Here is a 55,635-nt window from a genome sequence, read left to right as displayed (position 1 = left end):
GGGTAGAGGCCGACCCCGGCCGCTCGCGCGGCCTCTGCGATCGCGCCTTCACGCGGGGCCGGGACGCCGTCGAGCCAGACCACGAGATGGAGGCCGGTGGCGGCGCCTTCGACCGAGACCGCCTGCCCGCAGCTCTCGGCCAGGGCCGCGAGCAAGACGCTCCGGCGCTCGGCGTTCCTGCGGCGGATGCTGCGGACATGGCGCTCATAGGCGCCGCTGGCCAGCAGCTCGGCCAGGGCCTCCTGCTCCGGCAGGGGCGCATGGCGATCCGTCAGGCGCTTCGCCTCGACGAAGGCCTGCAGCAACGCGGCCGGCAGGACGAGATAGCCCAGCCGCAAGGTTGGCGAGAGCGTCTTGGAGACGGTGCCGGCATAGATCACCGATTGGGGATTGAGCGTCTGCACGGGCGGGATCGGCGCGACGTCGTGACGATACTCGCCGTCGTAATCGTCCTCCACGACATAGCCGTCGACGGAAGCCGCCCAAGCCAACAGCGCGCGCCGGCGCGGCGCGGACAGGACGCCGCCGAGCGGATACTGGTGCGAAGGCGTGACATAGACGAGCCGCGCGGGCGGCAAGGCGTCCGTCACCAGCCCGTCGGGGTCGACTTGCACCGGGACCGCCTCCCCGCCCGCCGCGAGGAAGGCATGGCGCGCGAGGGCATAACCCGGGTTCTCCATCAGGAAGCGGTCGCCGGGATCGAGCAGCAGCCGCGCGCAGAGATCCAGCCCCTGCTGCGAGCCGTTGACGACGAGAATGTCGTCGGCCGAGCAGGCGATGCCGCGGGCGCGCCAGAGATAGCCCTGCAAGGCCGCGCGCAGGGCCGACTCGCCCTGCGGATCGGCATAGCGCAGCCTGGCCGGACGGCGGAGCGCAACCTTGGCCAGGGCGCGACGCCAGGCCAGTACGGGGAAGTCGGCGCCCGCCAGGTCGCCATAACGGAAGTCCGCGACGGGAAAGCTCTCCCGCGGCGCCGGTGCCGGCAGGGCGAGCAGGCGTTGCGCGAAGCCCGACAGGGCTCGCGCCGGCGGCGGGGATTCCGGCGCGGGCCCCGGCGGCGCGGCGAGGCCCCTTGCGACCACCGGACGCGCGCCCTGGCGGCTGATCAGATAGCCCTCCGCGATCAGCTGGCCATAGGCGGCCGTCACGGTCGTGCGGGAGGCGCCCCATTCCGCCGCGAAGGCGCGGCTCGACGGCAGGCGATCGCCCGGACGATAGGCGCCGCCGTGGATCCGTTCCTTGATCGCAGCGACGATCCGGCGCCCGACACTTTCCAACTGGCCCATCCGGATTTTACGAAACTGGCCGTTTCCTCCAAGCCAGACTGGCCCCATTGACGGTGACGACGCAAGGAGTTCCGTGATGTACACACCGCCCGCCTTCCGCGACGACGACCGGCACAGCATCGTCGCGACGATCCGCGGCGCGCGGCTCGCCCATGTCGTCACGGCGACGCAGGCTGGCGTGCTGGCGACGCCGCTGCCGCTGTTCCTGGACGAGACCGAAGGCGAGTACGGCGTGCTCTACGGCCATCTCGCCAAGGCCAATCCGCAATGGCGGGAGCCTGCGCTGGGCGAGGGGCTCGCGATCTTCATGGGCCCCGACGCCTACATCACGCCGTCCTGGTACGAGACCAAGCGGGAGACCGGCAAGGTCGTGCCGACCTGGAACTACGTCGCGGTCCACGCTTACGGCCCGGTCGAGTTCTTCGACGACGCGGCGCGGCTGCTCGACCTCGTCACGCGGCTGACCGATATGCACGAGAGCGAGCGTCCCGCCCCCTGGGCGGTGTCGGACGCGCCGCCCGATTTCATCCAGGCGCAGTTGCGCGGCATCGTCGGCCTGCGGATGCCGATCACGCGACTGGAGGGCAAGCGCAAGATGAGCCAGAACCGGTCCGCAAGCGACCGCGCCGGCGTCGCGGCGGGTCTCGCAGACAGCCCCCGCCCCACCGAGCGCGCCGCCGCTGCGCTGGTGCCCGTCGACTGATCGCGAAAGCGCCCCTCCCTTCAACATTGGTGCCCCCGTCATGCCTGAGCCCAGCTCACTGGCGCTGTTTGTCGTCGCAGCGCTCCTTCTTGCGATCACGCCGGGTCCCGGCATGTTCTATGTCGCCGCGCGAACGCTGGCGGGCGGGCGCCGGGAAGGCCTCGCGTCCAGCTTCGGAACCGGACTGGGCGGCATGGTTCATGTCGTCGCCGGCAGCCTGGGTGTGTCCGCGATCGTGCTGGCCAGCGCTGAACTGTTCACGGCGCTCAAGCTCGCCGGCGCGGGCTATCTCGTCTGGCTCGGCTGGCGCACCATCCAGGCAGCGCGACAGGACGCGGCGAATGTGCTGAGCGGCGGCACCATCGAGCCACCGCTGGGTGGAAGGAGGGCTTTTCGCGAAGGCGTCGTCGTCGAAGCGCTCAATCCGAAAACCGCCGGCTTCTTCCTGGCCTTCATTCCGCAGTTCATCGACGGCACCGGCAGCGTCGCTCTGCAGTTTCTGATCCTGGGTTTCGTGTCCGTGCTGTTCAACACGCTCGCCGACGTCGTCGTCGCCTATGCGGCGAGTGGAATCCGACAGGGCGCAGCGGCGCGCCCAGCCCTCATTCGCCGTCTGCGCGAGGGCTCCGGTGGCGCCATGATCGCCTTGGGGATCGGCCTCGCTCTGGCGAAGCGGCCGTCCGCCTGAAAGCACGGCTCCCGCCGCTACTCCGCCGCCTGAACGAGCGCCGGCCCGCCTTCGCCCTGGAGCTTCGCGCCCAGGCGGTCGACGTCCAGCAGCATCAGCATGCCGGCCGGCTCGCCCCGGGCATTGCGGGTCGCGACGACGCCGAGCGCCGGGACGTCGGTCTTCGAGGTCAGTTCGCGCAGCGGCTGCAGCTCGGAGGCCGCGATCTCGGGGATCAGGCCGAGCGTGTCGACGATCAGGCCGAGCGTGCGGCCGGCGGCGCGCACGATGACGATCTGCTGCTCGTCCGAGGAGGCGTCGGGAATGCCGAGCAGCCGGGCAAGGCGCAGCACCGGCACGGGCTGGCCCTCGTGAAGCTTGTAGCCGGCGAGCAGGCCGTCCCCTGCCTTCCGGGCCGAAGGCTTGAGGCCTGCGATGTCGACCGCCTCGATGACGTCGCGGGCGCGGACGCCGAGCCAGTGCCGCCCGATATGAAAGGTTGCAACCTCGAAGGCCTCGACCCCGTCGGCCGGCTTCTGCGCAGCCAGGGTCACCGAGGTGGCGCCGGCCGCCGGGCGTGCCGCGCTGTCCGACGCGACTTCGCCGAGCGGCACGGCACAGACCGCCACGACATCGGCCCTGTGGCCGTCGCTGGTCTTGTATTCGCGATAGCCCTTCGAGAGCGCGGCGCCGACCGCCATGTGCTTGCCCTCGAAGCTGCGGATGCAGGCGAGGTCGCCGTCCCGCTCCAGCGCCGCGGGATCGACCGGCAGAGGGCTGGCATCGCCGACGGCGAAGCGCGGGTCGCTCGAGGAGAGGATGCGGCCGTCGCTGCCGACGAGGATGGTGAAGGCCCCCGCAAGCGCCGCGCCGTCCTCGTCGGTCGGCAGGGAGTCGGCGAGGATCGCCGCGAATTGCGGAGTCGAGTCGAAGACGATGGCGATGCCGCCGAGCGCCCTGCCCCCCACCGGGCTCTGCACCGCGGCGGTGTAGATCAGCGTCGGCGCGCCGTCATAGAGCGGCGTCGGCTCGAAACCCGAGACGGCATAGTGCTGGCCTGTGCGCAGCGCCAGCGTGCGGGCGACCCATTCGGTCTCGAGCGGCTGGCCGACGAGATGCGCCTGCGAGGGCTGCGACACGGCGACGACGACACCCTGCGCGTCGAACAGGATGAGGTTGCTGTAGACCGTGTAGAGAGCGTTGATGGTGGCGAGGATCTCGCCGCAGAGCCGGCGCCCCTCCGGCGAGGGCCCGGCCAGCACCCGGGCGAAACTGGCGTTCAGCGCCCACCAGCGGCAGTCATTGGCGCGCTCGTAGAGATTGCGGTCCATCACGTCGATGGCGAAGGCAGCGCGGGACCGGCACTTCTCCATGATGGCGGCGACGACGGTGCGGTGTAGGTCGCCGATCGAGGCATCGCAGACGGCCTGCGTCTTGCGGCCGGCACTGGAGATCTCCCAGAGCAGGATTTTCGAGAAGGCGGCATTGGCGGCGGTCGAGCCGGCCTGGCGGATCGAGCCGTTCCAGACCGAGCGGTTGAGATCGCCCTGGATCGCCGCCGCCTGGCGCGAGACGTTGCGCAGCTCGGCCGAGAACAGCCCGGCCTGGCTGGTGACCGCGGCGAGCAGTTCCTCGCCGATGCTCTTGCCGAGTTCGCCGTCGTCCTGGTCGAACGCCGCCTCGAGCGGGATCAGCCCGAGACCGAGCCAGCCCGGCCCCATATAGCCCTGGTACCCCACCGTGCGGCAGGCCATGGCGAGATACTGCCGCCCGCCGAGTCGGATCACCGGGTCGCGCCCCTGCAGGGCGGCGGGCGACAGCTTCAGCCCTGCCGGCAGCTGGATCGGGCAGGATCCGGCGATGATGTCGCCCTCCGGCGAGACGCAGCCCAGCACCGTCCAGTCATGCTCCGGCAGCAGCTTGCGGAAGATGCCCTCCATCTCGTCGGCCAGACGGAAGACGAGGACGAGGACGCCGATCGGGCGCTTGGCCGCATCCTCGACGCGCCAAGCATAGACCAAGGCATTCCGGTCCGCGACGAAATCGACCAGGCCGTAATGCTCGACATAGGCGCCGGTCGAGGTCATCGCCTCATCGATCAGGGGGTGGCGCGCCTGCTGCGCCTCATGCGGCTGAAGACGGGCGCGGATCGTGCCCTCGCGATCGACCAGCACGATGTCGGAATAGACGGAATACTTGGCGACATAGTCGCGGAAGCGGGCCTCGATCGCAGCCCGCGCCTCGGGCGAGGCCGGCGCCTCGAGCATCTCGCGGATGTCGGTGTCGGCAGCGAGAAAGCCGATGTCCGCCGTCCGCTCGAACAGATTGCGGACCAGCACGTCGATGGCGTTCTGCGCCTTGATGCGCAGATCGGTCATCACCTTGTCGCGGGTTTCCTTGGCGAGATGGCCGAGCAGACTTGCCGTCAGCTTCTCGAAGGCGGAGCGCGGGCCCGACATCTCGGTGGCATTGCCCGAGAGCTGGCCGAGCAATGTCAGCGTATCCCAGGACGCCTGCAGCCGGTCGAAGACCTGCCGGTAGTCGTCGATCGCCCGCATATGCCGGATCAGGCCGGCGAGCGCCGGGTCGATCTCGTATCCCTCTCGCAGCGTAGGCAAGTCGAAGGCGCCTCCGGTAGGCCGTCGCCCGCCGACACGACGCCGGACGGGGGACGCGAGCCATCGCAGCCGGCCGGCTGCGAAGCGGGCGGCAGAAGATCACCAACCACGCTGATTCGCATCCCTCTGCGAAGGTCTCGCTGCCTAAATTTAAAGCAGACGCCCGAACGAACGGCGCGGAAACGCAAACTGACTTTACGTCATGTCGAGCATTCAGCGCGCCCGATACACAAGCGGGAACTGTTCGGGCCTGGTCGCCTTGCCGTCGCAGGCAACCTTTTCGCGGTATTCGACCAGAACGAACTCGCCGTCGGCCCCGACGCGGTGGCGCTCATAGACCCCGCAATCGCCCTCGCTGCGGCCGAGCGCCGTGCCGGTGACGGTGCGGGTCTTCACGTCCCATTCCGGCGATATCAGCTCGGCGGGCGCGCTCGTGCGCTTCTTGCCGGGGGGCGCCTTGAAGCTCAGGAAGCGCAGATTCTGTGCCGGCTCCGGCAGGTAGACCAGCGCATAGACGGCATTGGCCTGGATGTTGAAGCGCTGGCAGGGCAATTCCCAGATCGCCGATTCCTCCGACATCTGGAAGCCGGTGACGCCGGTCTTCAGCATCTCGGGATCGCAGCCGAAACGGCTCTTGAGCGTCGCCGGCAGCGTGCGCGGGATCTGATTGGGCCTGACCGCATAGCGGCTGAAGATGCCACCGGGAATGGACGGCGGCGGCGCGGCGGCGGTCGCGGGCGGCGGTGACGCTTGAGGCGGCGCGGAGACCGGCGCGGTCATGCAGCCGGCTCCGCCCTTCACATTCACCCGCGCCTGCTGCTTGCCCGCCATCGACACGGTCAGCGTGCCGCTCTCGATCTCGACCGCCTCACCCTCGATTTCGCCGAGCTTGAGGTCGAGCACGGCGAAGCCGTCATCGGCGCCGAGCTTGTAGAGCTGATAGGGGTAGAGGCCGTAGCCACCGACCTTGCCGCCGATCGCCACGCGCGTCATCGGCAGAATTTTTTCGCCGACCTTGATGCGCGCCGGCTGGCGGGCATGGTTCTGGCCGGTCAGCGCTTCGGTAAAGATGAAGGCGTAGCGGTCGTTGTCGGGATCGCGGTTGGCCTGCCAGAGCGCGACCGTGCAGCCCTTCGAGCGATCGACCTCCGCCTTGTCGAAGAGCTTCAGGTCGAGCTTGGTCTCGTCGGGCCTGGCCGGCGTCGGGCTCTGGGCCGGCGGGGCTGTCTGGGCGGCGAGCGGCCCCGCTGCCAAAATAGCCAGCGACAGCGCGCACAATGCCGTCGCCATTCGGTTCGAAGCCATGCACTTGCCCCCCTGCGGGGACCGCGCCCGTCGCAGGCGCCGGTTCCCCGGAGGCCACCCTAGACAAGGACCACGCCGGCGAGAACCCGAAAGTGACGTTCGGTCAGAGCCCCTCGATTCGCCTCAGCGCCTCGAAGTGCTTTTCCGACTGGAAGACCAGCACCTGGCGCCATTCGCGCGCGGTGGCCTCGATCTCGGCCTCGGGAATCAGCTTCAGCGGCCGGCCGGTCGACATGGCGAGCACCTGCTGGCGGCAGGCGCGCTCCAGGAAATAGAGATCGTCGAAGGCGACGGCGACCGAAGGCCCGCCGATGGTCACACCGTGATGGGCGAGGAAGGTGATGTCCGCCCCCGCCTCCGCCTTGTTGGCGGCGACGATGGCCTCGCCCTCGCTCTCGTCCAGAGCCAGCCCGCCGAAATGGTCGACATAGAGCGTGCGGCCATGGAAGCGACAGGCGGTCTGGTGGGCCATCTCGAGCCGGCCGCCCTCGACCATGGTCAGCGCCGTGGCATAGGGCATATGGACATGCAGCACGGCGACATGCCGCGGATTGGCCTTGTGGGCGGCGATATGGATGTTGCGGGCGGTCGCCTCGACCTCGCCCTCCCCTTCCAGAACTTGGCCACGCTCGTCGATCAGCAGGAGGTCCGAGGGCTTCATCTCCGACCAGTGCACGCCATAGGGGTTGATCAGGTAGCGCGGGCGCCCGTCGGGACCGTCCGGCAGCGCGACCGAGAAATGGTTGCAGATGCCCTCGTTCAGCTCGAACTTCGCGGCAAGGCGAAGCGCGGCGGCGAGGTCGCGGCGCTGGCTGGTGATGCTGGGCTGGGTCATGGCGAAGCGCTCGCGGTTCGATCGGGTCGAAGCGACCCAAGCATCGCAGGCCTAGACATGACAAGGCCCGGCACGGGGGCCGGGCCTGATGCCGATTGCATAGCGCAAGCGCTCTAGCGCGGCGCCAGCACCATGACCATCTGGCGACCTTCGAGCTGCCAGTCGCTCTCGACCTTCGCAGTCTCTGCCAGATCCGCCTTGACGCGCTCGAGCACCTTCACGCCGAGATCCTGGTGGGCCATCTCGCGGCCGCGGAAGCGCAGGGTCACCTTGACCTTGTCGCCCTCCTCGAAGAAGCCGAGCATCGCCTTCATCTTGACGTCGTAGTCATGCTTGTCGATGCCGGGACGGAGCTTGATCTCCTTGATCTCGATGGTGCGCTGCTTCTTGCGCGCCTCGGCGGCCTTCTTCTGCTCCAGGAAGCGGAAGCGGCCATAGTCGAGAATCTTGCAGACCGGAGGCACGGAGTTGGGGGCGATCTCGACGAGGTCGAGACCGGCATCCTCGGCAATCTTCAATGCCTCGAAGAACGACACCACGCCGCGATTGGCGCCGGTATCGTCGATGAGCTGAACCTCACGGACGCCGCGGATGTCGCGATTGGAGCGCGGGCCGTCTTTGGTCGGGGTCGGAGCGGCACGGAAAGGACGACGAATGGCTGTATTCTCCTGTAAATGGCGCTTCGGGCGCCCATCGCCAGACACATTGCACAAAGACGCGCGTTGTCAATGGACGAGGGCCGGCAGCCTGTGACGAATAGTCTCTAGATCGTCACTCGGCGGGTTTTCGGCAAGGGCCCGGGGCTCAGTCCGCACCCCGGCCCTCGAGCAGGGCGCAGTAGACGTCGAGCGTGTCGCCGACCATGGTCTCCAGCGAGAAATGCCGTTCGACATGGCGGCGGGCGCGCAAGGCGAGGTTGTCCCGCGCGGAGGGGCGCAGCGTGAGCGCCCCCGCCAGGGCCTCGGCCAGGGCCGCGGCATCGCCGGGCGGAACGCGCCAGCCGGTGCGCTCGTTCGGCGGCGTCTGGGGCGGGGCGAGCACCGTCTCCGGTACGGCGCCGAGATCCGAGACGACCACGGGCGTGCCCATCGCCTGCGCCTCGACCGCGACGCGGCCGAAGGCTTCGGGCTCGGTCGAGGGCACGGCGACGACCGCCGCGGCGAGCAAGGCGGCCGGCATGTCCGAGCAATGGCCGACGCGGCGCACCCGCCCCTCCAGCCCCGCCTTGGCGATGAGCTGGTCGAGCTCGCGGACATAGCCGTCGCGGCCCTGATGGTCGCCGGCGAGGATGAAGGCGGTGTCGGTATCGCCCTGGTCGCGCAGAATGCGCGCGGCCTCGATCAGTACGCGCTGGCCTTTCCAGCCCGTCAGCCGGCCGGGCAGCAGGACGATCTGCTGATGCGCCCGGATGCCCCAGGCGGTGCGCAGTGCCTGGATGCGCTCGGGCGCGACCGCCTGCGGCGCGAAGGCCGAGAAATTGGTGCCGCGGTTGACGACGCGGATGCGGTCGCGGGCGAAGCCGTGCTTGGCCAGGATCAGCTCCGCCGTATAGGCCGAGTTGGCAATGACCACGTCACCGCGCGCCATCACCGAATTATAGAGCGTCTTCACCGCCGAGCGGCTGGCATAGGAGCCGTGATAGGTGGTGACGAAGGGCAGCCGCAGCAGCCGGGCCGTGGCGAGCGCGACCCAGGCGGGCGCCCGCGAGCGGGCATGGATCAGCTCGACGCCCTCGTGCCGGCAGAGCAGCGCGAGCTTGCGCACGTTGATCGCCATGGCGAGCGGGTTCTTCGACGCCGCCGGAAAGGGCAGCCAGACGCCGCCCTTGGCCTGCAGCTCGGCAACCAGACGTCCGCCTTCCGTCGCGACGAGCGCCCGGGCGCCGACATCGGTCAGGCCCTTGGCGATGTCGACGGTGGTGCGCTCGGCCCCGCCGGCCTCGAGATCGGGGATGATCTGCAGAATCGTCCGCCCGAGCAGCGGATGGGACTCGGTCGAGGGCAACGACAGATGCGCGCCGGGTTGAAAGGACATACTCACCGTTCCGGAACGCCACCTTGTCGCCGCGCGGTCGGGCCCGCGCCTGTTCTCACCGCTGCGACTATGCCTGCCCAGGGGCGTGCCGGGCAGCCTATATTCGCGCCGAACCGCCGATTCGTCACAGGAGATTTGCGTTGGAGCGCGAGGCACCGCAATGGCTGGAGGTCGGAGAGGGCGAGGATCGCCGCCGTCTCGCCCTCCTCTCTCAGCCCGGAGAGGGGGCGCCGGTCGTCTGGCTGGGTGGCTTTCGCTCCGACATGCGCGCCACCAAGGCCGAGGCTCTGGCGCAGTGGGCGCGCGAGACCGGTCGGCCCTTCCTGCGCTTCGACTATGCCGGCCATGGCGAGAGCGGCGGCGACTTCGCGCGCTGGACGCTCTCCCACTGGCTCGCCGACGCACTGGCGGTGATCGAGGCCCGCTGCGGTGCCCGCCCCATTCTCGTCGGCTCGTCGATGGGCGGCTGGCTCGCCCTGCTGGCGGCGCGGCGCCTGCTGGGAACGGCACTGGCGCCGGCTGGCCTCGTGCTGATCGCGCCGGCTGTCGACTTCTCGGAAGAGCTGATGTGGGCGCAGATGCCGGAGCCGATCCGGCAGACCATCCTGCGCGACGGCGTCTGGATGCGCCCCTCGGAGTATTCGCCGGAGCCGACGCCGATCACGCGGGCGCTGATCGAGGACGGGCGTCGCCACCTGATGTTCGGCTCGGAGATCAGGACCGGCTGCCCGGTCCACATCCTCCAAGGCATGCAGGACCCCGACGTGCCCTGGCGCCACGCGCTGAAGCTGGTCGAGCATCTGGCGGGCGATGCCGTCGTCCTGACGCTGATCAAGGACGGCGACCACCGGCTTTCGACCGCGCAGGACATCCTGCGCCTGCAGGCGGCCGTCGCGGGGATCGCGACCGCGCCCTGAGCGGATCAGTGGACGCTGACCATCCGCAGGTCGTGCTCCCAGGCATTGGCCGTGGCGGCCTCGCGCGAATCGGTCACCAGGATCGGCGCGCCATCCGCCGAGAGCAGCGCGAAGAGTTGCAGGCCGGACTGGATCTCCGGCGCCTGCGGGAAGATGCGCAGCAATTCGTCGGACGTCATCGACTTGAGATAGGCGACCTCGCCCGTGCCCAGGGCGGCGAATTCGGCCGGGGTCAGAGGGGTGGTCCGGATCATCGTGCTGTCGTCGTTCATCGCGCCCTCCTTCAGAGCAGTGCGAGTGCGGTTACAAAGATACGATGGCAATCATGAACGGATGCAAAAACCGCGCTCGCATCCTTCGTGACCTTCAAGCAGGCTCGTCGCGACTGACGATATCGATACGCCGGATGAGCCTTTCCGGTTCCGGCCGGACCAGATCGATGGCCAGCAGACCGTTGGACAGATCCGCGCCGAGCACCTGCATGCCGTCGGCGAGGAGGAAGCTGCGCTGGAACTGCCTGGCCGCGATGCCCCGATGCAGGAACTGCCGGGTCTTGTCGTCGATCTGGCGGCCCCGGATGGTGAGCTGGTTTTCCTCGAGCGTGATCTCGAGCTGATCGCGCGCGAAGCCGGCCACGGCGAGGGTGATGCGGAGGCGGTCCGGCTCTTCGCCCGTTCGCGCGAGCCGCTCGATGTTGTAGGGCGGGTAGCCTTCGCTGGCGCCTTTCGCGACCCGGTCCAGAGCGCGTTCGATGTCGTCGAAGCCGAGAAGAAACGGATGGGACAGACTGGGCGTACGCGTCATTCCCAGGACCTTGCCTGACGGTGCCGGAGCCCGCGAGGGCGCTCCCGATCGACCGGGGCCCAGAGATCCGGCGCCCCGCGGGCAGAAGGCGAAGCCCTTCCGCTTGCTGAACGATATGGCGATCCGCAGGGCGGCTTCAAGGGCTGCAACGAGCCCTCGGGAGCGGTGGAACGTCGCGGAAAAGGGGGCGGGTCGGGTGGTACAGCCACCCCGGCTTGAACGGGGGACCTCTAGATCCACAATCTAGCGCTCTAACCAACTGAGCTATGGCTGCCCGCACCCGGCGCGTGGCGATCGGTCGCTTTCGCGAGATCGGCGGCGGCGCGGAACCTAGTGCCGGAGCCGCGGGAATGCAACCCGCGATTCACCGGCTTTTTCCAGGCTCCTGCGCGCGCCCTTCCCTGCTCTCCTCAGGACTTCCCCATCGCCTTGCCGGCGATGCGCGCGAGTTCCTTGAGGTGCTCGGCATAAGATTCGTAGGAACGGCGCACCGCCTTGGCCTGGAGCGCGACCGCATCGGCAGTGCTGTCGGTGCGCGCCAATGTCTCCACCTCGCCCAGCCGCGCCTTCAACTCGGAACAGGCATGGTCGAGCATGCTCGCCTGCAGCGCACCGAACGCCTTCGCCATCGCCAGCGTCTGGGTCATCACCGTGCCGGTCGCGATCGCGGCAAATTCAGGCGGACGCGGCAGCGGCATCGCAGCGAGCGAAGGCGCGGGCTTGCTCGCGGGCTCCGGCTTCGCCTCGACCTTCGCAGCGGCGGCCTCGATCGTCTTCTCTGCCAGCTTCGTCACGGCGGCGGTGGCCGTGGCGGCCGCCTCGACGGCTGTGCCAGCGACCGTCTCGACCGCCTTGGCGACAGCTTGCGGCTCGATCGCGGCGAGCGTGGCGACGACCGACGCAACGGGCGTGGCGGGCGCGGTCGGAGCGGGAGCCGATACGACCTTGGCCGGCGCGCTGGCGCGGGCCGCCGTCTTCACCGGAGCTTTGGCGGCCGGGGCCTTGGCCGCGACCTTGCCGGCCGGAGCGGAGACCGGGGCCGGCGCAGGCGCCTTGGTGGCGGGCGCAGCGGTCACGGGCTTGGCAGGTGCGGGCTTGGCGGATGCGGGCTTGGCGGATGCGGGTTTCACCGACGGCGTTGCCGCCGGTGCGGTGGTCTTAGCGGCCGGCTTGGCGGTTTCAGCGGCGTTGGGGGTCTCGGCAGCCTTCGCCGGGGGCGCCTGTGCCGCATCGGGCTTGGGCGCTGCGGGCTTGGACACTGCGGGCTTGGGCATCGCAGGTTCGGCCGGAAGCGGGCCCGAGAGGGCCTTGACGGGAGAGAGGCTGACCGGGGCCTTCGACTTGGTGCGGGTCGGGGCGGGCTTGACCATCGCGGTTCTCCTTCAGCGCGGCGACGGATCGTCGGCCGGTCGATCCGGCCATCCGTCCAAGGGGGTCGCGCCGGTGCAGTCCGGATGACCAGTCGGCGCAATCGCGGCCGCCGGGCGGCGGCCGCGTCGTCGGCAGTAGGGTTACTTGGGCTTGGCGGCCTTCGCGACGGTCTCGGCCGTCTTGGTCGCGACGTCCTGCGCGGCCGTACCGATTTCCTTCAGCTGCGCCTGGAGCGATGCCATCTGCGCCTTCATGAACTCGGACTGGTGAGCCATGACCTCGGTCAGGTCCTTGGACTGGACCAGTTTCTGGGCGAGATCGAAGGCCGCGGCGACATTGTTCTCGGCATAGGCGATCGCCTTGCGCGCGGCCTCATGCGTGTTCAGGCGAGCGGTCTCGGCCGAGCCATGCGCCGAATCGACGGCCTTGGCGGCGGCGCCGATGAAACCGTCGAAAGCCTTGCGGGCCTGCTCGACGCTGCGCTCGGCGAATTCGCGCATCTCGGTGGGGACTTCGTAAGGGGTCTTGGTCGCCATGGGTGGTCCTCCTGTTGAGCGCCGCTATGCTGACCGCTGCTCCGCTTCGGCACCGCCGGCCGAAGGTCGGTCGTTATTGTGCGGTGCAATATCATTATTGCGCCGCAATGACAATCTTAGCGCGATGCGTCGCGGCCGTTAACGCTGTTTCGAGTCGGGACGGGACGGCACGTCCGCGCTCATGGCGCCATGAGGATTTGGCCGCTATTAAGGCTTTGTTAGGCATAATGGCGCCGAGCTTGGGGGCGCCAACCGAGAGCAGGCAGGCATGAGCGAGGCCGGACGGGACTGGGCAGGGCTGGGAGCGACGGCGGCGGCGGACGGGTCTCTCGTCGCCTTCGCGGCCGACGGCGCCCTGCTGCTCTGGGATCGGGAGGCTGACCGCCCGGGCCATGCCAATGCGGCGGCTCAGGCGCTGCTCGCGACGAGCGGCAATCTGCCCGCAGCCACACGGCAGCGGCTCGCCCTGCTCGCCGGAGGCCTCGCCTCGCGCCAGGGCGTGCGGCTCGAGCGGCTGCGGCTGACCTCGGGCTTCGCGGCGACGCTGGTGACCTGCGGCTGCAAGCTTCTGGACGGGGATGCCTCCGGGCCCGTGCTGGCGCTCGCGATCCAGGCTTCCGAATTGCGGCGGCTGGGGATCACTCCCCCGCCCCCTGCCGCGCCGGTCCAGCAGCCAGCGCCCCGCGCAGCGGCCGAACCGCCCCCCGTTGCAGGTGCGGCGCCGCCCGCGCCCGCCCGCGCCATCCGCTTTCTCTGGCAGAGCGATGGCGAGGGGCGAATCACCAGTCTCTCGCCCCATCTCGCGGACCTCGCGGGGCCGGATGCCGTCTCGCGCTTCACCGGCAGGCTCTGGTCCGACCTCATCGGTGAGACGATCGCCGACCGCACGGGTGAGCTGCTCGCGCGCCTCGCCGGCGGCACCACCTGGAGCGGCCACGAGATCCTCTGGCGGACAGGGCCGGACAACGGCGTGCGCGTCGAACTGTCGGGCGTCCCGGTGCTCGACGCCGCGCGACAGGTCACAGGCTTCCGTGGCTTCGGCCTGGCGCGACCGGGGGCCAACGAAGCCTTCCCCGCGTCGTCGGCGCCCGAGCCGGCGAGCGCAGATGTCTCCAAGGCCGCTTCGCCGGAAGAGACTTTGACGGAGGCCGCCGCAGGGCCTGCAGCCGAGGTTCGGCAGGAACCAGTCGATACGCCGCCGGACCATGCCGTCGCCTCTCCTCTCGTCGAACCCGATCCGGTCGAGGCGCTCGACGCGGCTGTTGTTGCTCCCGCCGAGGCGATGGCCGAGGCGGAGGGCGTCTCCGCCGCACCCGAGACGCTTGACGAGACCATCGCCGAGGAGATCCAGCCGGCCACCGAGGACGAGGCCGACCCGGCTGATCTCGCCGCCTTCTCCGACCCGCATGACGATGCGAACGCGACGCCTCCCTCTGCTGAGCCGGGCGCGACGGCGGAGGCTGGCGCCGAGAGCGAGCCCGAGCCCGCCCCAGCTCCGGCGGCAGCGCCGGGCAACATCGTGCCCCTGCGCAACGGTCATCTCACGCCGGTGCGACCCATCATCGAGCCCTCCAAGACCCATCTCAGCTCGGCCGAGCGCAACGCCTTCCGCGAGATCGCCAAGGCGCTCGGCGCCCGGATGGCCGGCGATGACGAGCCCGCGGCGCCGCGCCTGCCGCCGGCCGCGCCGCTGCGGCTGAAGGACAAAGACGCTGCCGAAGCCGAGGCCCGGACCGAGCCCGCCGCGGCCGTGCCCGAGGAGCGCTCCGAGAACGGCAGCGCCGCGAAGCCGCGCCGGACCAATTCCCATGCCGACCTGCTCGACAAGCTGCCGATCGCGGTTCTGGTCAACCGCGACGACACGCCGCTCTACGCCAACCGGACGATGCTCGATCTGCTCGATTATGCGGATCTCGACGATCTCGCCTCCGGCGGGGGCGTCAGCCGGCTGATCAAGGACGCCGCCCGCACCGATGGCGGCGCGATGACGCTGCTCGACCGGCTGGGCCATCTCGTCAAGGTCGATGCCGTGCTGTCCAGCGTCTCCTGGCAGGGCGAAGCGGCGACGCTGATGGCCTTCCGCCACCCCAGTGGCGGCGGCGAGGTGCCGGTGCTGACGCCCGAGGAAGCCGAGGAGGCGGAGCTGGCGGCCGAGTTCGCGGCCGAGGAGGCCGAGAGCGCCGCCCGGGTCGAGGCGCTGCGGCTCGACGCCGGGGTCCGCGATGCACGCATCGCCGAGCTCGTCGCGATGCTGGACACCGCCACCGACGGCGTCGTCACCGTGGACGAGCGCGGCCGCATCCTCTCTCTCAACAAGACCGCCGAGGCGCTGTTCGGCTACGACCAGCGCGAGGTCACGGGCGAGCTCTTCACCCTGCTCTTCGCCGGCGAGAGCCATGCGCCAGCGCTCGACTATCTCGAGGGGCTGAAGGGCGGCGGCGTCGCATCGGTCATGAACGATGGCCGCGAAGTCGTCGGTCGTGTCCGCCAGGGCGGCAAGATTCCGCTGTTCATGACGATGGGCCAGATCGCGGAAGGCAGCGAACGACGCTTCTGCGCGGTGCTGCGCGACATCACCGCCTGGAAGAAGACGGAAGGCGAGCTGGTCGAAGCGCGCAAGGCGGCCGAGAAGGCGAGCGCCCAGAAGTCCGACGTGCTCGCCAAGATCAGCCACGAGATCCGCACGCCGCTCAACGCGATCATCGGCTTCGCCGAGGTGATGGCGGAGGAGCGCTTCGGGCCGATCGGGAACGAACGCTACAAGGAGTATCTGCGCGACATCCACCAGTCGGGCGGCTATGTCATCAGCCTCGTCAACGACCTGCTCGACCTCGCCAAGATCGAGGCCGGCAAGCTCGATCTCGACTTCGTCAGCGTCAATCTGAACGAGATCGCGCTGTCCGCCGTCAGCCTGCTGCAGCCGGAGGCGCAGCGCGGCCGCGTCGTGCTGCGCTCGGGGCTCTCGCCGAAGCTGCCGCCGGTCGTCGCCGACCAGCGCTCGATCCGGCAAATCGTGATCAACCTGCTCTCCAACGCGGTGAAGTTCACCGATGCCGGCGGTCAGGTGATCATCTCGACCGCGCTGGGCGACCAGGGCGAGGCGATCCTGCGGGTGCGCGACACCGGCATCGGCATGGACGACAAGGAGATCGAGCTCGCGCTCGAGCCCTTCCGCCAGGTGCCGACGACAAGGCGCGCCGGCGGCACGGGCCTGGGCCTGCCGCTGACCAAGGCGCTGGTCGAGGCCAACCGCGCCGCGATGTCGATCACGAGCGTCAAGAAGGAAGGCACGCTGGTCGAAATCACCTTCCCGCCGCAGCGCGTGCTCGCGGGCTGATCGGACAGCTGAGGCGCGGCGAGCGCTCGTTCATCGCCGGTCGCGATCAGACGCGTCGGCGCGCGAGGCGCGGGGACGGGATCCGCCGCACCGGCGACGAGGCGGAGGCGGAGGCCTGCCGGATCATCCAGGGCACACGCTCGGCAAAGGCTGGCTTCGCGTAGAAGTAGCCCTGGCCGAAATCGCAGCCCGCCTCCCTCAGGCGCTCGGCCTGACCGGCATTCTCGACGCCTTCGGCGGTAATCTTCATGCCCATATTGCGGCCGAGGCTCACCACCGCGGCGACGATTGCGGCGTCGTCCTTGTCGGTCTCCAGGTTCCGGACGAAGCTCTGGTCGATCTTGATGTGATCGACCGGGAACTGCTTGAGGTGGGTGAGCGAGGCGAAGCCGGTGCCGAAATCATCCAGCGCGATCGAGATCCCCGCTTCGTGGAACTCGTTCAGCACCGCCGCCACGTCCTCGGTCTGCCGGCCGAGGAAGACGGTCTCGGTGACCTCGATCTCGAAATGCGCGGTGGGCACCCTCGCCGCCGCGAGCAGCGCGACGATCCGGTCCGCGAGCTTGCGGTCGGAGAAGTCGGCCGAGGAGAGATTCACGGCCACGCGCCCGCAGGCGAGGCCCTGCTCCAGCCAGGACCCGATATCCGACGCGACCTGCGCGATCATGCTCGTCGCCAGGGCCGCCGACATGTCCCGGTCGTCGAAGACCGAGCCGAAATAGGCCGGGGTCAGCAGGCCGAGTGCGGGATGACGCCAGCGGGCGAGCGCTTCGAAGCCGACGATCTCGCCATTCGCGAGCGACACTTTCGGCTGGTAATGAGGGATGAACTCGGCCGCTTCGAGACCCTGTCGCACCTCGCGGAGGATGGAGACGCGGCGCTCCATCACGTCGCGTGCGGCGCTGGAATAGACGACGGCGCGGCTGCGACCACTCTCCTTGGCGCGGTAGAGCGCGATGTCCGCATCCTTCATCAACTCGACCGGGTCGCGGTGATGGTCCGGGAAGGCGGCCACCCCGATGCTCGCCCGCGTCGACAGGGCCCGGCCCTCATAGTCGAAGCAGGGCTGCAGCGCCGTCAGGATGTCCTCGGCGCAGGCTGCGATGGCGGCAAGGCCCGGTTGCTCGACGAGAACGACGGCGAATTCGTCCCCGCCCACGCGCGCGACCGTTCCCCGGTCGCCGACCGCCTGCATGAGCCGGGCGGCCGTCTCGACAAGCAGCCTGTCGCCTGCGGCGTGTCCCAGCGTGTCGTTGATGTCCTTGAAGTCGTCGAGATCGAGCAGGAGCAAGCCCACGCCCTTGCCGGATGCGTCCGCAGCCGCCAGTGCATCGCCCAGCCGCGTCTGGAAGAGCGCCCGATTTGCCAGACCCGTCAGAGGATCATGATTGGCCGTCTGCCAGATCGCCTCCTCAGTCGCCTTGCGGTCCGAAATGTCGAAGGTGATGCCGATCATCCGGTCCTTGTCCTGCCGCTCGGCCCTGATCGACAGCCAGATCTCCCGGCCGTCGGGCGCGCCGTAGCGGATCTCGGCCGCATGCGTTCCGTCGATCAGTGAGGAGAGCCTGAGCAGATCGACCTTGTGCCGGTCGTCGGGATGGACCCGGGCGGTGAATTCGGACGCCGGTCCCGAGCCGAGCCCGAGCAGCGCCACCGACGTGTCGGAGCGGCTGACATGCTCCGTCCGGAGGTCGAGGTCCCAGGCGACCATGTTGCTGGCATGCAGCGCCAGCCGCAGGCGCTCTTCGCCGGTTCGCAGCGCTTCGTCGGCCCGGCGCGCCTCGGTCAGATCCTGCAGCGCTCCGATCATCCTGACCGGGCGCCCGGACGGATCCCGCACGAGATAGCCGCGGTCGCGGACATAGGCGTAGCCGCCATCGCCCCGCCGCCAGCGATACTCGCCCTGCCAACGCTCGCCGGCACCTCCCACAATGAAGTGCCGCACCTCGTCTTCGACGGCGGCACGGTCGTCGGGGTGGACGCTGTCGAGCCAGGTCGTCCCGCTGGACGGGGCCTCCGCGGCCTCGTAGGCGAACTGGCCGAGACGGCTTTCGCCCCATTGCAGGCGGTCGGTCGCGAACTCCCAATCGTAGATGGCATCCGATGTCGCGAGCGCCGCCAGGCGATAGCGCTGCTCGCTCTCGCGAAGCTTTTCCTCGGCGACGCGGCGCTCATCCTCCGCCAGGCGCCGCGCGGTAACGTCGGCAAAGGTGCGGACGACGCCGCCATTGGGGAGCCGATTCGTCCTGACTTCCAGGACCGTGCCATTCGGCCGCCGCCGCTCATAGACGGAGGCCTCGATGTTGTTGCCCTCGTGCCGGATGGCGTTCACGAGCTTGGGGTCGGCGTCCGCGAATTCGCCCTGCGCGATCTGCCAGCGCTTGACGTCCTCGAATTTCGGGACCGCGCGCATCATCTCGGCCGGCAGGTCGAGCAGATCGATCGCCCGCTGGTTGCAGACGACGACGTCGCCGCTCTGATCGACCATGACGATGCCCTGGTCGACATTCTCGAGCGCGCCGTTCAGCAGCGCCGTGTTCTCGGCCAAGGCCTTGTTCGTGCTGCGGAGCTTCAGCTCGCGCATCACGGCCCGGGCCAGGGCCAGCAGCGTGCTGGCCTGAACCTCCGTCAACCCCTGCGGACGGGGACGGACATCGCCGACGCAGACGGCACCCAGCAACAGGCCATCCGGTGTTTCCAGGCGCGCGACGGCATAGAAGCGCAGGCTCGGCGGGCCGATGACGAAGGGGTTGCTCTCGAAACGCTCGTCTTCAGCGAGATCCGCGATGACGACGAGCTTCGCCTCGTGGATCGTGTTCGCGCAGATCGACGTATCGAGCGAAGTCTCGTCCAGGCTCAACCCGATCTGAGACTTGAACCACTGCCGCTCGCCCTCGAGGAAGCTGACGGCCGCCACGGGCGTGCCGCAGGTTTCGCTCGCAACCCGCGTGATTTCGTCAAACGCGGTCTCGGACTTCGTGTCGAGGATGTCCAGAGCCTTCAGCGCCGCGAGACGATGCTCATCCCTCCAGAACGATCTCGGTTCGGTGTTCATGGTCAAGCGGCTGACCTTCATGACGACGCGCGCGGGTCTGCGACGTTACGAACGAGCACTTACGAAACCCTGAAGCAGAGCACGCCGGGACATGGCGACCGGAGAGACGACTTTGTGCATGGCCGGGAGCCCATGGACGCGGATGCACCCGAGCCGACTCTCCGCTAATGACAGGAGGCAATCCTTCTCCCAAGGCGCTCCCCCATGACACTGACGATCTATGGCTGCTACCGCTCGCGCGCCTCGCGCAACATCTGGCTCGCCAACGAGCTCGGCCTCGCCTTCACCCACGTCCCGGTGATCCAGGTCTACCGCCTGCCCGACCCGAATGCGCCGGGCGCCCCGATGCACACGCAGAGCCCGGAGTTCCTCGCGGTCAATCCGAAGGGGCAGATCCCGGCGATCGACGACGACGGCTTCAAGCTGCAGGAATCGCTCGCGATCAACCTCTATCTCGCCCGCAAGCATGGCGGGCCGCTGGCGCCGAAGGATGCCCAGGAGGAAGGGCTGGCGGTGATGTGGTCGCTCTGGGCGAGCACGGCGGTCGAGAGCCATGCGCTCAACATCCAGTATCACATGGCGGCCTATCCGCCGGAGAAGCGCGATCCCAAGCTGGTCGAGGCGGCGCTCGCCGCCCTGCCCGGCCCATTCGCAGCGCTGGACAAGGCGCTCGCCGAAGGCGGCGGCTTCGTCATGGGTGGGCGCTTCACGGTGGCCGACATCAACGTCGCCGAGATCGTCCGCTACGCCAAGCCGGCGGCGCAGCTCTTCGAGGGCGCGCCGCATGTCAAGGCCTGGCTCGACGCCTGCCATGCGCGCCCCGCCTTCCAGGCGATGTGGACGGCGCGGGACGCCGAGCCTGCCTGAGGCGACGGAGGCTGCCGAGCGCAGCACAGGAACCGGGTGGCCGCCGCGCCGCCCGGCTCCTACTGACGCGGCCTGACGGTCCCGGAAGGACAGATGCCGCGATGACCCTGCCGATGACCGCCCCGCCCGCCCGCATCTCCGGGCTCGACTGGCTGATGCTGGCCGGGCTCTCGGTCCTGTGGGGCGGCTCCTTCTTCTTCAACGCGCTGGCGCTGGCGCAATGGCCGCCCTTGCCGGTGCTGCTCGTGCGGGTCGGGCTGGCGGCGCTGGCCCTGCTGCTGGCGGTGCGGCTCGCCGGCCTCTCGATGGCGGTCGGACGACGGTTCTGGCTCGCCTTCTTCGGCATGGGGGTGCTGAACAATCTGATCCCGTTCAGCCTCTTCCTGTGGAGCCAGCAGCAGATCCCCAGCGGGCTCGCCTCGATCCTGAACGCGATGACGCCGATCTTCACCGTGCTGGTGATGCACGCCTTCGGCGGCGAGCGCGCCACCGGACGCAAGATCGCCGGCATCGCGGCGGGGTTCGTGGGCGTCGCCGTCCTGATCGGTCCCGACGCGCTGTCGGGGCTGGGTCTCAACCTGCTCGCCCAGCTCGCCTGCATCGGCGCGACCGTGTCCTACGCCTTTTCCGGGCTTTACGGCCGGCGTTTCCGCGAGTTGCCCCCGCTCGTCACGGCCGCCGGGCAGCTCAGCGCCTCGACGCTGATGACGCTGCCGATCGTGCTGCTGGCCCACCCGCCCTGGACCCTGCCGCTGCCGACGGCGCAGACGGCCATGGCGCTGCTCGGCCTGGCGCTGGTCTCGACGGCGCTGGCCTATGTGATCTTCTTCAGGATCATGCGCTCGGCCGGGCCGAGCCATGTCGTGCTGGTGACCTTCCTGATCCCGGTCAGCGCCATCCTGCTGGGAGTCGGGCTGTTGGGAGAGAGCCTGCTGCCGCGCCATTTTGCCGGAATGGCGGCGATCTTCGCGGGGCTTGCCCTGATCGATGGGCGAATTCTGCGCCGTTCGCGGCTGTCCACGGCTTCGTGAGCCTGGGCACAGGGGGAAACCGCACGCTTTATTGCCAATAAATTATGAATTGCTCTAGGGTCGCTTTCGCGGCACGAGCCGCTATCGGCTTTCGCGACAAGAGCTGGAAGATATCGGACAACGATACGCCAGAGGGGACCAGAGGGACACCATGGACGTCAGGCATCTGCGATGTTTCATCGCAGTGGCGGAGGAGCTTCATTTCGGCCGGGCCGCGGAGCGGCTGGGCCTGGCTCCCCCCGCCCTCTCCCGCCAGATCAGCGCGCTCGAGGAAGAGCTTGGCTGCAGCCTGCTGACGCGGACGACGCGGCAGGTCGCTCTGACGCGCGCGGGCCTGATCATGCTGGAGGAGGCCAAGGGGATCCTCGCCCGGATGGACCATGCCTCGCGGGCCGTGCGCGAGGCGTCGCTTGCATCGGGCAAGGTTCTGCGGATCGGCGCGATCGACGCCGCCTCGTCGAGCTTCGTGCCGGAGGCGCTGGTCGCCTTTCGCGAGCGCTATCCGGGCGTGCAGATCAAGTTCGTCGAGGCGATGACGGCGGCGCTGGTGCAGATGTTGGAGGCCGGCAAGCTCGACCTCGCCTTGACCCGGCCGCCGCGCAAGCCGACCGACTGCGCTTTCGAGGTGCTGCGCGTCGAGCGGCCGATCGTCGTGCTGAACGAGGCCCATCCCCTGGCCGCACGCGAGCATGTGACGATGCAGGATCTGATCGGCGAGCCCTTCGTGGTGCCCTCCAAGCGGATCCGGCCTTTTGCCTACGACCTCGTGATGGCGTATTTCGAGAGCGTCGGCGCCGTGCCCAACGTCACGCTGGAGGCGACCGAGAAGCCGGCGATGATGTCGGCTGTCGCGGCCGGTCTCGGCATCGCGCTGGCGCCCGACTGGGTCTCGCGGCTGAGCTTTCCGGGCGTCACCATGCGCCGCCTGCGCGGGGCACTGCTCGATCCGCCGCCGCCCGGTGCGCTGGTCGGCATCGCCTGGCGGCCGCAGCAGCGGCTCGATGCCCGCGACGATTTCCTCGCCATCCTGCGCGAGAGCGTCACCCTGATCGACGAGCGGCAGGTCCTGCCCTTCGCCATTCCCGTCACGAAGCTGAAACGGACCGCCCGCCTCGTCGGGTCGGCAGTCGGAGGAGCCTGATGAGCTTGAACAAAATCGAAAGGGCGCAGGGTATCCGCGTCCGATCTTCGCAGGACCTCGCTGCCGGGCTGTTCATGATCCTGCTCGGGGCGGCTGCCTTCATTCTCTCCAGCGACCTGCCGATCGGGACCCTGCGCCAGATCGGGCCCGGCATGCTGCCCAAGGCCTTCGCCGTGATCTGCGCCGCGCTAGGCCTGATGCTGGGCCTGACCGCTCTGCGCTACAATGGCGAGAAGCTCTCCGGCTGGTCCTGGCGCGGCGTCATCTTCGTGCTCGGCGCGGCCTGCGTTTTCGGCCTGACGATCCGCGGCTTCGAAATCGGCCCGATCCGCGTGCCCCAGCTCGGACTGCTGGTCTCCGGGCCGCTGGTGATCCTGGTCTCCGGCCTCGCCGCATCCGACATGAAGTTGAAGGAACTGCTGATCTTCAGCGTGGCGATGTCGGCCGCCTGCATCCTCCTCTTCAAATACGCGCTGAGCCTGCCGATCCCGCTGGCGCCCTGGCTGCTGGGAATCTGACCCGATGGATATGTTCTCCAATCTGTCGCTGGGCTTCAGCGTCGCGCTCTCCCTGCAGAATATCGCGCTCTGCTTCGTCGGCTGTCTCGTCGGCACGCTGATCGGCGTCCTGCCCGGCGTCGGGCCGATCGCGACCATCTCGATCCTGCTGCCGATCACCTTCGGACTCGATCCGACGGGCGCGCTGATCATGCTCGCCGGCATCTATTACGGCGCCCAGTATGGCGGCTCGACCACGGCGATTCTGGTCAACATTCCCGGCGAGGCGACCGCGGTCGTCACGACGCTGGACGGCCACCAGATGGCCAAGCAGGGCCGCGCCGGCGTGGCGCTCGGCACGGCGGCGATCGGCTCTTTCTTCGCCGGCTGCGTCGCCACCGTGATCATCGCCGCGCTCGGCGCGCCGCTGACAAAGCTCGCGCTGCTGTTCGGCCCGGCCGAATACTTCTCCCTGATGGTGATGGGCTTGTGCTTCGCCGTGGTTCTGGCGCGCGGCTCGATCCTCAAGGCCTTCTGCATGATTATGCTGGGCCTGCTGCTCTCGACCGTCGGCACCGACCTCGAGACCGGCCAGGAGCGCATGACCTTCGGCTTCGCCCCGCTCGCGGACGGCATCGACTTCGCCGTGCTGGCGATGGGCGTGTTCGGCTTCGCCGAGGTGCTGCGCAACCTCGAAAATCCCGAGGCGCGCGACGTGGTGCGCACCAAGATCGGCCGCCTTCTGCCGGACTGGAACGACATCAAGCAGTCGTTCATGCCGGTGGTGCGCGGCACGGCCATTGGCGGCACGCTCGGCATCCTGCCCGGCAACGGCGCGGTGCTCGGGCCCTTCGCCAGCTACACGGTCGAAAAGAAGATCGCCAAGGATCCGTCGCGCTTCGGTCGCGGCGCGATCGAGGGTGTCGCCGGTCCGGAATCGGCCAACAATGCCGGCGCGCAGACCGCCTTCATCCCGCTGCTGACGCTCGGCATCCCGCCGAATGCGGTGATGGCGCTGATGGTCGGCGCGATGACCATCCACGGCATCATCCCCGGCCCGCAGGTCATGACCAAGAACCCCGAGCTGTTCTGGGGCATGATCGCTTCGATGTGGCTCGGCAACCTGATGCTGCTGGTCATCAACCTGCCGCTGGTCGGTCTCTGGGTGAAGCTGCTGCAGGTGCCCTACCGGCTGATGTTCCCGTCGATCCTGATCTTCTGCTGCATCGGCATCTACTCGGTGAACAACCAGCCCATGGACGTCGCCTTCACGGCGCTGTTCGGCCTGTTCGGCTATCTCCTGATCAAGCTCGGCTTTGAGCCCGCCCCGATGCTGCTTGGCTTCGTGCTCGGCAAGCTGATGGAGGAGAAGCTGCGCCAGGCGCTGATCATCTCGCGCGGCTCGTTCATGACCTTCGTCGAACGGCCGATCTCGGCCGGACTGCTGATCGTCGCGGTCGCCGTGCTGGTCATCGCTCTGCTGCCGTCGATGGCGAAGAAGCGCGACGAAGTGTTCACCGAATGACGGGCTTGCCGCGCCCCTGGCGCGGCCCCACCTTGCCTGCAACCATAACGAGGAAGGACCCGCCCATGAAGAAAACCGTACTCGGCCTCGCCGCCGCCCTCTCGCTCGCCCTGACGGCCGGCGCGCAGGCCCAGGCCTATCCGACCAAACCCGTCACGATGATCGTGCCCTTCGCGGCCGGCGGCCCGACGGACATCATCGCTCGCCTGGTCGGCGAGCACATGTCGAAGACGCTCGGCCAGCAGGTCGTGATCGAGAACGTCGCCGGCGCCGGCGGCACCACCGGCATCACCCGCGCCCTTAGCGCGGCGCCGGACGGCTACACCATCGCGATGGGCCATCTCGGCACCTTCTCGGCGGCGCCCGCCACCTATCCCGGCCTGAAATACGACCCGATCAACGGCATGCAGCCGATCGGTCTGGCCGGCGGCACGCCGATCCTGATCGTCGCGCGCAAGAACCTCGAGGCGACCGACCTGAAGTCCTTCGTCGCGGCGGTGAAGGCCAATCCGGACAAGTTCAACGAGGCCCATGCCGGGCTGGGCTCGGTGTCGTGGACGACCTGCACCCTGCTCAAGGGCCAGCTCGGCGTGCCGAAGCTAAACGCGGTGGCCTATCGCGGCACCGGCCCGGCGCTGAACGATCTCGTCTCGGGCCAGATCGACTTCATGTGCGACCAGATCGTCAGTGTCGCCGAGCAGGTGAAGGCGAACACGATCAAGGCCTTCGCGGTTGCCTCGGCGCAGCGTTCGCCGGCCCTGCCCGACGTGCCGACGACGACCGAAGCCGGCCTGCCGGAGTACCAGATCGAGGCCTGGAACGGCATCGCCGCGCCCAAGGGCACGCCGAAGGAGGCGGTCGACCGGCTGGTCGACGCGCTGAACAAGGCGCTGAACGACGAGAACACCAAGAAGCGCCTGCTCGATCTCGGCACGGTCATCCCGACCGCCGCCGAGCGCACGCCCGATGGCTTCGCCGCCATCATCAAGCGCGACGCCGCCAAGCTCGAGCCCGCGCTGAAGGCTGCCCCGAAGTAGAAACGGCCGATGCCGGGCTGCCTGCGGGCGGCAGGATTGCGACGGCGGGCCCCTTCGGCCCGCCGTTTGCGTTCGGGGCGGGATCGCCGCTGCCCGCCGCGTTACGATCGGCAATATTCCGTGACCGATCGTCGCGGAACCCTTCACAACCTCGTCGGTTGTCTCGCCGAACTTCCCCTTCGTGAGGAGATAACCATGATCAAGAAGCTTGCTCTCGTCGCCGCGATCGTCGCGATCCCGGCCACGGCCTTCGCCCAGAACCAGCCCTCGCCGGGCGCGGCCGGCGGCGCGGTCAGCGGGGCGACCTCGGGTGCCATCGGCGGCGCCATCGTCGGCGGCCCCGTCGGCGCGGCGGTCGGCGGGGTCGGCGGCGCGGTGGTCGGCGCCATCATCGGCGATGCCGCGACCCCGAAATTCCGGACCTATGTCGTCGAGCAGGACGTGCCGTCCTATACCTATCGCGAGCAGGTTGCCGTCGGCACCGTGCTGCCGGCGGACGGCGTGGTCTATCGCGAGGTGCCCGCCGAATACGGCGTGAAGGGCTACAACTACACCGTCGTCAACGGCCGCACCGTTCTGGTCGAGCCGCGTACGCGTCGCATCGTCCAGATCATCAACTGATCGAGACGGCGCATTCTGACGCCCGAAACGGCCCGCCCCCCGCGAGGGGGGCGGGCTTTCGTTTTCGTGATGAGGATAAAGCGCATACGGCAATGGCCGCCACGGTGAAACGGGAACTCGAAAGGCTCCGGACGGTTGGTTCGGCAACCATCCACAACAGGGAGTTCCCCATCATGATCAAGAAGCTTGCCCTCGTCGCCGCGCTCTCCGTGCTGCCGGCCACCGTCTTCGCCCAGAGCACCGGCCCGGCGATCCGCGATCCGGCCGGCGGCGTGACGCGCGATCCGGCTCTCGGCGTCGGGGTGGGTGCCGGCGCGGCCGGCACCGTCCAGGCCCCGCTGACCCGCGATCCGGCCGGCGGCACGATGATCGACGATTCCGCCCGCTTCCGCAGCTATGTCATGAACCAGGGCGTGACGTCCTACAGCTACACGCAGCCGGTCATCGTCGGCACCGTGCTGCCCGAGCAGGGCGTGGTCTACCGCGACGTCCCTGAGGAGTACGGCGCCAAGGGCTATCGCTACACGGTCGTCAACGACCGCGCGGTGGTGGTCGAGCCGCGCACGCGCCGCATCGTCCAGATCATCAACTGATCCCGCGCCGGGCCTCTCGCCCGCGCGACCGAGCCCGCCCCGCAAGGGGCGGGCTTTTGCATGGACGAGCGGCTCAGCGCGTGCCGAACATGCGGTCGCCGGCATCGCCCAGCCCCGGCACGATGTAGCCGTGGTCGTTGAGCTTCTCGTCGATCGCGGCCGTCCAGATGCGGACTTCCGGGTGCGCGCCGCGCAGGCGCTCGATGCCTTCCGGCGCCGCGAGCAGGCAGACGAAGCGCAGATCCTTCGCGCCGCGCTCCTTCAGCCGGTCGATGGCGGCGACAGCGGAGTTGGCGGTGGCGAGCATCGGGTCCATCACCACGATCATGCGGTCGGCGATGTCGGACGGCGCCTTGAAGTAGTATTCGACCGCCTGCAGCGTATCGGGATCGCGATAAAGGCCGATATGGGCGACGCGGGCGGCGGGAACGAGCTCCAGCATGCCGTCGAGGAAGCCGACGCCGGCACGCAGGATCGGCGCGAAGACCATCTTCTTCCCCGAGATCACCGGCTGGCGGGAGGTCTGCAGCGGCGTCTCGATGTCGACCATCTCGACCGGCAGGTCGCGCGTGACCTCGTAGCAGAGCAGCATCCCGATCTCGTTCAGGAGCTGGCGGAAGCTCTTGGTCGAGCGGTCCTTCTGGCGCATCAGCGTGAGCTTGTGCTGGACGAGAGGGTGATCGACGACGGTGACCCCGTCCTGCTGCTTGGTCATTCGGTCCATTCCCCTTCTTCAATTTTCCCCGCCCCTCATCCCGAGGAGCCGCACAGCGACGTCTCGAAGGATGAGAGCTGAGGGGATTATCGGCCTATCTCAGAATACCGTGCCGTCGCTGACGATCGTCAAGGGCGGGCCGCCGCCCGGGCGCTTCTCGGCGGCGATGCGCCGGCCCGCGGCCCAGGTCCCGCCCTCCAGCACCTTCGCGAGTGGCAGCTCCTCGCGCGAGCGGCCGAGCCGCTGGCGGATCAGCGCGCCGATCTCGTCGAGCAAGGCCACCGTGAGCGCCCGCCATTCGACGACCAGCGTCGAGCCCGCCTCATGGGCGCGCGCCGCTTGGTTCTCGTCCTTCAGCGCGAGCACGCCGATGTCGAGCAGGAGCCCGCCATTGCGGTACTCCGGCAGGCCCGTGAGATCGTCAACGTCGAGAACGGTGATCCCGGCCCATTGCAGCGGCTCGATCAGCGAATAGGTCAGCCATTGCGAGAGCTTGTGGAAGGGCACGAGCCCGGCCGTGGTGGTGCCCTGCGCGATCAGCGGGTGGCGCCAGGTGTCGCCCAGCGCGATCCCGGCCAAGGTCAGGCGGGAAGGCCAGATGCCACCGAAGGTCCCCAGCACCTCGCCCAGCATGTGGCCAGCGCGCAGGGAGCCGGTTTCCGCCGCCGCCAGAAACCGGTCGAACAGATCGCCCGGACGGCTCAGGCCCTGGCGTTCCAGTTCCTCGCCCAGCCGGTTGAGCAGGGCGGCGCGGCCCTCGACGGCGAGCAGCGGATTGGCGGGGCCGGCCTGGAAACCGGCGGCGAGCGCCTCCGGCTCCAGCCGCTTCAGCGCCGACGCGTCCGCCCGCAGCGGCCGGGCCGGATCACTGGAGAACAGGCCGGCGGCGAACATGTCGAGCGAGGCCAGCGCCAGCCCTTCCGAGCGGGCGATGCGCTTGCCGCTGACCGCATCGCGATAGGACCAGTCGGGCCCCGCCCCGGCATCGAGCAGGACGCTGACCACGGCGAGATCATAGGCCGCGCGGCCGCGCTCGCGCGCATCGGCGAAATGCGCCGCCTTGTCGAGCAGGGCCCAGCGATCGAGGCCGGCGACGGTGAAGTGCCGCCAGCGGGCGTGGAACGGGATGTCGAGCGTCGGGTAGTTGGCCCGGATCGTCTCCAGCACATAATCGGCGCAGGCTTCCAGCCGCTCCGGATGGACGGTGAAATGCAAGAGGTCGCCAGCCCGCCCGAGGCGCAGCATCTCCTGCGCGCGGGAGCGGATGGCGGCGGGCTTCAGCAGGAGGCGGAAGGCCTCCGGGTCACGATCGGGCATTGGAGCTTTCAGAACTTGTCGAGGTCGCGGCCGACGGTCGCCTTGAGCGCGTTGTCGCCGGGGGCGCCGTCGGGGGAGTAGTAGCCGGCGGCCTTCTTGGCCTCGATCTCCACCGAGGCGTCGGGCGGGATCAGTTCGGGGGGAATCGCGACGCGCTCGCCGATCTCGATGCCGCTCTCGACCATCGCGTCGTATTTCATGTTCGACATCGACATCAGCCGGTCGATGCGGGTGACGCCGAGCCAGTGCAGCACGTCCGGCATGAGCTGCTGGAAGCGGGCATCCTGCACGCCGGCGACGCATTCGGTGCGCTCGAAATAGGTCGCGGCGCTGTCGCCGCCCTCCTGGCGCTTGCGGGCGTTGTAGACCAGGAACTTGGTGACCTCGCCGAGCGCCCGTCCCTCCTTGCGGTTGTAGACGATCAGCCCGACGCCGCCGCCCTGCGCCTCCTTCACCGCCTCCTCGATGCCGTGCACGAGATAGGGCCGGCAGGTGCAGATGTCCGAGCCGAAGACATCAGAGCCATTGCACTCGTCATGGACGCGGCAGGCGACGCGGCACTTCGGATCGGTGATGGCCGAGACCTCGCCGACGACATAGGCCGTGATCGAGCCGATCGGCGGCAGGAAGACGCGCAGATCCGGCCGCGTGACCAGCTCGGGATACATGCCGCCGGTCTGCTCGAAGAGGGTGCGGCGCAGCTCGGCCTCGGTCGTTCCGAAGCGCTCGGCGATGCCGGGCAGATGCCAGACGGGATCGATCGCGATCTTGGTAACGCTGATGTCGCCCGAGCGGTGCAGGATGTGCTCGTCCGGCGCCAGCCGATGCGCGCCCATCGCCGCCAGGATCTCCGGCAGGTTGAGGCGGGCCTTGGTGATGGCGATGGTCGGGCGGATGTCGATGCCCTCGCCGATCAGCCCGCCGAAATCCTGCGCGACGCGGTGGCCGAACGGGTCCATCGAGACGATCTTCCCTGCTTCAAACCATTGCGGCTGCTCGGGGATCTCGGCGGTCGGATGGGTGTTGTGCAGGTCCGGACGCTGCGAGGGGTTCATCGCCCGGGCGGAAATCGCGAGCGCGCGATAGACCGAATAGGAGCCGCCATGGGCGCCGATGACGTTGCGGTCGGCCGGCGTCGTGGTCGAGGCGATGATCGGGCCGCGTTCGGCCGGTGTGGCTGCGCCCCAGCGCACGGGGAAGCGCATCGCGGCGCTGCCGGGCTCGGGATAGGAGGTCAGCCGGGTGTGGGTGGTGCGGTTGGAGGAACTCATCGCCGGATCCGATGCCTGCAAAAGCAAAAGGTCCCAGGCTCGCTGCCTGGGACCTCTCGCCCAATTGAGCAGTATCATGCGAGCGGGGCGGCCGGTCAACCTGCACTGGCACGATGACAGCAGCAGCAGGAAAGCGCTCAATGATGACAGCGATGCCGCGTCGTGCGGGAGAGGCGTCGGTCGGCAGAGGGTTGTTCAGACAGGGAGAGCGGCATGGCCGGCGCGAGGGCATATACGACGACGCCTACGCTCGAGCAGTGGAAGAAGGACAGCAGCGTCGCCCTCGCCCGACGGCAGGACGACGCCATCCTCTGCCGCATCGACGACCTGCTGGTCCAATACGGCGCGAACGGCTCCGCCTTTGGCCGGATCCAGCTGAAAGCGGATCTCTTCTTCACGCTGGACTACTGGCTGAAGGTCCATGGCAGGACGCCCGGCATGGCGAAGGGCCGGCAGCCCGCGGTCTACGAACTCTACAAATACACCGCCCACTCCCTCGCCGCGGCGCTCTCCTGCACGATCAACACCCTGCCGGAGTATCTGGAGCGTCATTTCGGCCGCAAGCTGAGCTATCACGGCGAGCATCTCGATCTCGTCGGCCAGTTCGCGACCTATCTGACCCGCGCAGAGGTCGAGAAATACAGGCTCAGCTTCCGCAAGGGCAAAGCCTATATGTGGATGTGGCCCGGCAAGGGCCATGAGCTGACACGGCCGACCGCCGATGGCGGGCTGGTGACGCAGGAGCGACAACAGCCCAAGGGCATGAAGCTCGTTCTTGCCGAATCCGAAAGCGCCTCGAACAAGAACGTGTTCGGGCTGAAGCAGTGGGGCGGCTTCGCGATGAGCATGGGCCGCGACCTCTACATGGCGCGGCACCATTGCGGCGAAGGCAGCGCCGGCCCCGGCAGTGGCGGCAACTTCTACCACTCATCCTATCTGGCCGGAGACCCCGTGCTGTGCGCCGGGACGATTCTGATCGAGCAGGGCATCATCAAGGCCGTCTGCAACGACAGCGGCCACTACCAGCCTGACCAGGCGAATTTCATGAGCTTTCTGCAGGCGTTGATGATGCATGGCGTCAACGTCCAGAACATCGCGATCTACGACTATGACCGCAGGCACTGCGTTAGCGGACGCGATTTCCTGCAGAGGCGGGGCAACTTCGCGCAGGCGCTGCTGCTGTCGGATACGACGGCGTACAGGGCCAACTCGGCGGCGAAAGGCCGGTATGTCAGCGAGAAGATCGAGCACAAGAAGCGCGTCGCGGCTTTGTGGAAGCAGGCCGTCGACGGCCATATCGTCGCCAACACGCTGGAAGGCCGGCTGTTTTTCGCGGAGAAGCTGCTGAGCAACTACGTCCGGCGCGACGGCCAGCGGACCCATGCCTATGACGTCAACACGACCTGGATCCTCGAGGTGATCGCGACCTATTACGGCCCCGTGCCCACGCCGCGGCCCGCCCCGCCCGTGCCGAAGGGGCGGCAGCCGCCGCCGCTCCCGCCCCGCGCGCCTCCGAAACGGACGAACGGGCCGCAGCTTCCGCCACGACCCGTCCGGACCCATTGAGCCACGCTGGCCAATGCGGGCGGCTGGCGCCACCCGCCGCGGTCAGAACACCGCGAGGTAGCGCAGCAGCGAGATGATGCCGATCACGATGACGATGATCTGGACGACGTTCTTGATCTGGCTGTCCAGCGGCAGCATGCGCACGAGATAGAGAACGAGGCCGATGACGAGAACCGTGATCAGCAGGGAAATCAGAATCGACATGACATGAACCTTCGGTCTTCGGCCGTGAGTCGGCCCCCCGGAGCCGGTGCGGCGACGCATTCGCCAGCACCCCAATTCGCTGACAGAACGTCGCAGGGGCGGGAGAGGTTCCGTTGGGGTGGGTCTGGCGGCGGAGGGCGATGCGTTTGGATCACCAGGCGCGGGGAACCCCTCTCCTGTAAGGAGAGGGGCAGGGGTGAGGTGTAGGCCCCTGGACCAGCGGAGTGCAGATCTCACCGCTGCGCCGGGCGGGGGTCACGCCACCGTCCAACGGCCGACCCCTCACCCTGCCCTCTCCCTACGGGAGAGGGTTCCCCGCGCTCTACAGGCAAGGTCGAGCCTACCCAGCAATCCGCCCGAAATCCGCCACCGCGCGCGTGGCTTCGCGGAGCTGGTTGAGCAGGCGCAGGCGGTTGGCGCGCAGTGCCGGGTCGGGGTCGTTGACCGTGACCTTGTCGAAGAAGGCATCGACCGCCGGGCGCAGATCGGCCAGCGCCGCCATCGCGCCCTCATAGTCTTCCGCCGCGACAGCGGCCTCGGCCTTGGGCGTCGCCTGCGCGAGCGCGACCGCCAGCCCCTTCTCCTCGATCAACCCGGCTTCGGCGATGAGCTGAAGGTCGGCCGCGGCGGCGAAGGCGCCTTCGCCGTCCTTCTTCTCCTCGGCCTTGAGGATGTTGGCGGCGCGCTTGTAGCCGGCGAGCAGGCTCTTGCCGTCCTCGGTTTCGAGAAAGCGGCCGAGCGCGGCGGCAGTGCGAACAATGACGGAGACAACTCTGACGTTGGCCATGCCAGGCATCATGGCCTCTCGCCTAACGCCCTGACGCGCAACTGCATCGACGACATCGTGAGGAATGCCGCGATCACGCAGCATGACCTTGAGTCGGTCGATGATGAATTCGATGAGGTCAAAAGCAGCGACTGGAGCATCCACGCCGGGCGACCGATCAAACAGTCGCATCAAGATCAGCTCAAGCTGAACCTGACCGAGGTTGTTGTCGTCACAAATCCGACAAACCCCCAGCGCCGCCCTGCGCAGCGCATAGGGGTCCTTGCTCCCCGTCGGCTTCTCGTCGATGGCCCAGAAGCCGACCAGCGTGTCGAGCTTGTCGGCGAGCGCGACCGCCACCGAGACCGGATCGGTCGGGACGCGGTCGGAGGGGCCGAGCGGCTTGTAGTGTTCCTCGATGGCGGCGCAGACCGACGGGTGCTCGCCCTGCAGTTCCGCGTACTTCCGGCCCATCAGGCCCTGCAGCTCGGGGAACTCGCCGACCATCTCGGTCGGGAGGTCGGCCTTGGCGAGCTTCGCCGCGCGCTCCGCGAGCACCGGATCGGCGCCGACGATCGGGGCGAGTTCGCGCGCCAGCGCCGCGATGCGCTGCACGCGCTCGCCTTGCGTGCCCAGCTTGGCGTGGAAGACGACGCCAAGCTTGTCGAGCTTGGCCATGCGCTGGTCGAGCGGCTTGGTGCGGAAATCCTTTAGGCCAAGCTTGTCGGCGCTCTCCGCGAACGTCTCAAGATCGGGCAGATTGCCTTTGTCGGTCGCGAAGAAATAGGCGGCGTCGGAGAGGCGGGCGCGCACGACGCGCTCATTGCCGGCGACGATCGCCTTGCCGCCGTCGCTCGCCATCAGGTTCGAGGTCAGCAGGAAGCGGTTGGCGAGGTTGCCCGTCGCGGGATCGCGCAGGACGAAGCATTTCTGGTTGGCGCGGATGGTGGCGCGGATCGCCTCGCCGGGGATTTCGAGAAAGCGCTCCTCGAAAGAACCCAACAGCACGACCGGCCATTCGACCAGCCCCGCCACCTCCTCCAGCAGCCCCTCATCCTCGACCAGTTCGAGCCCCTGCGCGAAGGCCAGCGTCTTGGCGTCGGCGAGGATGATCTCCTTGCGGCGGTCGGCATCGAGCACGACCTTCGCCTGCTCCAGCGACGCGACGTAATCGTCGAAGCGGCGCACGGTGATGGCCCCCGGCGCATGGAAGCGGTGGCCGTAGGTCGTGTTGCCGGAATGGATGCCATCGACCTCGAAGGGCACGACCTCGGGCTCCTCGGTCTCGGCGCCGAAGGTGCAGAGGATCGCATGCAGCGGGCGCACCCACCGCAGGCTGGCACCGGCGGCAGAGGCCTTGCCCCAGCGCATCGATTTCGGCCAGGGGAAGCTGCGGATCACGGCCGGGACGATCTCGGCGATCGCCGCGACGGTTTCCTGACCCGGCCTCTCGATGACGGCGATGTAGCTGTCGCCCTTCTTGGGGTCGCTGACGATCGTCGCCTGGTCGAGCGAGGATAGCCCCGCCGCCTTGAGGAAGCCCTGGATCGCGGCGTCCGGCGCGCCGACGCGCGGGCCCTTGCGCTCTTCGCGGATGTCGCGCCCACGAACGGGCAGGCCGGCGACATGCAGCGCCAGCCGGCGCGGCGTGGCGAAGGCCTTGGCGCCCTCATAGACGAGACCACGCTCGACGAGCGCATCGGTGACCAGTTTCTTCAGGTCCTCGGCCGCCTTGCGCTGCATGCGGGCGGGGATCTCTTCGGAGAAGAGTTCAAGCAGGAGATCAGGCATCAGTTGGCTCCCCCGCCCGCCGTCCTGAGCCAAGCGGCGCCGCAGGCCTTGGCGAGTTCGCGCACGCGCAGGATGTAGCTCTGGCGCTCGGTGACCGAGATCACGCCGCGGGCGTCGAGCAGGTTGAACATGTGGCTGGCCTTGATGCACTGGTCATAGGCCGGCAGCGCCAGCGTGTGCCGCGCATCATTGGCGCCCGCGCCGGTCTCGCCCGCCGCCAGCAGCGCCTGGCACTCGGCCTCGGCGTCGGTGAAGTGGCGGAAGAGCATCTCGGTGTTGGCATGCTCGAAATTGTGCCGCGAGAACTCCTGCTCGGCCTGCAGGAAGACATCGCCATAGGAGATGCGGTCCTCGCCCTCGCCGCCATTGAAATTGAGGTCGTAGACGTTCTCGACGCCCTGGACATACATCGCCAGACGCTCGAGGCCATAGGTGAGCTCGCCCGCCACCGGCGCGCATTCGACGCCCGCGACCTGCTGGAAATAGGTGAACTGGCTGACCTCCATCCCGTCGCACCAGCACTCCCAACCGAGCCCCCAGGCGCCCAAAGTCGGGCTCTCCCAGTCGTCCTCGACGAAGCGTACGTCGTGCAAGGCGAGGTCGACGCCGATCGCCTGCAGCGAGTCGAGATAGAGCTGCTGCAGATCCGGCGGCGACGGCTTCAGGATGACCTGGAACTGGTAGTAATGCTGCAGCCGGTTGGGGTTCTCGCCGTAGCGGCCGTCCTTGGGCCGGCGCGAGGGCTGGACATAGGCCGCCTTCCAGGGCTTGGGGCCCAGCGCGCGCAGCGTCGTCGCCGGATGGAAGGTGCCGGCGCCGACCTCCATGTCGTAGGGCTGGAGCACGACGCAGCCGCGCTCGGCCCAGAAGCGCTGCAGCGTCAGCAGCAGCCCCTGGAAGGAGCGGGTCGGGTCCATGGCCGGCGTGGCCGCGGCGGGAAGCGGAGCGGAGACGGACAAGAGGCGAAGCCTTCCGGATGGCGGGGTCGGCCGCGTGCTTAGGGTCTGCCGAGGCTTCCGGTCAAGCAGGGGCGCAGGCGGCGGGCGGACAGGTTCTGTTCATCCTCGGCAGGATAATCTCACCCTCAACCGCCGGATTCGCGGCGTTCGGGGCGAGCGCTTGAGCCGGATCGACGGGCTTACACCGTAGGAGTTCCACCATGCTGTCCAACCGTATCGCCGCCGCCGTCTTCGGCGCCGTCACCCTCGCCGCCTCGGCCTTCGCCGTGGCGCCCGCGACGGCCGCACCGGTCTCGGCCGGCGTTGCCCAAGCCGCTCCCGCCGGCGACCTCGTCCAGGAAGCGCAGTATTACTACGGGCCGCGGCGCCATTACGGTCCGCGCCGCTATTACGGCCCGCCGCGCTATTACGGCCGCCCGGTCTATCGTCCGCGCTGCTATTTCGTCGATCGGCGCGTCTGGAACGGCTATCGCTGGGTCATCCGCCCGGTCCGGGTCTGCCGCTGAGGCGGCTCGCGGCCCGAAGCTCCGCCCGCTTCCGGCCGCAATCTGCAGCGAGGCTGAACGGTGCCGTGAGGTGCCGTTCAGCACCATCAGCCTAGAGTCGATGCGTGTCGACGGCGGCGCTCGCAAGGCCCGCCCCTGTCGCAGCGAGGAGGTTTCCACCATGATCCGCAAGACGCTTTTCGCTCTCGCGACGGCAGCCGGCCTCGGCGGCCTGTCGCTCACCACGGCGCCGGCATCGGCCGCCCCGGTCGCAGCCGGGCCGCTGGCCCAGGCGGCGCAAGCCACCGACGGCCTGCTGGAGCAGGCGCAGTACTATTATGGCCCGCGCCGCTACTATGGCCCACGCCGCTACTACGGCCCGCCGCGCTATTACGGACCTCGCCGCTATTACGGCCCGCCGCGCTTCTACGGCCCGCCGCCGCCGGTCTTCGTCCCGCCGGTCGTGCCCTTCTATGGGCCGCGTTACTACTACTGAGCCACGCGCGCCGAGGGCGACGCACCGGCCTCCGCCATCGGCAGCCGGGCCCTGCCCCGGTGCAGGGCTTCCGCCTCCGGCGTGAAGCCCCCGTCAGGGCGATGCAGAACCAGAGCCGGCAGCAGCGCTGCCGGCTTTTTGCTGCCGAGCGTCGCCGCCACTAGGACGCGGATCGCCGGCTGGTCGGCCCGGGCGTGGACGGGCCGGATCGCAACCGCCCCGAAGCCGGTCGACAGGCTCGTGAGAAGCTCAGTCAAAGCCTCGGCACGGTGGACCATCAGCAATCGCCCGCGCGGCTTCAGCAGGCGCCGCGCCGCCTGCAGCCAGCGCTCCAGCCCGGCCTCCTCGACATGGGCCGCAGCACGGTTCGGTACGGGCGAGGTTCGGTTCGCATGCGGCGGATAGAAGGGCGGGTTCATCGCGACGCAGGCGAAGCTCGCCGGCGCGAGGCCCAGCGCGGCGGCGGGGCCGGCAATGTCCCCCGTCACCACCGTAACGCGCTCGGCCACGCCGTTCAGCCCGGCGTTCTCGGCGGCGAGGCCGGCGAGTTCGGGGTCGCGCTCCAGCAGCACCACCCGCAGTGAGGGCTGGGCCAGCGCCGCCGCCAGCCCGATGGTGCCGACGCCGGCGCCCATGTCGAGCAGCGGCCCCTCCCCCAGCTCCGGCAGGGAGGCGGCGAGCAGCACGGCGTCGCTCCCGGCGCGATGGCCCTTGCGCGGCTGGCGCAGGACGAGCTTGCCGTCGAGCAACCGGTCCTCGCCGATGGCGCCGAGGCCGGGCAGCGTCTCAGCCATCGCGCAGCTCGCCGCCGAAGCCGGCATCGATGAGTAAGGCGCGGGCGCGCATCCGGTCGGCCTCGCGCACCAGCAGCCGGCGCGGGAAGGCGCCGATCATGCCCTCCAGCGCGCTCATATGCTGGTCGGCGATCAGGCAGTCGAGATTGGCGGAGGCCAGCAGCGCCTCGATGGCGCCGAGCAGGACGATGTCGTTGGTGCGGACGAGTTCATGCATCGCGCGATGGAGCCTGTCCGGGCGCCGGTGCGCAAGCCCCGTTTCGTGACGATGCGTGAGCCTGCGGCGACATTGCCGGCGCGCGAGGGCTGGTCACCCATGCGCCGGTTGTGGCAAGGCTTGCGGGCGCTGCAAGCTGCGCAGGCTGCGGAAGGATCGGGTATGGGCGTCGTCGTCGCGTTCGAGGACAAGGAAGCGGGCCAGGGCGCGCGCGAGGCCGGCATCGAGCAGCTGGTCGGGCTGGTGCGCGCCGATATGGAGCGCGTCAATGCGATGATCCTGTCGCGCACCGGCTCCGATGTGACGATGATCCCCGAGGTCGCCAACCATCTGATCTCGTCGGGCGGCAAGCGCCTGCGGCCGATGCTGACGCTCGCGACCGCCGCGCTCAGCGGCTATCGCGGCGAGGGTCATGTGAAGCTCGCGGCCTCCGTGGAGTTCATGCACACGGCGACGCTGCTGCATGACGACGTCGTCGACCAGAGTGACATGCGCCGCGGCAAGCTCGCCGCCCGCATGCTCTGGGGCAACGAGGCGAGCGTGCTCGTCGGCGATTTCCTGCTCGGCCAGGCCTTCAAGATGATGGTCGAGGTCGGCTCGCTGCGGGCGCTGGACATCCTCTCCACCGCCGCCGCCGTCATCGCGGAGGGCGAGGTGCTGCAGCTTTCGGTGGCGAAGAACACGCAGACGACCGAGGACGAATATCTCGCCGTGATCCGCGGCAAGACGGCCGAGCTCTTCGCGGCGGCCTGCGAGGTCGGCCCGGTGATCGCCAACGGCTCGAAGACCGACGCCGCCGCCTGCCGCAGCTACGGACTCAATCTCGGCATCGCCTTCCAGCTCATCGACGACGCGCTCGATTATGGCGGCATCGCCAACACGCTCGGCAAGAACACCGGCGACGATTTCCGCGAGGGCAAGATCACCCTGCCCGTGGTGCTCTCCTTCCGCCGCGGCAGCGAGGCCGAGCGCGCCTTCTGGACGCGAACCCTGCAGGAAGGCGATATCCGCGACGGCGATCTCGAGGAGGCGCAGGCGATCATGAAGCGCCACCGCGCGCTCGACGACACGATCCAGCGCGCCGAGCATTACGCCAAGATGGCCAAGGACGCGCTCGCCCTCTTCCCGGCCTCGCCGATGAAGCAGGCGCTGAACGAAACCGTCGATTTCTGCGTCGCGCGGGCGCATTGAGCGGCGGGCATCCTTCCCGCAGATCGACCGCCGTCATCCTGGACAAGCCGCACAGCGGCGCAGGCCGGGATCCATCCTGGGGCTGGACAGCGCCCTATGATGGATCCCGGTCGGCCTGCGGCCACCCAGGATGACGGGGGTGGCTTCAAGGGAGCCCAGCTATCGCACCGAAAGCCCCGACCGGCCAAAAGCCGCGGGGTTTTGCACGAAGTTCCCCGGAAGGGGATACGCGGATCCGGGTGGCGCGCGGACCAAAGCCGCGTGCCGATGTCGAGTGTCGATGTCGAGGTGTCGATGCAGCGCCGATCCCGCGCCGCCCGGCTCCGCGCGCGGGGATTTTGGGCGTCGCGGCTGCTCGTCCCTGATGGGGGGACTTACTGCCGCTCGACCTCCGAGAACGCCGCCCGCGACGGCGACGCCTCTCGAAACCCGCCACCACACCCGGCCGCACGACGCCTCGCGACAGCCCCCTTGGTTGGGTGCAGCGAGGGGAGGATAAGGGCGGGCGGGGCTGCGGGGATAACTCTCCAGTGGGTCGGTGAGGGTTACGCCCGCGCCCGCAGACCGACGCTCATGGTGCCGTCGCTCTCGAGAATCACGAAATCGGCGTCCTCGACGTCCCGGCCGCCGGCCGCGCGGACGGCCCCCAGCGCCTCGTCGCGAGTCACCCGCTCAGAACGAAGCGCCCGATCGCAGAACGCGCCCTGCCGAACCAGCAGGGACGGTTCCGACCGGACGATCTCGGCAAAAGCCTTCCAACGGACTGACAGGAAGGCGACGGCAAACTGCATGGCGATCAGCAGCGCCAGCGCAGCCGCGCCTTCCGCGAGCGCGATCGATTCCTGCAGCAGGATCGCCGAGAGCGTCGATCCGAGCGCCACCGTGACGACCAGATCGAAGGCGTTCAGCTTGGCGAGCGTCCGCTTGCCGGAGATGCGCAGAAAAGCGACCAGCACGACATAAGCCAGCACGCCGACAAGCAGGGTCCGGACTATGCCCTGCCAGTTCTGGAACAGCATCTGCTACCAGTTCATGCGTCAGGCTCCCGCCGGTGGACCGTTCGCAAGACCGCCTAGGGAGACGGCTTGTCGGCGTCGCGCGGCAGTCTTTGCGCCTCGCGATCATCCTTGGCATCGCTCCCAAGGCCGAGACCGCGCCCGGCGCTGTCCTGGCCCTTCGCTCCCCCGAGATCTAACCCGGGACGGTTTGTTTCGCCAGACTGCTGGCGCTTGTCGCCATCGGTGAGAGGCTTCGGACTGATCTTGTCAGTGCTCATGATTTCTCCTCCTCGTTGGCCCTTAGCCCTTCGTCGAGCGGGGGGCGCCGGTTGGTCGGAGTGTCCTTGTATTCGTCGACCTGCACGCCCCGGCCATCGAGACCCCGATCGTGCAGACGCTGCGCCTTGTCGCGGTTGCTGAGGATGTCGTTCTTGCGAACCTCCTCGTCCTGCAACTCGGTCATCGCGCCGGTTCCGCTGGACTGTCCTGCTGGCATCGTCGCCTCCTGGGTTCGGCCCCGCCGGAGCGGAGCGATACAGGGACAACCCGACAGGGCGGCAAAGGCTCCCTCGCGGCCGGTATATTCGGAAGATGGGGTCAGGGCCGCTCGACCTGGGCCGCCAGTTCGCGGAGGATGGCGAGGTCTTGCTCCAGCGTCAGGCCGCGGCCGGCCCGCTGCAGAGCGAGGCGCGAATGGCGGGCGGCGTTCTCGGCGAAATCCGGCGGCCCGAGCCGCGACAGGATCAGCATCGCCTTCTGCAGCCTGACCCCGATCTCGACCACGCCGGCGCCGTCCCGTGCGATCGGCGTGAAGAGATCGTCAAAGAGATCACCGATCGCAATCGGCGGAACGTGAACCCGCGGGCAGGCCACCTCCTGCTGCGCCTCGCCCGGCTCGGCCGCGATCGCCAGCAGGCGAACCGCCCGGCCGATGACGTCGATCGCCGTACCGGGATCGTTGATGCCGGGCGACAAGGCGCGCGAGGCGATCTCGGCGAGGACGGAAGCGCCGAAGCGCGGGTCCTGGTCGAAGGAGCGCGTGTCGGCGATGGTGTAGCAGGCCCGGATTTCGGCCTCCTGCTCGGCAACATCGAGCCCCTCCGCGAAAGCCACGGGATCGACCGGTGTCACGAAGGCGCCAGGCGTAGCCTGGACGAAAATGCGGCCCTTGCCGCGGTCGGCGATGGCCGACAGCGCCCCGACATCGAGATGCTGGACATAGCCGATCCGGGACACGTGGATCGGCCGCGCGGAGCCTGGAATGTCGACCGGCGGCGAGCCGCCCATATGCGGCTGCTGCCGGTAGAGGCGCATCGCTTCCGCCGCCGCTTCCTCGACGCGCTCGGTGGTCTCGGTCACTCGCCCGAGGCGCGAGAGATGGTCGATCCAGCGCAGCAGCGTCACCACGATTAGGACGATGACGCCGGCGGTGACGACGAAGAGGACGACCCGTCCAGTGCTGCCATAGGCGCCGGTGCTCAGCGCGATGATGCCGACGAGGCTGTAGAGGAAGGAGCCGATGAAGGTCGCCAGAACGTTCTGGGTGGTCGTGTCCTCCATCACCAGCCGGGTCGCGCTTGTCGTGACGTTGCTGGTCGCGGCGGAGTAGGCCGCGACCATCGTGCTGAGTGAGAAGGTCGTCACCGCCAGCATGCTCGAGGCGATGATGCCGAGGATGTTGTCGACGGCGTCGGCGCCGATCTTAGTCGGCACGTCGCTTGGAATGTAAGGCGCCAACACGATCGCTGCCAGCGCCGTGACCACGGCCAGGATCGAGAACAGGCTGGCGCGAAACCACATCCGCCGCGTGATTTGGGAGAGGTGCCACAGCCAGCGCGAGGTCATGAGAGGGTCCGTCAGAGGGCCTGCGCAGAAGAGCGCACCGCTGACAACGCAGCCGTTACGGAAGGGTTGCGCCCTATCGTCCGGCTACTGCGCGACCCCTCCTCACCGCAGCAGCGCCGCCTTCACCCACCACCCGGCCTGCTCCCGCGCCAGCGCCCTGCCCGCCGCCGCGCTCGCGCGGCAGTCGTCGAAGAGGGCGAAGCAGGTCGCGCCCGAGCCGGACATGCGGGCCAGCCGGCAACCCGGCTGCGCGCGCAGGGCAGCGAGCACGGTGTCGATGACGGGGGCGACGCGGCGGGCGGGGGCTTCGAGGTCGTTGCCGGTTTCGGCGAGGGCAGCGAGCAGAGACGTGCGGTCCGGGCTTATCCCCCAGGCTGGAATCTCACATCGAACTGCGCCGTCATCCCGGGCGACCCCTCGGGTCCGGCCTTCGGCCGGCCCAAGGACAGGCTCCGGGAGACCCGGGATCCATTCCGGAACCTCTCCGGCATGCGCTCCGGAATGGATCCCGGATCTCCGCTTCGCTGCGTCCGGGATGACGCTGCGCATGGAACTGATCTCCTCTAGCCTCTGCGAAGCCATGCCCGTCGACATCGCGCTACGCGGCTCTTCGGATCGCAGGCTCGCCTCAGGCGGATGTCGCTGCCCCGGATGCAGGCCCAACGCCCGGAACACCGGCGCGGTCTCGACCGGCACGCCCGGATTGACCAGCAGCGCGAAGAGCGGCGGCAGGATGAGCGGTGGGCCGAGACGCTCGCCGATGCCGGCCATGATGCGGGCGCGGGAGGCCAGGCAGACGGGGACGTCGGCGCCGGTCGCGGCGGCCGCCCGCAGCAAAGCGGGGCCGTCGGCGGCGATCCCGTTCAGCCGGGCGAGGAGGCGCAGCGCCGCGGCCGCGTCGGCCGAGCCGCCGCCGATGCCCGAGGCCACCGGCAGGCGCTTGACGAGATGGAAGGCGCCGGCGCGCAGCGGGCCGGTCTCGGCCTCGAGCGCCCTCGTCGCCCGCAGGATCAGGTTGCCGTCGCCGACCGGGAGCCCCTGCCCGCGCGGGCCGTCGATGGTCAGCGACAGCTCAGGGCCGGGTTGGAGCGACAGCGTGTCGCCGGTGCCGGCGAAGGCGACCAGGCTTTCGAGCTCGTGATAGCCGTCGGCGCGGCGGCCGAGCACGCGCAGCGTCAGGTTGATCTTGGCGCGGGCGCGGGTCGTCAGCGGCGCAGTCATGTCAGCGAAGGCGTCTTTCCGGGGCTTCGCAAAGCGAAGAGCCCGGAACCCATATCCACCAGTTGCGCAGAACGATACAAGCGGCCGGCACAGCCCTTCCCCGCTCCGTCGTGTTCAGGGGTTCCGGGCTCGGGCCTTCGGCCCGCCCCGGAATGACGGAAAGCTCATGCCGGACGACGGCTCGATCAGCCGCCGTCCTTCTTCGGCTCGGCCGGATCCTTCGGCTCGACCGCGTTGGCGGAGGGGCCGTCTTCCAGGCCGCGCTCGATCTTGCGCTTGATCTTGACCAGATCCTCGGGCTCGGGATTGAGGTCGCGGGCGTGGTTCCACTGAAAACCGGCCTCGAGGCGGCGCCCGACCTTCCAGTAGACATCGCCGAGATGGTCGTTGATGACCGGGTCGGAGGGGCGCAGCTCGACCGCGCGCTCCAGCTCGCGCAGCGCCTCCGGATAGCGGCCGAGGCGGTAATAGGCCCAGCCGAGCGAATCGATGATGTAGCCGTCGCGCGGGCGCAGTTCGACGGCGCGGCGGAGCATCTCCAGCGCCTCGTCGAGCTTGAGATGCTGATCGACCAGAGAATAACCGAGATAGTTCAGCACCAGCGCGCGCTCGCGCCCCAGCGGCTCGGGCAGGAGTTCGAGCGCCTTGCGCAGATCGGCCTCGGCCTCCGGCCAGCGCTTGATGCGCTCGCGGGCGATGCCGCGGAAGTAGAACAGGTCCCAGTTGGCGCGGCCGGGCGAGGCGAGCTTGGCGATCGCCTTGTCATAGGTGGCGGCGGCCTCCTCGAACATCTTGCGCGAGCGATAGACGTTGCCCAGCGCCGAGAGCGCATCGATGTCGTCCGGCCGCTCGGCGATCAGGGCGTTGAGGTGCTTCACCGCCTCTTCGGGCCGGCCCAGATTTTCCAGCGCGAGACCGGCTTGGATCTCGGCATTGGGCCGAAGCGGCGAGGTCGCTGGCATCTTCTCGTAGACGGCAACGGCGTCCTCGGGCTGGCGCGCGCGCTCGAGGATGTCGCCCAGCGTCAGGATCGCAAGGTCGTGGTTGGGGTCGAGATAGATGGCAAGGCGCAGATAGAGCAGCGCCGCGGCCTCGTCGCCCTGGCGGTTGCCGGCACTGGCGAGGCCGTAAAGCACCTCGGCGGCGCCCTGCTGGGCGTTGCCGACCTGACGGGGCGGCGCCTGCCTGGCCGCCACCTTGGCCAGGCCATCGCGGACGATCGGGTGGTTCGGCAACAGGCGATCGAACTCCGCATAGGTCGCGGCCGCGCCCTCGAAATCGCCGTTGCGGGCCTGCATCTTCGCCCAGAGATCGACGAGCCGCAGCGTCGTCTTCTCCGACTCATAGGCGGTCTTCAGGCGCTTCTCGGCATCGGCCTTGCGGCCCGCCGCGTCGAGGATGAGGCCGGCGTGATAGTCGCGAAAGAGGTTGTAGGAGGGCTCGCCGCGCAGCCGTTCCAGCGTCTCGATGGCGCGCGTGGTCTGCCCTGAACCGAGCTGCGACCAAGCTGACAAGAGCGTCGCGGTGATGTCGGCCGCACGGCCGCGCCCGCCGCGCTGCAAATGATTGCGGGCGGTCTGGTAGTTCTTCTGCTTCAGTGCGCGGATGCCGATGGCGAGCTGGGCGAGGCCGTTCGAGGGGTCGCGCTGAATCAGCTTGTCAGCGGCGCGGAAGGCATCCGGCATGGCGCCATCGGCGAGGAAGGCGACGAAGGCGCGCTCCAGCAGGTCGTTGTTCTGCGGGTCGCCCTTGATCGCCTCGCGCAGGAAGATGGACGCCGCGCCGAGGTCGCGCCCAGCCCCGGCGACGATCGCGGCGAGATAATTGCCCTCGAGGCTCTCGGCCGTATCGAGCTGGTCGGTGGCGCGCGCAGCACTCGGCGCCTGCGCCCCCTGGGCGGCCGCGCCGACAGGCAGGGCCAGGAGCAACGCCAAGGCAGCGGCCGTGATCGGGCCACGGCGGTTCATTCCAGATCCCACGACTGCCATTCTCCTTCGGTCTGCCGTCGCGCGCATCTCGCGGCAGACGTGGTCGGTGACGCGCGACCGTGACCGCTTCGCGTAAGTCGGCAAGATGGCCGTTTCCAGGCGGGCGGGCAAGCCTCGCGGGGGCCGAACCGGCCCGTGCCGTAGCGCGCCGGCCACAGTGCAGCAAAACCGCGCAGTGACGCAGCGTCCCGCAGTTTTCGTTGTCGATGTCTCAGCAATTCGTCGGCTATCGTCCGGCGTCGTTTCTCCGTCACGACGATTCGGACAGGATCCTTCCCATGAAGAAGCTCGTTCTCAGCGTTGCCGCCGTCGCCCTCCTCGCCGGTTTCGCCGCCGGCTGCGCCCAGCCGCAGAAGCCGGCTCCGGCCGTCGTCCGCAAGGGCTGATCGTCTTCGCGCCGGCTGCGGCCGGCGTCTCGAAAAAGGGGGCGTGCCAGCCGGCACGCCCCCTTTTTGATGTCGGCTGCGACGAGCGGCCGCGTCACATGTTCGCGTAGCCCGGCCCGCCGCCGCCCTCGGGCACCGTCCAGGTGATGTTCTGGGCCGGATCCTTGATGTCGCAAGTCTTGCAGTGGACGCAGTTCTGCGCGTTGATCACGAAGCGCGGCTCGGTCTTCGCCTCGGCGTCCTTGTAGACCACCTCGTAGACTCCGGCCGGGCAGTAGAGCCGCGCCGGCTCGCCGTAGAGCGGCAGGTTCTTCTCGATCGGGATCGACGGGTCGGTCAGCTTGAGATGGGCGGGCTGGTCCTCCTCGTGGTTGGTCGAGGAGAGGAAGACCGAGGAGAGCTTGTCGAAGCTGATCTTGCCGTCGGGCTTCGGATAGACGATCGGCTTGACCTCGCTGAGCAGCTTCAGCGTCGCATGGTCGGGCTTGCCGTGCTTCAGCGTGCCGAAGGGCGACCAGCCGAAGAGCTGGTTCAGCCACATGTCGATGCCGCCGAGCCCGATGCCGAGCAGCGTGCCGTATTTCGACCAGAGCGGCTTGACGTTGCGAACCGGCTTGAGGTCCGCGCCGATCGGGCCGTCGCGCCACTCGTTCTCGATCTCGACGACCTCGTCATGCGAGCGGCCGGCGGCGAGCACCGGGACCAGCTTCTCGGCCGCCAGCATGCCGGAGGCGATGGCGTTGTGGCTGCCCTTGATGCGGGGAACGTTGACGAAACCGGCCGCGCAGCCGATCAGCGCCCCGCCCGGGAAGGTCAGCTTCGGCACCGATTGCCAGCCGCCCTCGGTGATGGCGCGCGAGCCGTAGGAGAGCCGCTTGCCGCCCTCGAACAGGTCTCGGATCAGCGGATGGGTTTTGAAGCGCTGGAACTCGTCGAAGGGCGAAAGCGTCGGGTTCTCGTAATTGAGATGCACGACGAAGCCGACGGTGACCAGGTTATCGTCGAAATGATAGAGGAAGGAGCCGCCGCCGGTGCGGCTGTCGAGCGGCCAGCCGAAGGAGTGCTGGACGCGGCCCTTGACGAACTTCTCCGGCTTGACCTGCCAGATCTCCTTCAGGCCGATGCCGTATTTCTGCGGCTCGCGGCCGGCATCGAGGCCGAATTTGCGGATGGCGATCTTGGAGAGCGAGCCACGGGCCCCCTCTCCCAGCAGGGTGTAGCGCCCACGCAGCTCCATGCCGCGGGTGAAGCGCTCGGAGACCGTGCCGTCCTTGGCGATGCCCATGTCGCCGGTTGCGATGCCGGCAACGGAGCCGTCCTCGTTGAACAGCAGTTCGGCCGCAGCGAAGCCGGGATAGATCTCGACGCCCAGCGCCTCCGCCCGGCCCGCGAGATATTTCGTCACCAGCCCGAGCGAGCCGACGAAATTGCCGTGATTGTTCATCAGCTTCGGCATGCCGACATTCGGCAGGCGCAAGCCGTTCGGCTCTGTCAGGAAGTAGAAGATGTCCTCGCTGACCTCGGTGGTCAGCGGGCGGGCCTCGTCCTGGCGCCAGTCGGGCAGCAGCGCGTCGAGGCCCGAGGGGTCGATCACGGCGCCCGAGAGGATATGCGCGCCGACCTCGGCGCCCTTCTCGACCACGACGACGGAGACATTCTCGTCGAGCTGCTTGAGCCGGATCGCCGCGGCGAGGCCGGCCGGGCCCGCGCCGACGATGACGACGTCGTAGTCCATGCTCTCGCGGGGTTCGGCCCGTGCCTGATCGAGATCCATCTCGCCCTCCGAAGGCCCGCGCCCAACAGGCTGCACCCGGCCTCACGCCAATTAGTTTACATATAAACTATCTACCATCCCTCGACAAGGCGAGGCAGGCGACAGACTGGAAACCCTCTATCCAAGCGCACGGTTCAATTTGCAACCGCGGCAGCTCGCGAAGCGCGGTGCCGGCGTGCTAGACAGGCGCGATGTCCCTGACCGCCGCGCCCGACCCTGCCGAGCTCGTCGCCTGGTATGCCGACATGGGCATCACCGAGGCGCTGGATGAGGTGACGCATGATCATTTCGCCGCGCCCATCGTCAGCGAGCCCTCACGGCCGCGGCCGGTCCTGCCGCCGCGTGGCGGCCAGCCGGCCGCAATGGCCGTGCGCCCCAACGCCGCCGCCGCGACGGCCCCCGACGACGCAGCCCTGAGCGCGCGCGCCCTGGCGCAGGAGGCCGCGACGCTGGAGGAGCTGAAGGACGCGCTGGCGCGGTTCGAGGGCTGCGCGCTGAAGGCGACCGCCAAGAGCCTGGTCTTCGCCGACGGCAACCCGAACGGACGAGTCATGATCGTCGGCGAGGCGCCGGGCGCCGACGAGGACCGCATCGGCCTGCCCTTCGTCGGGCGCTCGGGCCAGTTGCTCGACCGGATGCTCGCCGCCATCGGGCTGAGCCGCAAGGACGACGTCTACATCGCCAATCTCCTGCCCTGGCGGCCGCCCGGCAACCGCACGCCGACGCCGCAGGAGGTCGCGATCTGCCTGCCCTTCATCCAGCGCCAGATCCAGCTCGCCGACCCCGATATCCTGCTCTGCATCGGCGGCCCCTCCGCCCAGGGGCTGCTCGGGCTGTCCGGCATCCTGGCCTCGCGCGGCAAATGGCAGGAGTATGAGACCGGCACGCGGCGCATCCCGGCCATGGCGACGCTGCACCCGGCCTATCTCCTGCGCCAGCCGCTGCAGAAGCGCCTGGCCTGGCGCGACATGCGGGCGCTGAAGGCGGCCTTGGGCAAAGGGTCCTAGGAACGGTTGGACGATTCCTCATGCGGCGCCGACGCACAGGGCCTAAGCTGCGCTGGCATCGTCGTCCCTCCCGTGGTGGAGTGTCGGCGGAATCGGACGGAGAACGGTCATGGTCATCGACGCCTTCCTGCTCTCGCGGATCCAGTTCGCCTTCACCGTCTCCTTCCACATCGTCTTCCCCGCCTTCACGATCGGGCTCTCGGCCTATATCGCGACGCTGCTCGGGCTCTGGCTGAAGACCGGCGACATCAAGTTCCACATCCTGGCGCGGTTCTGGACCAAGATCTTCGCCGTCTCCTTCGCGATGGGCGTGGTCTCCGGCATCGTGCTTTCCTATCAGTTCGGCACGAACTGGAGCCGATTCTCGCAGGTGGTCGGCAACGTCATCGGCCCGATCATCGGCTATGAGGTGCTGACCGCCTTCTTCCTCGAAGCCTCCTTCCTCGGGGTGATGCTGTTCGGCTGGAAGCGCGTGCCACCCTGGCTGCATTTCCTCTCGGCCTGCATCGTTGCCGGCGGCACGGCGCTCTCGGGCTTCTGGATCCTCTCCGCCAACAGCTGGATGCAGTATCCCACCGGCCACGAGATGCGCGACGGCATTGCCTATCCGGTCGACTGGCTGCAGATCATCTTCAACCCGACCTTCCCGATGCGCTTCATGCACATGATGACGGCGGCGTATCTCACCACCGCCTTCGTCGTGCTGGCGACGGGGGCGCGCCATCTGCTGGCCGGCCACCGCACCGAATCGGCGCGCACCATGGTGCGGATGGCGATCCTGATGATCGCGCTGACGGCGCCGCTCCAGGCGGTCATCGGCCACCGCCACGGCGAAGACACCGCCAAGTACCAGCCCGCCAAGCTCGCCGCGATCGAGGCGCATTGGGATTCCTCCAAGCCGGCGCCGCTGGTGCTGTTCGCCTGGCCGGACGAGGAGAAGGGCGTCAACCGCTTCGAGATCGCCATCCCCGGTCTCGCCAGCCTCGTCACCCATGGCAGCATGGACGCGCTTTTCCCGAGCCTGAACGACTTCGCCGTGGCGGACCGGCCACCGGTCAAGATTCCCTTCTTCGGGTTCCGGATCATGGTCGGCATCGGCTTCTTCATGATCGCCTTCGGCTGGCTGGGCGCCTGGCTCTGGTGGAAGGGCCGGGTCTTCGAGGAGCGGCGCTGGCTCTGGGTCGCCCAATACACTTGGCCGCTCGGCTTCATGGCGATCCTCGCCGGCTGGTTCGTCACCGAGGTCGGGCGCCAGCCCTGGATCGCCACCGGCGTGCTGCGCTCCAAGGACGCGATCTCGCCGGTCACGGCGGGTCAGGTTGCGATCTCGCTGGCGCTGTTCGTCTGCGTCTACTGCGTCGTCTTCTCGGCCGGGGTGCTGCTGATCAACCGGCTGATCGACAAGGGGCCGGACGCGATCACGACCCAGGACCCGCCGGAGCAGCCCTCGCAGCGGCCGCTCAAGGCGGCGCAGGCGCCGGCTTCGGACCTCTTCGGCGACGGGCGACCCGGCGACGACCGCATCCAGCCCGCGAGCTGAGGAGAGACCCGCGATGGAATGGTATCTCCCCGTCATCTGGGCCGGCCTGATCGGCACCGCGGTGATGCTCTATGTCGTGCTCGACGGCTTCGACCTCGGCATCGCGATCCTGTTCCCGACGACGCGCGACGAGGGCGAGCGCGACCAGATGATGAACTCGGTCGCGCCGTTCTGGGACGGCAACGAGACCTGGCTGGTACTGGGCGGCGGCGGGCTCTGGGTCGCCTTCCCGACCGCCTACGCCATCATCATGCCGGCCTTCTACCTGCCGGTGACGCTGATGCTGCTGGCGCTGATCTTCCGGGGCGTCGCCTTCGAGTTCCGCTGGGTCGCCAAGCCCAAGCACAGGGTCTGGGACCTCGCCTTCTGGCTCGGCTCGACGCTGGCGGCCTTCGCGCAGGGGCTGATCCTCGGCGGGATGATCCAGGGCATCACCGTGGTCGACCGGCAGTTCGCCGGCGGCCCCTTCGACTGGTTCACTCCGTTTACGCTGATGTGCGGGGCGGGCGTCGTCGTGGGCTATGCGCTGCTGGGTGCGACCTGGCTGATCTACAAGACGGAAGGGCGCGTGGCGGAGCGCGCCCGTTCGCAGGCGAAGGTGCTGCTGCTCGGGCTTCTGGCCTTTGCGCTCATCGTCTCGCTCTGGACGCCCTACGCGCATCCGCGCATCGCGGAGCGCTGGTTCACCTGGCGCAACATGGCGCTGCTCTGGCCGCTCCCGGTGCTGACGGCGCTGTGCGGCTTTCTCGCCTGGCGGCGGCTGCACGGCCGGCACGAATTCACGCCGTTTGCCCTGACGATCGCGATCTTCGTGCTCTGCTTCCTGGGGCTCGCTGTGTCGAACTACCCCTATTTGGTGCCGCCGGACCTGACGATCTGGGACGTCGCGGCGGCGCCCTCCTCGCATGTCTTCGTGCTGATCGGGGTGACCTTCCTGCTGCCGATGATCCTGTTCTACACCGCCTTCGTCTACTGGACCTTCCGCGGCAAGGTGAAGGCGGACAGCGGCTATCATTAGGGGGAACCGCGGAGCGTTCCAGCGGTTCGATGCTGGCTTGAGTCCGGCGCGCTCTCCGTAGAGATTGCCGGCAGGCTCACGGGGAAGACGCCATGCAGTGGGAAGACTACCGCCAGTCCGAGAATGTCGAGGACCGGCGCGGGAGCGGTGGCGGTGACTTCGCCGGGCTGCCGGGCGGGCGCGGGGGACTCGGCATCGGAACCATGGTGGTGCTCGGTCTCGTCGGCTGGGCGCTCGGCATCGACCCGCGGCTGCTGATCGGCGGGGCGGAGCTGATCGGCGGCATCGGCGGGCGCCAGGCGCCGACGCAGGAGACGCGCCGCCAGGCCGGACCGCCCCAGGACGAGATGGGCCGCTTTGTCTCGGCCGTTCTGGCGCAGAACGAGGACGTCTGGTCGAAGCTTCTGCCGCAGCAGGCTAACCGGCGCTACGAGCCGCCGCGGCTGGTGATCTTCGACCGGGTCTCGAGTTCGGCCTGCGGCACCGCCCAGTCGGCGATGGGGCCGTTCTACTGCCCGCCTGACAAGCGCGTTTATCTCGACCTGTCCTTCTTCCAGGAGATGCAGCGCCGGCTCGGCGGCGGCGGCGACTTCGCCTATGCTTATGTCATCGGCCACGAGGTTGGCCACCACATCCAGAACCTCCTCGGAATCCTGCCGAGGGCCAACCAGCTGCGCGAGCGCTCCTCGCAGCGCGAGGCCAATGCGATCTCGGTTCGCATCGAGTTGCAGGCGGACTGCTTCGCCGGTGTCTGGGCGCACAACATCCAGGCGATGGGGCGCATCGACCAGGGCGACATCGAGGAAGCGATGCGCACCGCCGCCGCGATCGGCGACGACAAGCTGCAGCAGGCGTCGCGCGGCCAGGTGGTGCCGGACTCCTTTACCCATGGCTCCTCGGCCCAGCGCCAGCGCTGGTTCAACACCGGTTTCCGGACCGGGTCGATGCAGGCCTGCGACACCTTCAAGCCGCCGCAGGTCTGAGACCGGTCAGCTCACGGTGGAAGCCTGCCCCGAATCCTGCAGGAACCGGCGGGCCCGGTTGATGGCATTCATTGCCCAGCGCCCCGACAGCAGATAGCGGCCCGGTGACAATGTGCCGAGCCTGAGTTGGGACCTGGCCTGAGGCGGCGCTCGCCGGACTGGCGTCTCGCCCGGCGCGAGCTTGCGGAAGATCATCGTCGTGGGGCTGGGGTAGCCGCCTGCGTGGAACACGAGGCCAGCCCGCTCTGCCGCCGCGACGAGGGTATCCGGCGTGAAGTGGTGCACATGGGCGAAGTGGAATTGCTGCAGCGGATCGTGCCGCGTGGCGGCGGCGTTCGGCACCTCGACATGGATGAAACCGTCCTGCGCCAGCCAGTGCGCCAGGCGGCGGAGCGCATCGACGGGCTCGCGCAGATGCTCCAGCACATGCTGGGCTGAGATCAGGTCGAAGGAGGTGGCAGGCAGGTCGGCGGCCTGCCACGAGGACTCGATGACGTCGGCACCATAGGCCGCGCGGGCGTAGCGGGCGAAATCCCGCCCCGGCTCGATACCCGTCGCCCGGTGCCCCGCTCTGGCGAGGATGTCGAGGAACTCGCCCGAGCCGGAGCCCAGATCGAGAATTCGCGAGGCGGGTTCAAGATAGTCTCCCAGCAGGGCGAAGCGCGCGGTCGCCTCCGCCCTGCTGCGTTTCAGATGGAGCCGCGGCGGTGTGCCGTTGCGCGCGAACTGATAGTCGAGGCGATAGCTCGACGCGTAATAGCGGCCGAGCTCCTCCTCGCTCGGCATCGGATCGGTTCTCATCAGGCCGCATCCGTCGCAGCTGACGGTGGTCAGCGGCTTGAGCCGACGGTCGTAGCGGCAGACCACGGTCGCGGCCGTTCCGCCGCAGAGATTGCAGGCGCAATTCTCGCCGCGATAGGGATAGGCGACGAGCGGAACATGGCTGAGAAGAGCGGCGGCAATTCCGTGCATGAGGCAAAACCCGATTGTGGCGTTACCCAACCGGGCTAGGTCTGCTGCCTGACGGAGTCCTGATGAATGAAGCTGCTGCTGATCGAAGATGTCGGCGCCCTCGCCGACCTGACCAGCCGCCACCTCGAGAGCGAGGGCTTCCGCGTCGATGTCGCGCGCTGCGTGAGCGAGGCGCGCGAACTGCTGGCCGTCGCGCCGCCAGACGTGATCGTGCTCGATCTCGGCCTGCCGGATGGCGATGGGCTGACGCTGCTGGCGCAGCTGCGTTCGGAGGGGCTGGCGATCCCCATCCTCGTGGTGACGGCGCAGACCGGCCTGAACCAGCGCATCGATGGCCTCGACCGCGGTGCGGATGATTATCTCGGCAAGCCGGCGGCGCCCGCCGAGATCGCGGCGCGCTGCCGCGCCCTGCTGAGACGCCCCGGCGGGCTGCTCGGCGGGCAACTGACCTGCGGCGACATCGCGCTGGACACCATCAGCCGCATGGCCATGGTCCGCGAGCAGCCGCTCGCAATCGCCCGGCGCGAGGTCGATGTCCTGGAAGTGCTGATGCGGCGCAGCGGCAAGGTCGTGCCCCGCCCCGCCATCGAGGCCGCGATCTACACGATCGACGAGGCGCCGGGGCCCAATGCGCTCGAGGCCTCGGTCTCGCGCCTGCGCCGGAGCCTGACCGAGGCGGGCGCCAGCGTGGTCCTGCACACGGTCAGAGGCGTCGGCTATCTGCTGACGGAGGCACCGCGATGAGACCGCATTCGCTGATCTCGCTGCTGACGCGCAGGCTCGTGCTGGGCAGCGTGCTGCTGACGATCGTCAACATCGCCCTGGTGACGGGCTATTACAGCCTGGATCGCGACGAGCTTCAGCGCGAAAAGATTTCCCGCCAGATCGGCCGTCTGGAAACCGCCCTGTCTCGCCTTCCGGACGGGACGCTGCAGTTCAGGCCCGGCGAGCGCCTGATCCATGATTTCCGTGACTACCCCGAGGCCTATGCCTACCGCATCCTCGACCATGACGGCCGGGTCGTCGATGCCGCCAATGCCGGGCTCGTGCCACCGGAGGTCTGGGCCGCGGTCGCCGCCTCCGACGCCGGCTCGTCGACCGTTCAGCATGAGGGGCGCACTGTCCTCGTCGGGTCGCAGAAGGTCGATGTCGGCGGCAAACCGGCGCGGATCGGCTTCGCCTCGGTCGGCGACCCCTCGCGCCTCGTGCTGTTCGTCTTTTTCGACGAGCTGTTCGTCCATGTCTTCGTCGCGCTACTGCCCTTCGCGGCCTGTCTCGTGCTGGTCAACATCGTCACGGTCAGGCAGTCGCTGCGCCCCCTGATCGAGGCCGCCCGGGCCGCCCGTGAGACCGGCCACGGCACGACGACGCGGCGCCTGCCGACCGCCGGACTGCCGGCCGAGATCCTCGACATGGTCGAAGCCATCAACGATGCCCTCGGACGGCTCGAGGATGCGCTCGAGGCCGAGCGCGCCTTCACCGCCGAGGCCGCTCACGCGCTGCGCACGCCGCTGGCCGTGCTCTCCGCCCGCGTCGCGCAATTGCCGGAGCTCCCCGCTGCGCAGCCGCTTCGCGACGATGTCGCGCGCCTGACCCGGCTCGTCGAGCAGATGCTGTCGGCCGCCCAGGCGGACACGCTGGTGGTCGATCCGGCCATGCAGTCGGACCTCGCCGCCATCGCACGCAGCGTCGTCGCCGACATGGCCCCGATCGCGATCGCGGCTCAGCGGCAGATTGCCTATGAGGGGCCCGATGCCTGCCCCGTGATGGGCGATGCCGACGCGATCGCCCATGCCCTGCGCAACCTCGTCGACAACGGCTTGCGGTTCACGCCCGCCGGAACCGAGGTGACTCTGGCTGTCGAAGAGACGGGGCGCCTGAGCGTGCGCGACCATGGCCCGGGCATCCCGGCCGTCCATCGCGACACCGTTTTCAAGCGCTTCTGGCGCGGGGCGGCGTCCGATCTCGGCGGCACCGGGCTCGGCCTCGCGATCGTCAAGCGTATCGCGGAAGCCCACCAGGCCGAGGTCGGCATCAGCGATGCCGCGGGGGGCGGGGCTCTGGTCTCGCTGCAGTTTCATCGACCGCCATCGGCCCTCCCGTCGGAACCCGAGCCCGTCGCCGGTGTTCGCCGAGAGGCCGCCAGGCAACCGGCCTGAGAGGGCCGATCGCTCGGCGCCACCACGACAGAGGAGGTTTGCGATGACACGGCTGGGCGGCTGCAAATGCGGGCAGGTTCGCTACGAGATCCGCGGCGAGCCGGTGCGCACCGGCCTCTGCCATTGCGAGACATGCCGGAAGGATACCGGCTCGGCCTTCTCCTTCTTCGGCATCTGGCCGCGCGCGGCGGTGACGCTGTCGGGCGAATTGGGCGGCTGGCGTAGCCGCGCCGGCCTCGACCGCTTCTGCCCGCAATGTGGCTCCTCGCTGTTCTGCTTCGACGAAGGGTCCGACGAGATCGAGATCAAGCTCGGGACGCTGGATGGCGGGCCGAGCCGGTTCGCGCCCGGCTACGAACTCTGGACGATCCGGAGGGAGCACTGGCTGGAGCCGCTCGGCACGGCCGAGCAACACGGGCGCGACCGGCCGACGCGATCGTGAGGCGGCCTCCAGTTGCCGCGTCCGCGCCAGCCTCTATAGAGCGGGTGATGCGCCCCGCCGCCGCCGATCTCCTCGCCTGGTACGACCGCCACCGCCGCGCCCTGCCCTGGCGCGCGGGCCCGGGCGAACGGCCCGATCCCTACCGGGTCTGGGCCTCCGAGATCATGCTGCAGCAGACCACTGTCACGGCGGTGAAGCCCTATTTCGAACGCTTCATGGCGCGGTTTCCCACCGTACAGGCTCTGGCGGAGGCGCCGTCGGAGGCGGTGATGCAGGCCTGGGCCGGGCTCGGCTATTATTCGCGCGCCCGCAACCTCCATGCCTGCGCCATCGCCGTCGTCGCCGAGCATGGCGGGCGTTTTCCCGACAGCGAGGAGGGTCTGCGCGCCCTGCCCGGCATCGGCGCCTATACGGCCGGCGCCGTGGCGGCGATCGCCTTCGACCGGCCGGCCGCGGCGGTGGACGGCAATGTCGAGCGGGTGATGACGCGCCTCTTCGCGATCGAGGATCTCCTGCCCGGCGCCCGCCCGCTGCTGCGCGAGCGCGTGCTGGTGATGATGCCGCAGGACCGGCCAGGCGATTTCGCGCAGGCGCTGATGGATCTCGGCGCCACGATCTGCACGCCGCGCAATCCCGCCTGCGGGCTCTGCCCCTGGCGCGAGCCCTGCCGGGCGCGAGCGGAGGGCACGCAGGAGAGCTTCCCGCGCAAGGCGGCGAAGAAGGCGGGCGTGACCCGCAAAGGCGCGGCCT

Annotated in this window: 50 protein-coding genes, 1 tRNA gene and 1 pseudogene (2 of these 52 running past the window's edge); 24 read left to right on the top strand and 28 right to left on the bottom strand. The window is 68.8% G+C overall.

Going from position 1 to position 55,635, the window contains the following annotated elements:
- Window positions 1-1,286 carry the 5' portion of a MocR-like pyridoxine biosynthesis transcription factor PdxR gene (gene pdxR / locus ACFPN9_RS04695; RefSeq protein ID WP_377815577.1) on the bottom strand. Its footprint begins 157 nt before the window's first position, so only the first 1,286 of its 1,443 coding nucleotides appear in the window; its start codon is at window positions 1,284-1,286; its stop codon lies beyond the left edge, outside the window.
- A gap of 76 nt (window positions 1,287-1,362) precedes the next feature.
- Here pdxR and ACFPN9_RS04690 point away from each other — a divergent pair, with 76 nt between their 5' ends.
- Together ACFPN9_RS04690 and ACFPN9_RS04685 are read left to right on the top strand one after the other, a co-directional pair.
- Window positions 1,363-1,989 (top strand): FMN-binding negative transcriptional regulator, encoded by a 627-nt coding sequence (locus ACFPN9_RS04690; protein ID WP_377815573.1) that lies wholly within the window; start codon window positions 1,363-1,365, stop codon window positions 1,987-1,989.
- A 40-nt stretch (window positions 1,990-2,029) separates the two neighbouring features.
- Window positions 2,030-2,677 (top strand): LysE family translocator, encoded by a 648-nt coding sequence (locus tag ACFPN9_RS04685; RefSeq protein ID WP_377815571.1) that lies wholly within the window; start codon window positions 2,030-2,032, stop codon window positions 2,675-2,677.
- A gap of 17 nt (window positions 2,678-2,694) precedes the next feature.
- On the opposite strand, the gene ACFPN9_RS04680 is transcribed toward ACFPN9_RS04685, so the two are convergent.
- The 5 genes and pseudogenes from ACFPN9_RS04680 to ACFPN9_RS04660 all read right to left on the bottom strand — a co-directional run bounded on the left by ACFPN9_RS04680 (window position 2,695) and on the right by ACFPN9_RS04660 (window position 9,448).
- Window positions 2,695-5,274: a chemotaxis protein CheW gene (locus ACFPN9_RS04680; protein WP_377815569.1), complete on the bottom strand. Its 2,580-nt coding sequence runs from the start codon at window positions 5,272-5,274 to the stop codon at window positions 2,695-2,697.
- A gap of 213 nt (window positions 5,275-5,487) precedes the next feature.
- A complete protein-coding gene (locus tag ACFPN9_RS04675) occupies window positions 5,488-6,579 on the bottom strand; it encodes a DUF1176 domain-containing protein (RefSeq protein ID WP_377815566.1) in 1,092 nt (363 codons plus the stop codon).
- A gap of 103 nt (window positions 6,580-6,682) precedes the next feature.
- A pseudogene (locus ACFPN9_RS04670) lies at window positions 6,683-7,423 on the bottom strand (aldolase); the annotation flags it as partial.
- Window positions 7,424-7,527: 104 nt separating this feature from the next.
- Complete coding sequence (gene infC, locus ACFPN9_RS04665; RefSeq protein ID WP_066720171.1) at window positions 7,528-8,070, bottom strand: translation initiation factor IF-3; 543 nt, start codon at window positions 8,068-8,070, stop codon at window positions 7,528-7,530.
- 148 nt (window positions 8,071-8,218) lie between these two features.
- Entirely contained in the window at window positions 8,219-9,448 is a 1,230-nt protein-coding gene (locus ACFPN9_RS04660; protein ID WP_377815564.1) for a glycosyltransferase, read from the bottom strand.
- A gap of 140 nt (window positions 9,449-9,588) precedes the next feature.
- On the opposite strand from ACFPN9_RS04660, the gene ACFPN9_RS04655 reads away from it, so the two are divergent.
- Window positions 9,589-10,365: an alpha/beta hydrolase gene (locus tag ACFPN9_RS04655; RefSeq protein ID WP_377815562.1), complete on the top strand. Its 777-nt coding sequence runs from the start codon at window positions 9,589-9,591 to the stop codon at window positions 10,363-10,365.
- A gap of 5 nt (window positions 10,366-10,370) precedes the next feature.
- On the opposite strand, the gene ACFPN9_RS04650 is transcribed toward ACFPN9_RS04655, so the two are convergent.
- From ACFPN9_RS04650 to ACFPN9_RS04630, 5 genes are all read right to left on the bottom strand, one after another.
- On the bottom strand, window positions 10,371-10,637 hold the full coding sequence (locus ACFPN9_RS04650; protein WP_066720150.1) for a BQ00720 family protein: 267 nt from the start codon (window positions 10,635-10,637) through the stop codon (window positions 10,371-10,373).
- A 94-nt stretch (window positions 10,638-10,731) separates the two neighbouring features.
- The gene (locus ACFPN9_RS04645) at window positions 10,732-11,169 is read right to left on the bottom strand and encodes an Hsp20 family protein (protein ID WP_377815559.1); all 438 of its coding nucleotides are present in this window, start codon (window positions 11,167-11,169) and stop codon (window positions 10,732-10,734) included.
- A 197-nt stretch (window positions 11,170-11,366) separates the two neighbouring features.
- A tRNA-His gene (locus ACFPN9_RS04640) sits at window positions 11,367-11,443 on the bottom strand.
- A 136-nt stretch (window positions 11,444-11,579) separates the two neighbouring features.
- A complete protein-coding gene (locus ACFPN9_RS04635) occupies window positions 11,580-12,539 on the bottom strand; it encodes a hypothetical protein (RefSeq protein ID WP_377815557.1) in 960 nt (319 codons plus the stop codon).
- 141 nt (window positions 12,540-12,680) lie between these two features.
- Window positions 12,681-13,076 (bottom strand): phasin, encoded by a 396-nt coding sequence (locus tag ACFPN9_RS04630; RefSeq protein ID WP_066720144.1) that lies wholly within the window; start codon window positions 13,074-13,076, stop codon window positions 12,681-12,683.
- Between the two features lie 268 nt (window positions 13,077-13,344).
- On the opposite strand from ACFPN9_RS04630, the gene ACFPN9_RS04625 reads away from it, so the two are divergent.
- On the top strand, window positions 13,345-16,413 hold the full coding sequence (locus ACFPN9_RS04625; protein WP_377815554.1) for a PAS domain-containing sensor histidine kinase: 3,069 nt from the start codon (window positions 13,345-13,347) through the stop codon (window positions 16,411-16,413).
- Between the two features lie 46 nt (window positions 16,414-16,459).
- Here the strand turns inward: ACFPN9_RS04625 and ACFPN9_RS04620 are convergent, their stop codons facing one another.
- Entirely contained in the window at window positions 16,460-19,468 is a 3,009-nt protein-coding gene (locus ACFPN9_RS04620; RefSeq protein ID WP_377815793.1) for an EAL domain-containing protein, read from the bottom strand.
- A gap of 204 nt (window positions 19,469-19,672) precedes the next feature.
- Here ACFPN9_RS04620 and ACFPN9_RS04615 point away from each other — a divergent pair, with 204 nt between their 5' ends.
- The 8 genes from ACFPN9_RS04615 to ACFPN9_RS04580 all read left to right on the top strand — a co-directional run bounded on the left by ACFPN9_RS04615 (window position 19,673) and on the right by ACFPN9_RS04580 (window position 26,780).
- The gene (locus ACFPN9_RS04615; RefSeq protein WP_067990554.1) at window positions 19,673-20,335 is read left to right on the top strand and encodes a glutathione S-transferase family protein; all 663 of its coding nucleotides are present in this window, start codon (window positions 19,673-19,675) and stop codon (window positions 20,333-20,335) included.
- Between the two features lie 101 nt (window positions 20,336-20,436).
- Window positions 20,437-21,366, top strand: a complete 930-nt coding sequence (locus ACFPN9_RS04610; protein ID WP_377815551.1) for a DMT family transporter — start codon at window positions 20,437-20,439, stop codon at window positions 21,364-21,366.
- Between the two features lie 151 nt (window positions 21,367-21,517).
- On the top strand, window positions 21,518-22,507 hold the full coding sequence (locus ACFPN9_RS04605) for a LysR family transcriptional regulator (protein WP_066720125.1): 990 nt from the start codon (window positions 21,518-21,520) through the stop codon (window positions 22,505-22,507).
- Window positions 22,507-23,025: a tripartite tricarboxylate transporter TctB family protein gene (locus ACFPN9_RS04600; RefSeq protein ID WP_066720122.1), complete on the top strand. Its 519-nt coding sequence runs from the start codon at window positions 22,507-22,509 to the stop codon at window positions 23,023-23,025. Before ACFPN9_RS04605 ends, ACFPN9_RS04600 begins: the two co-directional genes overlap by 1 nt.
- A 4-nt stretch (window positions 23,026-23,029) precedes the next feature.
- Window positions 23,030-24,529: a tripartite tricarboxylate transporter permease gene (locus tag ACFPN9_RS04595; RefSeq protein ID WP_066720119.1), complete on the top strand. Its 1,500-nt coding sequence runs from the start codon at window positions 23,030-23,032 to the stop codon at window positions 24,527-24,529.
- A gap of 65 nt (window positions 24,530-24,594) precedes the next feature.
- Window positions 24,595-25,566: a tripartite tricarboxylate transporter substrate-binding protein gene (locus tag ACFPN9_RS04590; RefSeq protein ID WP_377815547.1), complete on the top strand. Its 972-nt coding sequence runs from the start codon at window positions 24,595-24,597 to the stop codon at window positions 25,564-25,566.
- Between the two features lie 195 nt (window positions 25,567-25,761).
- On the top strand, window positions 25,762-26,187 hold the full coding sequence (locus tag ACFPN9_RS04585) for a DUF1236 domain-containing protein (RefSeq protein WP_066720110.1): 426 nt from the start codon (window positions 25,762-25,764) through the stop codon (window positions 26,185-26,187).
- A 173-nt stretch (window positions 26,188-26,360) separates the two neighbouring features.
- Window positions 26,361-26,780, top strand: coding sequence for a DUF1236 domain-containing protein (locus ACFPN9_RS04580; protein WP_377815544.1), 420 nt, complete (start codon window positions 26,361-26,363; stop codon window positions 26,778-26,780).
- A gap of 73 nt (window positions 26,781-26,853) precedes the next feature.
- Here ACFPN9_RS04580 and upp read toward each other — a convergent pair whose 3' ends face one another.
- From upp to ACFPN9_RS04565, 3 genes are all read right to left on the bottom strand, one after another.
- Window positions 26,854-27,504, bottom strand: a complete 651-nt coding sequence (gene upp, locus ACFPN9_RS04575; RefSeq protein ID WP_156450890.1) for a uracil phosphoribosyltransferase — start codon at window positions 27,502-27,504, stop codon at window positions 26,854-26,856.
- A gap of 90 nt (window positions 27,505-27,594) precedes the next feature.
- A complete protein-coding gene (locus tag ACFPN9_RS04570) occupies window positions 27,595-28,812 on the bottom strand; it encodes a URC4/urg3 family protein (RefSeq protein ID WP_377815540.1) in 1,218 nt (405 codons plus the stop codon).
- 8 nt (window positions 28,813-28,820) lie between these two features.
- Window positions 28,821-30,083 carry a GTP cyclohydrolase II gene (locus ACFPN9_RS04565; protein WP_377815538.1) on the bottom strand — a complete coding sequence of 421 codons (1,263 nt, stop codon included), beginning with the start codon at window positions 30,081-30,083 and terminating at the stop codon, window positions 28,821-28,823.
- Between the two features lie 213 nt (window positions 30,084-30,296).
- Between ACFPN9_RS04565 and ACFPN9_RS04560 the strand changes: the two genes are divergently transcribed.
- Window positions 30,297-31,649, top strand: a complete 1,353-nt coding sequence (locus tag ACFPN9_RS04560) for a hypothetical protein (RefSeq protein WP_377815535.1) — start codon at window positions 30,297-30,299, stop codon at window positions 31,647-31,649.
- 42 nt (window positions 31,650-31,691) lie between these two features.
- Here the strand turns inward: ACFPN9_RS04560 and ACFPN9_RS04555 are convergent, their stop codons facing one another.
- The 3 genes from ACFPN9_RS04555 to ACFPN9_RS04545 form a co-directional block, all read right to left on the bottom strand.
- Window positions 31,692-31,853 (bottom strand): Thivi_2564 family membrane protein, encoded by a 162-nt coding sequence (locus ACFPN9_RS04555; protein ID WP_171905132.1) that lies wholly within the window; start codon window positions 31,851-31,853, stop codon window positions 31,692-31,694.
- Window positions 31,854-32,193: 340 nt separating this feature from the next.
- Window positions 32,194-34,410 carry a glycine--tRNA ligase subunit beta gene (gene glyS, locus ACFPN9_RS04550; RefSeq protein ID WP_377815533.1) on the bottom strand — a complete coding sequence of 739 codons (2,217 nt, stop codon included), beginning with the start codon at window positions 34,408-34,410 and terminating at the stop codon, window positions 32,194-32,196.
- On the bottom strand, window positions 34,410-35,327 hold the full coding sequence (locus ACFPN9_RS04545; protein WP_068074918.1) for a glycine--tRNA ligase subunit alpha: 918 nt from the start codon (window positions 35,325-35,327) through the stop codon (window positions 34,410-34,412). The genes glyS and ACFPN9_RS04545 overlap by 1 nt, the downstream gene beginning before the upstream one ends.
- A gap of 242 nt (window positions 35,328-35,569) precedes the next feature.
- Between ACFPN9_RS04545 and ACFPN9_RS04540 the strand changes: the two genes are divergently transcribed.
- Both ACFPN9_RS04540 and ACFPN9_RS04535 read left to right on the top strand, forming a co-directional pair.
- A complete protein-coding gene (locus ACFPN9_RS04540) occupies window positions 35,570-35,875 on the top strand; it encodes a hypothetical protein (protein WP_067990572.1) in 306 nt (101 codons plus the stop codon).
- Window positions 35,876-36,035: 160 nt separating this feature from the next.
- Entirely contained in the window at window positions 36,036-36,350 is a 315-nt protein-coding gene (locus tag ACFPN9_RS04535; RefSeq protein ID WP_068074483.1) for a hypothetical protein, read from the top strand.
- Here the strand turns inward: ACFPN9_RS04535 and ACFPN9_RS04530 are convergent.
- Both ACFPN9_RS04530 and ACFPN9_RS04525 read right to left on the bottom strand, forming a co-directional pair.
- Window positions 36,344-37,144, bottom strand: coding sequence for a tRNA1(Val) (adenine(37)-N6)-methyltransferase (locus tag ACFPN9_RS04530; protein WP_377815530.1), 801 nt, complete (start codon window positions 37,142-37,144; stop codon window positions 36,344-36,346). The two genes, ACFPN9_RS04535 and ACFPN9_RS04530, sit on opposite strands and share 7 nt — an antisense overlap.
- Complete coding sequence (locus tag ACFPN9_RS04525; protein WP_377815528.1) at window positions 37,137-37,361, bottom strand: putative signal transducing protein; 225 nt, start codon at window positions 37,359-37,361, stop codon at window positions 37,137-37,139. Before ACFPN9_RS04525 ends, ACFPN9_RS04530 begins: the two co-directional genes overlap by 8 nt.
- A gap of 162 nt (window positions 37,362-37,523) precedes the next feature.
- On the opposite strand from ACFPN9_RS04525, the gene ACFPN9_RS04520 reads away from it, so the two are divergent.
- Window positions 37,524-38,552, top strand: coding sequence for a polyprenyl synthetase family protein (locus ACFPN9_RS04520; RefSeq protein WP_377815790.1), 1,029 nt, complete (start codon window positions 37,524-37,526; stop codon window positions 38,550-38,552).
- Between the two features lie 545 nt (window positions 38,553-39,097).
- Here ACFPN9_RS04520 and ACFPN9_RS04515 read toward each other — a convergent pair.
- From ACFPN9_RS04515 to ACFPN9_RS04485, 7 genes are all read right to left on the bottom strand, one after another.
- Window positions 39,098-39,571, bottom strand: coding sequence for a DUF421 domain-containing protein (locus ACFPN9_RS04515; RefSeq protein ID WP_377815526.1), 474 nt, complete (start codon window positions 39,569-39,571; stop codon window positions 39,098-39,100).
- Between the two features lie 53 nt (window positions 39,572-39,624).
- Complete coding sequence (locus ACFPN9_RS04510) at window positions 39,625-39,828, bottom strand: hypothetical protein (RefSeq protein ID WP_377815524.1); 204 nt, start codon at window positions 39,826-39,828, stop codon at window positions 39,625-39,627.
- Complete coding sequence (locus tag ACFPN9_RS04505) at window positions 39,825-40,046, bottom strand: hypothetical protein (RefSeq protein ID WP_377815521.1); 222 nt, start codon at window positions 40,044-40,046, stop codon at window positions 39,825-39,827. The genes ACFPN9_RS04510 and ACFPN9_RS04505 overlap by 4 nt, the downstream gene beginning before the upstream one ends.
- Before the next feature lie 101 nt (window positions 40,047-40,147).
- Window positions 40,148-41,395 (bottom strand): DUF2254 domain-containing protein, encoded by a 1,248-nt coding sequence (locus ACFPN9_RS04500; RefSeq protein WP_377815519.1) that lies wholly within the window; start codon window positions 41,393-41,395, stop codon window positions 40,148-40,150.
- Between the two features lie 102 nt (window positions 41,396-41,497).
- Complete coding sequence (locus ACFPN9_RS04495; RefSeq protein ID WP_377815516.1) at window positions 41,498-42,616, bottom strand: 4-(cytidine 5'-diphospho)-2-C-methyl-D-erythritol kinase; 1,119 nt, start codon at window positions 42,614-42,616, stop codon at window positions 41,498-41,500.
- A 185-nt stretch (window positions 42,617-42,801) separates the two neighbouring features.
- Window positions 42,802-44,583 (bottom strand): tetratricopeptide repeat protein, encoded by a 1,782-nt coding sequence (locus tag ACFPN9_RS04490; protein WP_377815514.1) that lies wholly within the window; start codon window positions 44,581-44,583, stop codon window positions 42,802-42,804.
- 501 nt (window positions 44,584-45,084) lie between these two features.
- On the bottom strand, window positions 45,085-46,764 hold the full coding sequence (locus ACFPN9_RS04485) for an electron transfer flavoprotein-ubiquinone oxidoreductase (RefSeq protein WP_377815511.1): 1,680 nt from the start codon (window positions 46,762-46,764) through the stop codon (window positions 45,085-45,087).
- A 191-nt stretch (window positions 46,765-46,955) separates the two neighbouring features.
- Here ACFPN9_RS04485 and ACFPN9_RS04480 point away from each other — a divergent pair, with 191 nt between their 5' ends.
- The 4 genes from ACFPN9_RS04480 (at window position 46,956) to ypfJ (ending at window position 51,312) form a co-directional block, all read left to right on the top strand.
- Window positions 46,956-47,771: a uracil-DNA glycosylase gene (locus tag ACFPN9_RS04480; protein ID WP_377815509.1), complete on the top strand. Its 816-nt coding sequence runs from the start codon at window positions 46,956-46,958 to the stop codon at window positions 47,769-47,771.
- A 109-nt stretch (window positions 47,772-47,880) separates the two neighbouring features.
- A complete protein-coding gene (locus tag ACFPN9_RS04475; protein WP_066721168.1) occupies window positions 47,881-49,311 on the top strand; it encodes a cytochrome ubiquinol oxidase subunit I in 1,431 nt (476 codons plus the stop codon).
- Between the two features lie 13 nt (window positions 49,312-49,324).
- Window positions 49,325-50,329, top strand: coding sequence for a cytochrome d ubiquinol oxidase subunit II (gene cydB, locus ACFPN9_RS04470; RefSeq protein ID WP_066721166.1), 1,005 nt, complete (start codon window positions 49,325-49,327; stop codon window positions 50,327-50,329).
- Between the two features lie 92 nt (window positions 50,330-50,421).
- A complete protein-coding gene (gene ypfJ / locus ACFPN9_RS04465; RefSeq protein ID WP_066721164.1) occupies window positions 50,422-51,312 on the top strand; it encodes a KPN_02809 family neutral zinc metallopeptidase in 891 nt (296 codons plus the stop codon).
- 6 nt (window positions 51,313-51,318) lie between these two features.
- Here the strand turns inward: ypfJ and ACFPN9_RS04460 are convergent, their stop codons facing one another.
- Window positions 51,319-52,284: a methyltransferase domain-containing protein gene (locus ACFPN9_RS04460; protein WP_377815506.1), complete on the bottom strand. Its 966-nt coding sequence runs from the start codon at window positions 52,282-52,284 to the stop codon at window positions 51,319-51,321.
- A 66-nt stretch (window positions 52,285-52,350) separates the two neighbouring features.
- On the opposite strand from ACFPN9_RS04460, the gene ACFPN9_RS04455 reads away from it, so the two are divergent.
- The 4 genes in view from ACFPN9_RS04455 to mutY are tightly spaced (at most 44 nt apart) and all read left to right on the top strand, a layout consistent with a single transcriptional unit that may run on beyond the window.
- Entirely contained in the window at window positions 52,351-53,028 is a 678-nt protein-coding gene (locus ACFPN9_RS04455; protein ID WP_377815505.1) for a response regulator, read from the top strand.
- Window positions 53,025-54,443, top strand: coding sequence for a sensor histidine kinase (locus ACFPN9_RS04450; protein WP_377815502.1), 1,419 nt, complete (start codon window positions 53,025-53,027; stop codon window positions 54,441-54,443). Before ACFPN9_RS04455 ends, ACFPN9_RS04450 begins: the two co-directional genes overlap by 4 nt.
- A gap of 43 nt (window positions 54,444-54,486) precedes the next feature.
- A complete protein-coding gene (locus ACFPN9_RS04445) occupies window positions 54,487-54,885 on the top strand; it encodes a GFA family protein (protein ID WP_377815500.1) in 399 nt (132 codons plus the stop codon).
- Window positions 54,886-54,929: 44 nt separating this feature from the next.
- Window positions 54,930-55,635, top strand: the 5' portion of a protein-coding gene (gene mutY / locus ACFPN9_RS04440; RefSeq protein ID WP_377815498.1) for an A/G-specific adenine glycosylase. Its footprint extends 359 nt past the window's final position; 706 of the gene's 1,065 nt are visible here — the first part of the coding sequence; its start codon is at window positions 54,930-54,932; the stop codon falls past the right edge of the window.

Source organism: Allobosea massiliensis, assembly GCF_042655245.1.
GTDB classification, from domain to species: domain Bacteria; phylum Pseudomonadota; class Alphaproteobacteria; order Rhizobiales; family Beijerinckiaceae; genus Allobosea; species Allobosea massiliensis.
The sequence above is the reverse complement of the archived record's forward strand: the minus strand, read 5'-3'. Positions and strand labels throughout refer to the sequence as shown.

Coding starts and splice junctions, on each gene's coding strand:
- ACFPN9_RS04690 (WP_377815573.1), top strand. CDS start 1,363: ATGTACACACCGCCCGCCTTCCGCGACGACGACCGGCACAGCATCGTC.
- ACFPN9_RS04685 (WP_377815571.1), top strand. CDS start 2,030: ATGCCTGAGCCCAGCTCACTGGCGCTGTTTGTCGTCGCAGCGCTCCTT.
- ACFPN9_RS04675 (WP_377815566.1), bottom strand. CDS start 6,579: ATGGCTTCGAACCGAATGGCGACGGCATTGTGCGCGCTGTCGCTGGCT.
- ACFPN9_RS04660 (WP_377815564.1), bottom strand. CDS start 9,448: ATGTCCTTTCAACCCGGCGCGCATCTGTCGTTGCCCTCGACCGAGTCC.
- ACFPN9_RS04650 (WP_066720150.1), bottom strand. CDS start 10,637: ATGAACGACGACAGCACGATGATCCGGACCACCCCTCTGACCCCGGCC.
- ACFPN9_RS04645 (WP_377815559.1), bottom strand. CDS start 11,169: ATGACGCGTACGCCCAGTCTGTCCCATCCGTTTCTTCTCGGCTTCGAC.
- ACFPN9_RS04635 (WP_377815557.1), bottom strand. CDS start 12,539: ATGGTCAAGCCCGCCCCGACCCGCACCAAGTCGAAGGCCCCGGTCAGC.
- ACFPN9_RS04630 (WP_066720144.1), bottom strand. CDS start 13,076: ATGGCGACCAAGACCCCTTACGAAGTCCCCACCGAGATGCGCGAATTC.
- ACFPN9_RS04625 (WP_377815554.1), top strand. CDS start 13,345: ATGAGCGAGGCCGGACGGGACTGGGCAGGGCTGGGAGCGACGGCGGCG.
- ACFPN9_RS04620 (WP_377815793.1), bottom strand. CDS start 19,468: ATGAACACCGAACCGAGATCGTTCTGGAGGGATGAGCATCGTCTCGCG.
- ACFPN9_RS04615 (WP_067990554.1), top strand. CDS start 19,673: ATGACACTGACGATCTATGGCTGCTACCGCTCGCGCGCCTCGCGCAAC.
- ACFPN9_RS04610 (WP_377815551.1), top strand. CDS start 20,437: ATGACCCTGCCGATGACCGCCCCGCCCGCCCGCATCTCCGGGCTCGAC.
- ACFPN9_RS04605 (WP_066720125.1), top strand. CDS start 21,518: ATGGACGTCAGGCATCTGCGATGTTTCATCGCAGTGGCGGAGGAGCTT.
- ACFPN9_RS04600 (WP_066720122.1), top strand. CDS start 22,507: ATGAGCTTGAACAAAATCGAAAGGGCGCAGGGTATCCGCGTCCGATCT.
- ACFPN9_RS04595 (WP_066720119.1), top strand. CDS start 23,030: ATGGATATGTTCTCCAATCTGTCGCTGGGCTTCAGCGTCGCGCTCTCC.
- ACFPN9_RS04590 (WP_377815547.1), top strand. CDS start 24,595: ATGAAGAAAACCGTACTCGGCCTCGCCGCCGCCCTCTCGCTCGCCCTG.
- ACFPN9_RS04585 (WP_066720110.1), top strand. CDS start 25,762: ATGATCAAGAAGCTTGCTCTCGTCGCCGCGATCGTCGCGATCCCGGCC.
- ACFPN9_RS04580 (WP_377815544.1), top strand. CDS start 26,361: ATGATCAAGAAGCTTGCCCTCGTCGCCGCGCTCTCCGTGCTGCCGGCC.
- upp (WP_156450890.1), bottom strand. CDS start 27,504: ATGGACCGAATGACCAAGCAGCAGGACGGGGTCACCGTCGTCGATCAC.
- ACFPN9_RS04570 (WP_377815540.1), bottom strand. CDS start 28,812: ATGCCCGATCGTGACCCGGAGGCCTTCCGCCTCCTGCTGAAGCCCGCC.
- ACFPN9_RS04565 (WP_377815538.1), bottom strand. CDS start 30,083: ATGAGTTCCTCCAACCGCACCACCCACACCCGGCTGACCTCCTATCCC.
- ACFPN9_RS04560 (WP_377815535.1), top strand. CDS start 30,297: ATGGCCGGCGCGAGGGCATATACGACGACGCCTACGCTCGAGCAGTGG.
- ACFPN9_RS04555 (WP_171905132.1), bottom strand. CDS start 31,853: ATGTCGATTCTGATTTCCCTGCTGATCACGGTTCTCGTCATCGGCCTC.
- glyS (WP_377815533.1), bottom strand. CDS start 34,410: ATGCCTGATCTCCTGCTTGAACTCTTCTCCGAAGAGATCCCCGCCCGC.
- ACFPN9_RS04545 (WP_068074918.1), bottom strand. CDS start 35,327: ATGGACCCGACCCGCTCCTTCCAGGGGCTGCTGCTGACGCTGCAGCGC.
- ACFPN9_RS04540 (WP_067990572.1), top strand. CDS start 35,570: ATGCTGTCCAACCGTATCGCCGCCGCCGTCTTCGGCGCCGTCACCCTC.
- ACFPN9_RS04535 (WP_068074483.1), top strand. CDS start 36,036: ATGATCCGCAAGACGCTTTTCGCTCTCGCGACGGCAGCCGGCCTCGGC.
- ACFPN9_RS04530 (WP_377815530.1), bottom strand. CDS start 37,144: ATGGCTGAGACGCTGCCCGGCCTCGGCGCCATCGGCGAGGACCGGTTG.
- ACFPN9_RS04525 (WP_377815528.1), bottom strand. CDS start 37,361: ATGCATGAACTCGTCCGCACCAACGACATCGTCCTGCTCGGCGCCATC.
- ACFPN9_RS04520 (WP_377815790.1), top strand. CDS start 37,524: ATGGGCGTCGTCGTCGCGTTCGAGGACAAGGAAGCGGGCCAGGGCGCG.
- ACFPN9_RS04515 (WP_377815526.1), bottom strand. CDS start 39,571: ATGCTGTTCCAGAACTGGCAGGGCATAGTCCGGACCCTGCTTGTCGGC.
- ACFPN9_RS04510 (WP_377815524.1), bottom strand. CDS start 39,828: ATGAGCACTGACAAGATCAGTCCGAAGCCTCTCACCGATGGCGACAAG.
- ACFPN9_RS04505 (WP_377815521.1), bottom strand. CDS start 40,046: ATGCCAGCAGGACAGTCCAGCGGAACCGGCGCGATGACCGAGTTGCAG.
- ACFPN9_RS04500 (WP_377815519.1), bottom strand. CDS start 41,395: ATGACCTCGCGCTGGCTGTGGCACCTCTCCCAAATCACGCGGCGGATG.
- ACFPN9_RS04495 (WP_377815516.1), bottom strand. CDS start 42,616: ATGACTGCGCCGCTGACGACCCGCGCCCGCGCCAAGATCAACCTGACG.
- ACFPN9_RS04490 (WP_377815514.1), bottom strand. CDS start 44,583: ATGAACCGCCGTGGCCCGATCACGGCCGCTGCCTTGGCGTTGCTCCTG.
- ACFPN9_RS04485 (WP_377815511.1), bottom strand. CDS start 46,764: ATGGATCTCGATCAGGCACGGGCCGAACCCCGCGAGAGCATGGACTAC.
- ACFPN9_RS04480 (WP_377815509.1), top strand. CDS start 46,956: ATGTCCCTGACCGCCGCGCCCGACCCTGCCGAGCTCGTCGCCTGGTAT.
- ACFPN9_RS04475 (WP_066721168.1), top strand. CDS start 47,881: ATGGTCATCGACGCCTTCCTGCTCTCGCGGATCCAGTTCGCCTTCACC.
- cydB (WP_066721166.1), top strand. CDS start 49,325: ATGGAATGGTATCTCCCCGTCATCTGGGCCGGCCTGATCGGCACCGCG.
- ypfJ (WP_066721164.1), top strand. CDS start 50,422: ATGCAGTGGGAAGACTACCGCCAGTCCGAGAATGTCGAGGACCGGCGC.
- ACFPN9_RS04460 (WP_377815506.1), bottom strand. CDS start 52,284: ATGCACGGAATTGCCGCCGCTCTTCTCAGCCATGTTCCGCTCGTCGCC.
- ACFPN9_RS04455 (WP_377815505.1), top strand. CDS start 52,351: ATGAAGCTGCTGCTGATCGAAGATGTCGGCGCCCTCGCCGACCTGACC.
- ACFPN9_RS04450 (WP_377815502.1), top strand. CDS start 53,025: ATGAGACCGCATTCGCTGATCTCGCTGCTGACGCGCAGGCTCGTGCTG.
- ACFPN9_RS04445 (WP_377815500.1), top strand. CDS start 54,487: ATGACACGGCTGGGCGGCTGCAAATGCGGGCAGGTTCGCTACGAGATC.